The 57266-nt window shown below is 61.7% G+C and carries 51 protein-coding genes and 1 tRNA gene (2 of these 52 cut by a window edge); 20 read left to right on the top strand and 32 right to left on the bottom strand.

Annotation, left to right across the window (positions count from 1 at the left end; translation table 11 throughout):
* Window positions 1-98, bottom strand: partial view of a LysR family transcriptional regulator gene (locus tag EV286_RS01340; protein ID WP_132955200.1) — the 5' end (the start) only. Its footprint begins 823 nt before the window's first position; the window shows 98 of its 921 coding nt (coding positions 1-98); its start codon is at window positions 96-98; its stop codon lies beyond the left edge, outside the window.
* Between the two features lie 399 nt (window positions 99-497).
* Between EV286_RS01340 and EV286_RS01335 the strand changes: the two genes are divergently transcribed.
* The 4 genes from EV286_RS01335 to EV286_RS01320 all read left to right on the top strand — a co-directional run bounded on the left by EV286_RS01335 (window position 498) and on the right by EV286_RS01320 (window position 4110).
* Entirely contained in the window at window positions 498-1457 is a 960-nt protein-coding gene (locus EV286_RS01335; protein WP_132955199.1) for a helix-turn-helix domain-containing protein, read from the top strand.
* A 168-nt stretch (window positions 1458-1625) separates the two neighbouring features.
* On the top strand, window positions 1626-3134 hold the full coding sequence (adh, locus tag EV286_RS01330) for an aldehyde dehydrogenase (protein WP_132955198.1): 1509 nt from the start codon (window positions 1626-1628) through the stop codon (window positions 3132-3134).
* Between the two features lie 75 nt (window positions 3135-3209).
* Entirely contained in the window at window positions 3210-3611 is a 402-nt protein-coding gene (locus EV286_RS01325) for a DUF779 domain-containing protein (RefSeq protein WP_132955197.1), read from the top strand.
* Between the two features lie 79 nt (window positions 3612-3690).
* The gene (locus EV286_RS01320; RefSeq protein ID WP_132955196.1) at window positions 3691-4110 is read left to right on the top strand and encodes an NUDIX domain-containing protein; all 420 of its coding nucleotides are present in this window, start codon (window positions 3691-3693) and stop codon (window positions 4108-4110) included.
* 5 nt (window positions 4111-4115) lie between these two features.
* On the opposite strand, the gene msrA is transcribed toward EV286_RS01320, so the two are convergent.
* The 4 genes from msrA to EV286_RS01300 all read right to left on the bottom strand — a co-directional run bounded on the left by msrA (window position 4116) and on the right by EV286_RS01300 (window position 8343).
* Window positions 4116-4856, bottom strand: coding sequence for a peptide-methionine (S)-S-oxide reductase MsrA (msrA, locus tag EV286_RS01315; protein WP_132955195.1), 741 nt, complete (start codon window positions 4854-4856; stop codon window positions 4116-4118).
* A gap of 12 nt (window positions 4857-4868) precedes the next feature.
* Complete coding sequence (locus tag EV286_RS01310; RefSeq protein ID WP_132955194.1) at window positions 4869-6740, bottom strand: cytochrome c biogenesis protein DipZ; 1872 nt, start codon at window positions 6738-6740, stop codon at window positions 4869-4871.
* Window positions 6741-6758: 18 nt separating this feature from the next.
* Window positions 6759-7250, bottom strand: coding sequence for a peptide-methionine (R)-S-oxide reductase MsrB (msrB, locus tag EV286_RS01305; protein WP_132955193.1), 492 nt, complete (start codon window positions 7248-7250; stop codon window positions 6759-6761).
* A gap of 199 nt (window positions 7251-7449) precedes the next feature.
* Window positions 7450-8343: a LysR family transcriptional regulator gene (locus tag EV286_RS01300; RefSeq protein WP_132955192.1), complete on the bottom strand. Its 894-nt coding sequence runs from the start codon at window positions 8341-8343 to the stop codon at window positions 7450-7452.
* Window positions 8344-8463: 120 nt separating this feature from the next.
* On the opposite strand from EV286_RS01300, the gene EV286_RS01295 reads away from it, so the two are divergent.
* The 5 genes from EV286_RS01295 to EV286_RS01275 all read left to right on the top strand — a co-directional run bounded on the left by EV286_RS01295 (window position 8464) and on the right by EV286_RS01275 (window position 12391).
* Window positions 8464-8850, top strand: a complete 387-nt coding sequence (locus tag EV286_RS01295; protein ID WP_132955191.1) for a cupin domain-containing protein — start codon at window positions 8464-8466, stop codon at window positions 8848-8850.
* Between the two features lie 25 nt (window positions 8851-8875).
* On the top strand, window positions 8876-9865 hold the full coding sequence (locus EV286_RS01290) for an aldo/keto reductase (protein ID WP_132955190.1): 990 nt from the start codon (window positions 8876-8878) through the stop codon (window positions 9863-9865).
* A 39-nt stretch (window positions 9866-9904) separates the two neighbouring features.
* On the top strand, window positions 9905-10642 hold the full coding sequence (locus tag EV286_RS01285) for an SDR family oxidoreductase (RefSeq protein ID WP_132955189.1): 738 nt from the start codon (window positions 9905-9907) through the stop codon (window positions 10640-10642).
* Between the two features lie 47 nt (window positions 10643-10689).
* Entirely contained in the window at window positions 10690-11367 is a 678-nt protein-coding gene (locus tag EV286_RS01280) for a RibD family protein (RefSeq protein WP_132955188.1), read from the top strand.
* 85 nt (window positions 11368-11452) lie between these two features.
* Window positions 11453-12391, top strand: a complete 939-nt coding sequence (locus EV286_RS01275) for an SDR family oxidoreductase (RefSeq protein ID WP_132955187.1) — start codon at window positions 11453-11455, stop codon at window positions 12389-12391.
* Here the strand turns inward: EV286_RS01275 and EV286_RS01270 are convergent.
* The 5 genes from EV286_RS01270 to EV286_RS01250 form a co-directional block, all read right to left on the bottom strand.
* On the bottom strand, window positions 12328-14340 hold the full coding sequence (locus tag EV286_RS01270; RefSeq protein ID WP_132955186.1) for a nucleoside-diphosphate sugar epimerase/dehydratase: 2013 nt from the start codon (window positions 14338-14340) through the stop codon (window positions 12328-12330). The genes EV286_RS01275 and EV286_RS01270 overlap by 64 nt on opposite strands.
* Window positions 14341-14538: 198 nt before the next feature.
* A complete protein-coding gene (locus EV286_RS01265; protein ID WP_132955185.1) occupies window positions 14539-15114 on the bottom strand; it encodes a sugar transferase in 576 nt (191 codons plus the stop codon).
* Between the two features lie 167 nt (window positions 15115-15281).
* On the bottom strand, window positions 15282-16082 hold the full coding sequence (locus EV286_RS01260) for an anti-sigma factor (protein WP_207909710.1): 801 nt from the start codon (window positions 16080-16082) through the stop codon (window positions 15282-15284).
* Window positions 16069-16707 carry an RNA polymerase sigma factor gene (locus tag EV286_RS01255; RefSeq protein WP_132955184.1) on the bottom strand — a complete coding sequence of 213 codons (639 nt, stop codon included), beginning with the start codon at window positions 16705-16707 and terminating at the stop codon, window positions 16069-16071. The genes EV286_RS01260 and EV286_RS01255 overlap by 14 nt, the downstream gene beginning before the upstream one ends.
* A gap of 60 nt (window positions 16708-16767) precedes the next feature.
* On the bottom strand, window positions 16768-17319 hold the full coding sequence (locus EV286_RS01250) for a tetratricopeptide repeat protein (RefSeq protein ID WP_132955183.1): 552 nt from the start codon (window positions 17317-17319) through the stop codon (window positions 16768-16770).
* 199 nt (window positions 17320-17518) lie between these two features.
* On the opposite strand from EV286_RS01250, the gene EV286_RS01245 reads away from it, so the two are divergent.
* The 3 genes from EV286_RS01245 (at window position 17519) to EV286_RS01235 (ending at window position 20397) form a co-directional block, all read left to right on the top strand.
* Window positions 17519-18571 (top strand): type III polyketide synthase, encoded by a 1053-nt coding sequence (locus EV286_RS01245; RefSeq protein WP_132955182.1) that lies wholly within the window; start codon window positions 17519-17521, stop codon window positions 18569-18571.
* Window positions 18568-19071: an isoprenylcysteine carboxylmethyltransferase family protein gene (locus EV286_RS01240; RefSeq protein WP_132955181.1), complete on the top strand. Its 504-nt coding sequence runs from the start codon at window positions 18568-18570 to the stop codon at window positions 19069-19071. The genes EV286_RS01245 and EV286_RS01240 overlap by 4 nt, the downstream gene beginning before the upstream one ends.
* A 78-nt stretch (window positions 19072-19149) precedes the next feature.
* Window positions 19150-20397: an FAD-binding oxidoreductase gene (locus EV286_RS01235; RefSeq protein WP_132955180.1), complete on the top strand. Its 1248-nt coding sequence runs from the start codon at window positions 19150-19152 to the stop codon at window positions 20395-20397.
* Window positions 20398-20528: 131 nt separating this feature from the next.
* Here the strand turns inward: EV286_RS01235 and EV286_RS01230 are convergent, their stop codons facing one another.
* Complete coding sequence (locus EV286_RS01230; RefSeq protein WP_132955179.1) at window positions 20529-21506, bottom strand: LysR family transcriptional regulator; 978 nt, start codon at window positions 21504-21506, stop codon at window positions 20529-20531.
* An 85-nt stretch (window positions 21507-21591) separates the two neighbouring features.
* On the opposite strand from EV286_RS01230, the gene EV286_RS01225 reads away from it, so the two are divergent.
* Window positions 21592-22716, top strand: a complete 1125-nt coding sequence (locus EV286_RS01225; RefSeq protein WP_132955178.1) for an alkene reductase — start codon at window positions 21592-21594, stop codon at window positions 22714-22716.
* Window positions 22717-22858: 142 nt separating this feature from the next.
* Here EV286_RS01225 and EV286_RS01220 read toward each other — a convergent pair whose 3' ends face one another.
* From EV286_RS01220 to EV286_RS01185, 8 genes are all read right to left on the bottom strand, one after another.
* A complete protein-coding gene (locus EV286_RS01220) occupies window positions 22859-23395 on the bottom strand; it encodes a gluconokinase (RefSeq protein WP_132955177.1) in 537 nt (178 codons plus the stop codon).
* A gap of 135 nt (window positions 23396-23530) precedes the next feature.
* Window positions 23531-24487: a peptide ABC transporter ATP-binding protein gene (locus EV286_RS01215; RefSeq protein ID WP_132955176.1), complete on the bottom strand. Its 957-nt coding sequence runs from the start codon at window positions 24485-24487 to the stop codon at window positions 23531-23533.
* Entirely contained in the window at window positions 24484-25500 is a 1017-nt protein-coding gene (locus EV286_RS01210) for an ABC transporter ATP-binding protein (RefSeq protein WP_132955175.1), read from the bottom strand. Before EV286_RS01210 ends, EV286_RS01215 begins: the two co-directional genes overlap by 4 nt.
* On the bottom strand, window positions 25501-26391 hold the full coding sequence (locus tag EV286_RS01205) for an ABC transporter permease subunit (protein ID WP_132955174.1): 891 nt from the start codon (window positions 26389-26391) through the stop codon (window positions 25501-25503).
* Window positions 26392-26400: 9 nt separating this feature from the next.
* A complete protein-coding gene (locus tag EV286_RS01200; RefSeq protein ID WP_132955173.1) occupies window positions 26401-27405 on the bottom strand; it encodes an ABC transporter permease subunit in 1005 nt (334 codons plus the stop codon).
* An 89-nt stretch (window positions 27406-27494) separates the two neighbouring features.
* Window positions 27495-29090, bottom strand: a complete 1596-nt coding sequence (locus EV286_RS01195; protein WP_132955172.1) for an ABC transporter substrate-binding protein — start codon at window positions 29088-29090, stop codon at window positions 27495-27497.
* A 335-nt stretch (window positions 29091-29425) separates the two neighbouring features.
* The gene (gene rirA / locus EV286_RS01190; RefSeq protein WP_132955171.1) at window positions 29426-29905 is read right to left on the bottom strand and encodes an iron-responsive transcriptional regulator RirA; all 480 of its coding nucleotides are present in this window, start codon (window positions 29903-29905) and stop codon (window positions 29426-29428) included.
* A 216-nt stretch (window positions 29906-30121) separates the two neighbouring features.
* A complete protein-coding gene (locus EV286_RS01185; RefSeq protein WP_132955170.1) occupies window positions 30122-31618 on the bottom strand; it encodes a CoA-acylating methylmalonate-semialdehyde dehydrogenase in 1497 nt (498 codons plus the stop codon).
* A 110-nt stretch (window positions 31619-31728) separates the two neighbouring features.
* Between EV286_RS01185 and EV286_RS01180 the strand changes: the two genes are divergently transcribed.
* On the top strand, window positions 31729-32610 hold the full coding sequence (locus EV286_RS01180) for a LysR family transcriptional regulator (protein WP_132955169.1): 882 nt from the start codon (window positions 31729-31731) through the stop codon (window positions 32608-32610).
* A 202-nt stretch (window positions 32611-32812) separates the two neighbouring features.
* Here EV286_RS01180 and EV286_RS01175 read toward each other — a convergent pair whose 3' ends face one another.
* From EV286_RS01175 to EV286_RS01135, 9 genes are all read right to left on the bottom strand, one after another.
* Window positions 32813-33250 (bottom strand): DUF4174 domain-containing protein, encoded by a 438-nt coding sequence (locus tag EV286_RS01175; protein ID WP_132955168.1) that lies wholly within the window; start codon window positions 33248-33250, stop codon window positions 32813-32815.
* A 252-nt stretch (window positions 33251-33502) separates the two neighbouring features.
* Complete coding sequence (locus tag EV286_RS01170) at window positions 33503-33742, bottom strand: helix-turn-helix transcriptional regulator (RefSeq protein WP_132955695.1); 240 nt, start codon at window positions 33740-33742, stop codon at window positions 33503-33505.
* 449 nt (window positions 33743-34191) lie between these two features.
* A complete protein-coding gene (locus EV286_RS01165; protein ID WP_132955167.1) occupies window positions 34192-36342 on the bottom strand; it encodes an alpha/beta hydrolase in 2151 nt (716 codons plus the stop codon).
* A gap of 11 nt (window positions 36343-36353) precedes the next feature.
* On the bottom strand, window positions 36354-37313 hold the full coding sequence (locus EV286_RS01160) for a hypothetical protein (protein WP_132955166.1): 960 nt from the start codon (window positions 37311-37313) through the stop codon (window positions 36354-36356).
* Between the two features lie 105 nt (window positions 37314-37418).
* Entirely contained in the window at window positions 37419-37844 is a 426-nt protein-coding gene (locus EV286_RS01155) for a hypothetical protein (protein WP_132955165.1), read from the bottom strand.
* A gap of 10 nt (window positions 37845-37854) precedes the next feature.
* Window positions 37855-39408, bottom strand: a complete 1554-nt coding sequence (locus EV286_RS01150; protein WP_132955164.1) for a c-type cytochrome — start codon at window positions 39406-39408, stop codon at window positions 37855-37857.
* A 7-nt stretch (window positions 39409-39415) separates the two neighbouring features.
* On the bottom strand, window positions 39416-40756 hold the full coding sequence (locus tag EV286_RS01145) for an NADH:flavin oxidoreductase (protein WP_207909709.1): 1341 nt from the start codon (window positions 40754-40756) through the stop codon (window positions 39416-39418).
* Complete coding sequence (locus EV286_RS01140; protein WP_132955163.1) at window positions 40756-41646, bottom strand: hypothetical protein; 891 nt, start codon at window positions 41644-41646, stop codon at window positions 40756-40758. Before EV286_RS01140 ends, EV286_RS01145 begins: the two co-directional genes overlap by 1 nt.
* Window positions 41647-41649: 3 nt before the next feature.
* Window positions 41650-43479 carry a peroxidase family protein gene (locus tag EV286_RS01135; RefSeq protein WP_132955162.1) on the bottom strand — a complete coding sequence of 610 codons (1830 nt, stop codon included), beginning with the start codon at window positions 43477-43479 and terminating at the stop codon, window positions 41650-41652.
* Between the two features lie 560 nt (window positions 43480-44039).
* Here EV286_RS01135 and EV286_RS01130 point away from each other — a divergent pair.
* Together EV286_RS01130 and EV286_RS01125 are read left to right on the top strand one after the other, a co-directional pair.
* Window positions 44040-44498, top strand: coding sequence for a DUF4126 family protein (locus tag EV286_RS01130; RefSeq protein WP_132955161.1), 459 nt, complete (start codon window positions 44040-44042; stop codon window positions 44496-44498).
* Between the two features lie 148 nt (window positions 44499-44646).
* Complete coding sequence (locus tag EV286_RS01125; protein WP_132955160.1) at window positions 44647-45102, top strand: hypothetical protein; 456 nt, start codon at window positions 44647-44649, stop codon at window positions 45100-45102.
* A gap of 94 nt (window positions 45103-45196) precedes the next feature.
* Here EV286_RS01125 and EV286_RS01120 read toward each other — a convergent pair whose 3' ends face one another.
* Window positions 45197-46657, bottom strand: a complete 1461-nt coding sequence (locus tag EV286_RS01120) for a lytic transglycosylase F (protein WP_132955159.1) — start codon at window positions 46655-46657, stop codon at window positions 45197-45199.
* A 496-nt stretch (window positions 46658-47153) separates the two neighbouring features.
* On the opposite strand from EV286_RS01120, the gene EV286_RS01115 reads away from it, so the two are divergent.
* The 3 genes from EV286_RS01115 to EV286_RS01105 all read left to right on the top strand — a co-directional run bounded on the left by EV286_RS01115 (window position 47154) and on the right by EV286_RS01105 (window position 50871).
* The gene (locus EV286_RS01115; RefSeq protein WP_132955158.1) at window positions 47154-48623 is read left to right on the top strand and encodes a DUF3300 domain-containing protein; all 1470 of its coding nucleotides are present in this window, start codon (window positions 47154-47156) and stop codon (window positions 48621-48623) included.
* Window positions 48624-48639: 16 nt separating this feature from the next.
* Entirely contained in the window at window positions 48640-49599 is a 960-nt protein-coding gene (locus EV286_RS01110) for a DUF2950 family protein (protein WP_132955157.1), read from the top strand.
* A gap of 105 nt (window positions 49600-49704) precedes the next feature.
* Entirely contained in the window at window positions 49705-50871 is a 1167-nt protein-coding gene (locus tag EV286_RS01105; protein ID WP_132955156.1) for a hypothetical protein, read from the top strand.
* 93 nt (window positions 50872-50964) lie between these two features.
* On the opposite strand, the gene EV286_RS01100 is transcribed toward EV286_RS01105, so the two are convergent.
* Window positions 50965-51041 (bottom strand) — tRNA-His (locus EV286_RS01100).
* A 129-nt stretch (window positions 51042-51170) separates the two neighbouring features.
* Window positions 51171-51620 carry a phasin gene (locus EV286_RS01095; RefSeq protein ID WP_132955155.1) on the bottom strand — a complete coding sequence of 150 codons (450 nt, stop codon included), beginning with the start codon at window positions 51618-51620 and terminating at the stop codon, window positions 51171-51173.
* 220 nt (window positions 51621-51840) lie between these two features.
* On the opposite strand from EV286_RS01095, the gene EV286_RS01090 reads away from it, so the two are divergent.
* Window positions 51841-55368 carry an ATP-binding protein gene (locus EV286_RS01090; RefSeq protein WP_132955154.1) on the top strand — a complete coding sequence of 1176 codons (3528 nt, stop codon included), beginning with the start codon at window positions 51841-51843 and terminating at the stop codon, window positions 55366-55368.
* 233 nt (window positions 55369-55601) lie between these two features.
* Here the strand turns inward: EV286_RS01090 and EV286_RS01085 are convergent, their stop codons facing one another.
* Window positions 55602-57266, bottom strand: partial view of an acetoacetate--CoA ligase gene (locus EV286_RS01085; protein WP_132955153.1) — the 3' portion only. Its footprint extends 288 nt past the window's final position; the window shows 1665 of its 1953 coding nt (coding positions 289-1953); the start codon falls outside the window, past its right edge — the gene reads right to left on this strand; it ends in the stop codon at window positions 55602-55604.

Here is a 57266-nt window from a genome sequence, read left to right as displayed (position 1 = left end):
GACAACGTGGGCTGCGTGACATTGCAGATCTCGGCGGCCCGCGCGAAGTGCTTCTCCTCGGCCAGCGTCACGAAATAGGAAAGGTGTCTGATCAGCACGGGAGGAACCTCGGCAATGACGCGTTATATCTCATTAAACATAACGACTGATCAATCAAGCGTTTTGAAAGGCTGATCCGGCGTTGGCGACGAAGAAACGCCGGTCGTCTTCACCAGCCTCCGCGCTGTCAAAAAGGTAGTCGCGTCCTGGCGACTGGCTCGAGACTTGCCGTGACGCTAGTCGATCGAGCAAGGGCAGTCTTGCAGATACGTCGCGATGGCCGCGGCCCGACGCCGCACCCGCCATGACATCATCGGGCCGAGCCTCCTCGGGGGTGTCGCATTTCTGAGACAGTTCGGCCGGATCGAATTTCGATATTACATCTGCAATACTTCGGTCGAGATTGCGGGGGCACCGCTTTTCCATCAGTATGCACTCACATAGGCGGGAGGAGTCTTATGCACGAGCACTCTGCACATGCAGAGCATGTCTATACGTGCGCGCAGCGGAATTCGGCTGCGGCAAGCTCTCCGATCGTCGCGTCATGGCGCCGCTGCATGACGATGCATCAACTCGCCCCGGAAGAGGAACGCGAGCCGCTTCGCCTGACACAGCAAGAGTTCAACGCGGCTCGCGAGCGCTCCAGCCAGTTGATCACGGACGCTGCGGACGAACTCGACCGGCTCTTCACGACGTTTGGAAAGGCGGGATGCTGCCTTCTGCTCACCGACCATACAGGCATTGCCCTGGAGAGGCGCGGCGCGGCCTGCGACGACAAGGAGTTCCACGATCTTGGGCTGTGGACGGGCACCGTCTGGACCGAGGCGAGCATCGGCACGAATGGCATCGGCACGGCACTCGCCGACGAGCGTGCGGTGGCGATCTTCCGCGATCAGCATTTCTTCTGCTCGAATATCGGACTGAGTTGCACGACGGCGCCGATCCGCGATCATCGCGGGCAGCTTGCCGGTGCGCTCGACATTTCGACCTGCCGTGATGACGCCAATGAAATGACGCTTGCGATCCTCTCCCAGACCGTGCGCGAAGCGGCGATGCGCATCGAGCTCAATCTCTTCCGCTCGGCCTTTCCGGGTGCACGTTTCGTCATGGTCCCCTCGGCCGGCGGTTCGGCGCACGCGCTGCTGGCCGTCGACAGGCATGATCTCGTGCTTGGCGCGACCCGTGCCGCCCGCTTGGCGCTCAAGCTCGACGACCGGCGCATCGCCGCGGGTATTCCAGCGGCCGACGCCCTGAATGAAAGCAGGGGCTCGCAGGAAGAGGAGATTGCCGAGGCGGAAAAGGCAGCTCTCCTGAGGGCTCTTTCGAGGAGCAACGGCAACGTCTCCCAGACCGCGCTCGCGCTTGGAATCAGCCGGGCGACGCTGCATCGAAAGATGAAGAAGCTCGAACTCCACTAGACATTTCGGCGCGCGGCGCAGGTGCTCCATTCATCGGGCGATCCTGTCGCACCCATGCGACACTGTGCGCTGCGGTAATCGCCCCCTCCCCTGTTTCCCACCGCCGAAGACGAGCAGAGTTCCGTGCGTTGGGTCCCGGGCCGGACCCTTTCAACATGGGAGGTTGATATGCTTCATCAGAAGATCGTGGAGTCGCCGTACAGGCTGAAATACGGCAACTATATCGGTGGCGAATGGCGTGAACCCGTCGAAGGCAGGTACTTCGACAACCCGACGCCGATCACCGGCGGCAAGCTCTGCGAAATCCCCCGTTCAGACGAAAAGGACGTCAACCTCGCGCTCGACGCGGCCCACGCCGCAAAGGAGAAGTGGGGCCGTACTTCCGCTGCGGAGCGCTCCAATATCCTCATGAAAATCGCCCAGCGCATGGAGGACAAGCTGGAGATCCTCGCGCAGGCCGAGACCTGGGACAACGGCAAACCGATCCGCGAGACCATGGCAGCGGACATCCCGCTTGCCATCGACCACTTCCGTTATTTCGCTTCCTGCATCCGCGCCCAGGAAGGCACGATCGGCGAAATCGACCACAACACGGTCGCCTACCACTTCCATGAACCGCTCGGCGTCGTCGGCCAGATCATTCCCTGGAACTTCCCGATCCTGATGGCGACCTGGAAGCTCGCTCCGGCACTTGCCGCGGGCAATTGCGTGGTTCTCAAGCCTGCCGAGCAAACACCCGCCTCGATCCTTCTCTGGGCCGAACTCGTCGGCGATCTGCTGCCGCCCGGCGTGCTGAACATCGTCAACGGTTTCGGCATCGAAGCCGGCAAGCCGCTCGCCACCAGCCCCCGCATCGCCAAGATCGCCTTCACCGGAGAGACGACGACAGGCCGCCTTATCATGCAGTATGCCAGCCAGAACCTCATTCCGGTGACGCTGGAGCTTGGCGGAAAGTCGCCCAACATCTTCTTCGCCGACGTGATGGCGCAAGACGACGATTTCCTGGACAAGGCGCTTGAGGGCTTCGCCATGTTCGCGCTGAACCAGGGCGAGGTTTGCACCTGCCCCAGCCGTGCCCTCGTGCAGGAGTCGATCTACGACCGCTTCATGGAAAAGGCCGTCAAGCGCGTCGACTCCATCAAGCAGGGAAACCCGCTTGATCCCGCGACCATGATCGGCGCACAGGCCTCCACCGAGCAGCTGGAAAAGATCCTCGCCTATCTCGACATCGGCAAGCAGGAGGGTGCCGAGGTGCTGATTGGCGGTTCGCGCAACAATCTCGACGGCGAACTCTCCACCGGCTACTACGTCAAGCCGACCATCTTCAAGGGCCACAACAAGATGCGCGTCTTCCAGGAGGAGATCTTCGGCCCCGTCGTCTCGGTAACGACCTTCAAGGACGAGAAGCAGGCGCTCGAAATCGCCAACGATACGCTCTATGGCCTCGGCGCCGGCGTGTGGACCCGCGACGGGAACCGGGCCTATCGCTTCGGCCGCGAAATCCAGGCCGGCCGCGTCTGGACCAACTGCTACCATGCCTACCCGGCCCATGCCGCCTTCGGCGGCTACAAGCAGTCCGGCATCGGGCGCGAGACCCACAAGATGATGCTCGACCACTACCAGCAGACCAAGAACATGCTGGTGAGCTATAGCTCGAAGGCGCTCGGCTTCTTCTGAGAGCGATCGCAGAGACCGACATGCCAGGCCTTCTCCCCTTTCGGGGAGGAGGCATCGTCTTTGGAGGAGGCAATCATGGAAACGATGGTCAACGGCGAGCCCCGCGTGCTTGCGACAGAGGCCGCGCTCGATCTCATCCGGGAAATCCAACGCGACCACCCCGACATTCTTTTCCACCAGTCCGGCGGCTGCTGCGACGGCTCCTCCCCAATGTGCTACCCGACCGGGGAATTCATGACCGGCGGGAGCGACGTCAAGCTCGGCGAGATCGGTGACGTCCCGGTCTATATCAGCGCCAGCCAGTTCGACGCATGGAAGCACACGCAGCTCATCATCGACGTAGTGCCCGGGCGAGGCGGCATGTTCTCGCTCGATAACGGCCGCGAGAAACGCTTCCTCACGCGTTCGCGCCTGTTTGGCGGCGGCGAAGCCTGTGCCATTCCAGTGGGCAGCGGGCAAGCTTCCGGGCGGGGATGAACGAGCGGTTGCCTCGCGCGCGAGACTCGGACAACAGTTCAGCCGGTTTCCAGCCTCCACAGGTCCATTTCCCTCGCGCATGAACAAAACGATCCGGATATCTGCCGCACTTGTCCTGCGTCCCAACGGCGACACGCTGCTCGTCCGCAAGACGGGCACGCAGGTGTTCATGCAGCCGGGCGGGAAGATCGAGCCGGGAGAGACGCCGGTCGCAGCACTCGTGCGCGAGCTCCGCGAGGAGATCGGCGTCGAGGCTGAAGCGGCCGGCTTTGTCCCGCTGGAACATTTCGAGGCCCCGGCCGCCAACGAGCCCGGCCATGTCGTCAAGGCAGACGTCTTTGTCCTGCAGATTGGCGACGTTCCGTTACACCCGTCAGCTGAAATCGAGGAGGTGCGCTGGATATCGCCCGAGGCTCCGGGCAACATCCGCATGGCGACGCTGACCGAGCATCATATCCTGCCCTTCTACCGGCAGGCGGTGCGCGTCCAGCGAGACTAGTGTTTTCAATTGCCGCTTTCCGCGACGAGAACAGGATCGGCCCGATAGTCCTTCGGGAAGATCTGCTTGAGGTTCTCGATCTTCGGTAGGTCATTGATGACGATATAGGGGTAGGTCGGGTTGTTCGTCAGGAAGTCCTGATGATAGCCCTCTGCCGGATAGAAGCTCTTTGCCGGCTCGATCTTGGTGACAATGGCCGCATCGTAGACCCTGGCCTTGTTGAGCTGGGCGATATAGGCCTCTGCGATCCTTGCCTGCTCGTCGTTCGTCGGGAAGATCGCGGAGCGGTATTGCGTGCCCGTGTCGGGCCCCTGTCGGTTCAATTGCGTCGGATCATGCGCGACCGAGAAATAGATCTGCAGCAGATGACCGTAGCTGACCTTCCTCGGGTCGAAGACGACTGCAACAGATTCAGCGTGGCCGGTCTGGCCGCTGCCGACCATCTCGTAATGGGCATTCTCCTTGCTGCCGCCAGCATAGCCGGAGGTCGCGTTGATGACGCCGTTGACGTGTTGGAACACGCCTTGAACGCCCCAGAAGCAGCCGCCGGCGAACACGGCCGTCTCCTTGCCGGCACCACCCTGCTCATCGACCGCGGGTGCGGGAATGACGCGCGCCTCTTCCGCTGCGGAGGGCGTCAGTTGCAGGACGCCGCCGACCAGGAGCGCTCCGGCCAAGCCGAAGGCCGCGATCTTTGCAGGTCGTTTCAGAAATTCCGGAGTCTTGCCTTTCCTCGAATTTTCCATGGTGATCTCCTCTCAGCCGAAGGTGAATGCATAGGCCTGGACCCCCGGGTCCAGGAAGCGGATTTCAAAGGTGTGGTCGGCGACGGCCCCGCTTTCACGCACGAGTTGGTAAAGCCGTTGTCCCGTCACGCTGCCATTGCCGGCGGCATCCGTGTCGACGCCGTGGCTTTCGCCGGGTGACTTGCCGTCCACGGTCACCTGGAAACGCACCGGCTTGCCATCCGCGGCGGGACCGAGCACCAGATGCAAATCTCGCGCGTGAAAGCGATAGTAGATGCTTCCATCCTTGTCGTTCAGCGCGGCATTCTCGGGTCCGACGGTCCAATTGCCCGTCAGCCCCCATTCGTTGAGACGCGGCTGCGCCGCCACGTAGACATGGGCTGCGTCGTTCACGGTGCCATTTGCATCGACGAAGTTCTCGGAGCGCTGCCAGCCGACATAAGTCTCCGGCGACTGGACGTCGCTCTGGTTCGATGAGGCTTCGGCGCCGGTCGCCTTCACGTCGACGATGCCGCCTGCGACACTAGTCCTCCCGGCCTCGGTCAACAATTGCTGGATCACTCGCTCGGACTGGTCATAGTCCCCTTCACCGAAGTGATGATGGCGGATGCGGCCCTGCGCATCGATGAAATAATGCGCCGGCCAGTATTCGTTTTCGAAGGCACGCCAGATTGCATAATTGTTGTCGACTGCCACGGGATAAGTGATGCCGAGGTCCGAGATCGCCTTTTTCACGTTATCGACGTTCTTCTCGAAGGCGAATTCCGGCGAGTGCACGCCGATGACCACAAGCCCCTGGTCCTTGTATTTCTCGGCCCAGGCTTTGACGTAGGGAATTGCGCGCAGGCAGTTGATGCAGGAATAGGTCCAGAAATCGACGAGCACCACCTTGCCTTTCAGGGCTTCCGCCGTCAGCGGCGGCGAGTTCAGCCACTGTACCGCGCCGTCGAGCGACGGCATCTGGCCTTCGATGGGCAGCTGATCGGCCGCCCCCTTCGGCTTCATCGCCATCATCATGCCGCCGCCGCTCATTGCCGCGGGATTGCCGGCCATCATCATCTGGTTGCCGCCGCTCATCGCCATCGAGCCGCCATCGCCAGCCGGCATGACGACCGACTTCATCGCACCGCCGGCATTGTCGGCCGTCTGGCTTTGCGGGCGGAACCGGTCGACGAGGCGCTGTTCCAGCACATTGGTGCTGGCAAGCGAAGCCTGCGTAAGGAAACCGGTATCGAGGCCGAGCCCGATCGCCACGACCGCGATCAGGACAGCAACACCCACGCCGCGGCGCAGCCATTCGCCGGCGCCGAGCGACTTCTTCATCGCCTGGTAAACCCTGCCTCCGATCAGCAGCGCCAGCGCCAGGGAGGTCGCCGCGCCGAGCGCATAGGCGACCAGCAGCAAGGTCGTTCCGACATTTGCACCCTGTAGCGCAGCCCCTGTGAGGATCAGGCCGAGAACCGGCCCGGCGCAGGGCGCCCACAGAAGACCCGTCGCGACACCGAGAAGCAGCGAAGCCACGACCGTCGAGCCGCCGCTGCGGCTGCTCTGATCGGCCGATTGCGACAGGCGCGCACCAAGCGAAACCAGAGGCCGGGTCAGATAGTCGGATAGCGCCGGAAAGAGGAGGATGACGCCGAAGACGGCAAGCAACGCCATGGCGGCGTAGCGACCGTATTCATTAGCCTGCACCGCCCATCCTCCGCCAACGGCCGCGAGCGTGGCGACAGCGGCAAAAGTCGCCGCCATGCCGAGCAGCATCGGCAGCGTGCTGCGCAGGAAAGGCTGGCCGGCGCGCGCGAAGACGAAGGGCAGCACTGGCAGGATGCACGGGCTGACGATCGTCAGTACGCCACCGAGATAAGCGAGAATGAAAAGGATCATGAAGATATCTCTTTCCGGTCAGGTCGTCGCCGGGTGGAATTTCAGGGCAACGCCGTTCATGCAGTAGCGCAGGCCGGTCGGCTTCGGCCCATCTTCAAAGAGGTGACCCAGATGCCCGCCGCAGCGGCCGCAGTGAACCGCCGTACGCACCACACCCAGGGAGGTATCGCGCTCGGTACCGACGACCTTGTCGTCGAGCGGCGCCCAGAAGCTCGGCCAGCCCGTGCCGCTCTCGAACTTCGTCGCGGAAGAGAAAAGATCCTGGTCGCATCCGGCGCAGGCGAAGTTGCCTTTCCCATGCTCCTGGAGCAGCGGGCTGGTATTGGGATATTCCGTGGCGGACTCCCGCAGCACCGCATATTGATCCGGCGTCAGGAGCGAGCGCCATTCCGCTTCGCTGTGTGTGACCGCGAAACGCTGCGCAGCCTGTGTCTTGCCGGCACGCAGGCCGATATGGAGCGCGATCGTCCCAAGACCTGCCGTGAAAAGCACCATGCGCCTGTTCAACATAGTCCCCTCCCTGGACAGACAATGATCCGCACCCTGGGCCAACCCGGACCAACGCTGTGCGACTACACGCCAATTACGGGAGCAGAGGCACATTTGTTACACACAAGCCGGTGAAGACACCGAAACGTGAACGAGCGCATGGCAAAGTGCCAACCTCAAGCCTTTCGCAGCCCATCTACCCAGCAGGGGCGATGCCGCGTCATGCGCGATATCGAAGCGCGTTCATCACGATTGCAAAGGCGGCCGAGGGCTGCCTTCGGCTCGGGTAGTAAAGGTGATAGCCGGAGAAAGAAGGGCACCAATCCTCGAGAACGCGAACCAGGCGGCCATCGCCGATATATGGCAGCACGGCGTCTTCCGGAAGATAGACCAGCCCCAGCCCCTTCAGGGCCGCGTTCAGCCGAAGGGAAAAATTGTTGAAGACAAGCTGCCCTTCGACGCGCACGCGCAGTTCATGACCGTCTTTTTCGAACTCCCAGGCATAGATGCCGCCATAGGTCGGCAGGCGCAGGTTGATGCAGTTGTGATCGGTCAGATCCCTTGGCGTCAGTGGCGTCGGATGATCGGCGAAATAGGAGGGCGCTCCGAGCACGGCCATGCGCATGTCGGGACCGATACGCACGGCGATCATGTCCTTTGCCACCTGCTCGCCAAGTCGGACGCCGGCGTCGTAGCGCTCGGCGACGATGTCGGTCAGCCCGTAATCGACAATGATCTCGACATGGATATCCGGATAGTCGGGCAGCAGCTTTTCCAGCGCAGGCCAGAGGATCCTCTCCGCGGCATGCTCCCCGGCATTGATCCGTATCGTACCGGCCGGCTTGTCTCGGAACTCGCTGAGGGCGGCGAGTTCGGTTTCGATCTCGTCCAGGCGTGGGGCGACGGTCACGAGGAGGCGCTCGCCCGCCTGGGTCGGCGAGACGCTGCGGGTGTTTCGGGTCAATAAACGCACACCGAGGCGTTTCTCGAGCGCGGTGACGGTATGGCTAAGCGCTGATTGCGACACACCAAGCTTGGCAGCTGCCCGCGTGAAGCTCTTTTCGCGCGCGACGGCAATGAAGGCGGCAAGATCGTTCGTCGGCTGGCGAACCATATATTAAACTTTCTCATAAGGCCTTGCGACTTCTATCACCTAATCGGGGGTAATCGCACGCGCTAAATATCCTCCAATCAGCGGTTCGATGAATGTCCGCTATTGGGAAAGGGTATACTAATGAACATCAAGCAGGCGGGGTCGGCACCCTCGGCCAGGGGACCGGCCGACTATTTCAGCGGGGTGGTCCGCATCGACGCCCCCTTCCAGGGGCAGCCGCCGGCGCGGATCGGCGGCGCGACGGTTACCTTTGAACCGGGTGCACGAACAGCATGGCATACTCATCCGCTCGGGCAGACGCTTATCGTGACTTCCGGGTTCGGCCGCGTTCAACGCGAAGGCGGCCCGATCGAGGAGATCCGTCCCGGCGACATCGTCTGGTTCGAGCCCGGAGAAAAGCACTGGCACGGCGCATCGCCGGGAGCCGCCATGACCCACATCGCCATCGCAGAGGCGCTGGACGGCAAGGTCGTGGATTGGATGGAACACGTCAGCGACGAACAGTAGCAGGGATAGGAAGGGAGAAATCAGGATGCAGAAACGCACACTCGGAAAGAACGGCCTCGCGGTCTCGGCCATCGGACTCGGCTGCATGGGGCTTAGCTACGGTTACGGCCCTGCGACGCAAACGCAGCAGGCGATCAAGCTGATCCGCACCGCCTTCGAACGCGGGGTAACTTTCTTCGACAGCGCCGAAGCCTATGGTCCCTACAAGAACGAGGAACTGCTGGGCGAAGCGCTCGCCCCCTTCCGTGACCAGGTCGTCATCGCGACGAAGTTCGGTTTCAACTTCAACGCCGAGGGCGGGCAGAGCGGCATGAACAGCCGCCCCGAACATATCCGGCAGGTCGCCGACGCGGCCCTGAAGCGGCTCAGGACGGATGTGATCGATCTCTTCTATCAGCACCGCGTCGATCCGGAGGTTCCCATCGAGGATGTCGCCGGGACCGTGAAGGAACTGATCGAGGAAGGCAAAGTGAAGCATTTCGGGCTGTCGGAAGCCGGGGCACGCACGATCCGCCGCGCCCATGCGGTCCAGCCGGTCGCCGCACTCCAGAGCGAGTATTCGCTGTGGTGGCGTGAGCCGGAGACCGAGATCATTCCGACGCTCGAGGAGCTTGGCATCGGCTTCGTGCCCTTCAGCCCGCTCGGCAAGGGGTTCCTCACCGGCGCGATCAATGAAAACACCGCCTTCGACAGCACCGACTTCCGCAACATCGTGCCGCGTTTCAGCCCGGAGGCCCGAAAGACCAACCAGGCTCTCGTCGACCTGCTGGACAGGATCGCATTGCAGAAGAAGGCGACATCCGCCCAGATCGCGCTTGCCTGGCTCATGGCGCAGAAGCCCTGGATCGTGCCGATTCCCGGAACGACCAAGCTGCTTCGCCTGGAAGAAAACATCGGCGCCGCTGCCGTCGAGCTGACCGAGAGAGATCTGCACGCCATCGAGGATGCCGTGTCGAAAATCACGGTGCAGGGCGATCGCTATCCGGCACATCTGCAGGCAAGGGTCGACCGGTGACTGCCGGACTGATCCATCGCATCTCGGAAGGGAAAGAAAATGGCACAGGGTATTGAAGGCAAAGTCGTCGTCATCACCGGCGCAAGCAGCGGACTGGGCGAAGCCGCCGCCCGCCGCCTCGCCGAGGGAGGGGCGAAGCTCGTCCTCGGCGCCCGCCGCCTCGATAGGCTGAACGCGCTGGCGGGCGAGCTCTCGCTCGGCGGCCACGCCGTCATGCAGACGGACGTGACGGAGTTCGAACAGGTGAAGCGGCTTGTCGATCATGCGGTCGAACGTCATGGCCGCATCGATGTCATCATCAACAATGCTGGCCTGATGCCGCATTCGCCGCTCGAGCGTTGCAAGGTCGAGGACTGGAACCGCACGATCGACGTGAACCTCAAGGGCGTGCTCTATGGCATCGGCGCTGTCCTGCCCTACATGAAGGAGCAGAAGAGCGGCCACATCATCAACGTGTCCTCGGTCGCCGGCCACAAGGTCAACCCCGGAGGCGCCGTATACGCAGCCACCAAGCACGGCGTGCGCGTGATCTCCGAAGGGCTGCGCCAGGAGGTGAAGCCGTACAACATACGCACGACCATCATCTCGCCGGGCGCGGTGGCAACGGAGTTGCCGGACAGCGTCACCGAGCCGGACATAGCGGCTGCGGTCCGCAAGCGTTATGAGGCGGCAATTCCAGCCGATTCCTTCGCCAGGGCGGTGGTCTTCGCGATGAGCCAGCCGGAGGATGTCGATATCAACGAAATCCTGTTCAGGCCGACCACACAGGAATATTGATGAGGGGCGGCCCCAGCCGCCCTTTTCACTGTAACCTGGAGTATGAAGTGAAACCGCATGTCACAATGCATATGGGGTCCAGCATCGACGGCCGGATCGTGCCCACGCACTGGCCCCAGGACCTCACGGCGCAATTGACCGAAGTCTATGAGCAGATCCATCAGAGCCTCGAAGCGGACGGCTGGATCGTCGGCCGTGTGACGATGGCTGATTTCGCCGATGGCGAGCCTCGCCCCGCAAAGGCAACGGAAGTCTATCCGCGTACGACCTGGAAGGCGCCCAGCGCGGAGCGGGGACCTTACGCGATTGCCATCGACCGGCATGCCAGACTGCATATGAATACCGGCAGCATCAATGGCGATCCGCTCGTCTTAATCCTCACCGAGGACGTCCCGGACGATCATCTGGCCGAACTGCGCCGGGACGGCATTTCCTACATTTTCGCCGGTCGTTCCGAAATCGATCTCGCTGTTGCGCTCGACTTACTGGCGAGCGATTTTGGCGTGAAGCGCTTGCTCCTCGAGGGCGGCGGCGGAATAAACGGCAGCTTTCTGGCCGCCGGATTGATCGACGAGATCAGCCTCTTCATCATTCCGGTCGCCGACGGGACCACGGGCATGCCGAGCACTTTCGATCGAGACGCGGCCCCGTCAAGGCGCCTTTCGCTCAAGTCCGTCGAGACGCTGGAGCATGACGTCCTTCACCTGCGCTACCAGGTCGCATGAACGACCGACAGCCAGACGCTTCCACGGTGCCCGCAACGAAAAAGCCTGCTAAGCAGTGGCGATCTTCAGTTTGCGGGCGGGAAGCATGATTCTGGTAACGGGAGCAACGGGCTTTGTGGGTAGCGCGCTTGTGGCCGAGTTGCGCCGAAGGGAACTAGGGTTCCGCGCAGTGAGCCGGAGCGAGCGCGACGGCTTTTATCGCGTGGGCGACATCAACGAGACGACCGACTGGTCGGCCGCACTCCCGGACATAGACACCGTTGTCCACCTTGCCGCGCGCGTCCATGTAATGCGCGAGACTGTCGCAGATCCCACTGCTGCGTTCCGGGCCGCGAATGTGACAGCCACGATCAATCTTGCCAGGCAGGCCGCCGCCGCCGGCGTCCGCCGCTTCATCTACATGAGCTCCGTGAAGGTAAACGGCGAGGCGACGCCGAAGGACCAGCCGTTCACCCCGGCAGAGATGCCCAAACCGCAGGACGCCTATGGCCTCTCCAAATGGGAAGCGGAGGAGGCCCTCTTTCAGCTGGGCCGGGCGACGAGGATGGAAATCGTCATCATCCGCCCGCCTCTCGTCTATGGTCCCGGCGTAAAAGCGAATTTTGCAAGCCTCATGAAATGGACACGGCGTGGCGTGCCCTTGCCGCTCGCGGCCGTGGAAAACAAGCGCTCGCTTGTCTATGTCGGCAATCTTGCCGATTTCATCCTGCGTTGCGCGGAGCATCCGGCAGCCGCCAACCGCGTCTTCCTGGTGAGCGATTTCGCCGATCTCTCGACCGCCGAGTTGATCACCAGGCTTGCCAAAGCGATGAACCGCAAGCCGAACTTGATCACCGTCCCGCCGTCGCTCCTAAAGACGGCGGCAAGGATTGTCGGAAAGGGAGACATGGCGCAGCGGCTCCTCGGTTCGCTTCAGGTCGACCCGAGCGACGACAGGGAACTTCTTGGCTGGACGCCGCCCTATCCGATCGACGAAGCCCTAAGGCTCACCGTCGAGGCATTCCTGAGAGAAGAAAACACCTGATCTCGGGCAGCGGTGGTCGCGCGCGGCTCGGGCAACTCGACCTCGGGGCTATCGCTCGGCACATAGCCGGAGACGAGCTCGGCAAGCATGCGGCGGGCAGCGCTCATGTCGTTTGCGTCGAGCGTGGCGGAAAGCCGCTTGATCTTCTTCGAGAGTTCCGGCCAGAAGAGGAAATCCTCGCGCGCCTTCATGATCCGCGGATGATCGGTCGGCTGCGGATCGTCGCCGATCAGCAACTCCTCATAGAGCTTTTCGCCTGGCCTGAGCCCTGTCAAGGTCAGCTCGATGTCGCCCTCGGGATTGTCATCATCCCTCACCGTCAGGCCCGAAAGCTCAACCATCCGGCGGGCGAGGTCGGCGATCTTCACGGGCTCGCCCATGTCCAACAGGAAGACGTCTCCGCCCTCGGCCATGGCGCCCGCCTGGATGACCAGCTGCGAGGCCTCGGGTATGGTCATGAAATAGCGGGTGATATCGGGATGGGTCAGGGTAATCGGCCCGCCGTCACGGATCTGCTGGCGGAACAGCGGGACCACCGAGCCCGATGAACCCAGCACGTTTCCAAACCTTACCATCGAGAAATTCGTGCCGGGGGCATCGACGGCGGCCGGCTCGGCCGCAAGCGCCTGGAGGACCATTTCGGCGAGGCGCTTGCTCGCGCCCATGACGTTAGTAGGGCGCACCGCCTTGTCCGTGCTGATCAACACGAAATCGGACACGCCACATTCCCGCGCGGCGAGCGCGGTGGTCAACGTTCCCGTGACATTGTTCCTGATGCCCTCGACGGGATTGTGCTCGACGAGCGGCACGTGCTTGTAGGCGGCCGCGTGATAAAGCGTCTGCGGCTGCCACGACCGCATGACTTCGCGCACGCGGTCGCCATCGCGGATGGACCCGAGGAACGGAAGGATCTGGATGTCGCTGAAACCGTATCCGGTTGCGAGCTTTGTCAACTCGGCGTGGATTGTATAGAGGGCGAATTCACTCTGCTCGAACAGGATGAGGCGCGAAGGGCGGCATTTCAATATCTGCCGGCAGAGCTCGCCGCCGATCGAACCGCCCGCGCCCGTCACCATCACCGCCTTGCCACGATTGTTCCTGTCGAGCAGCGCACGGTTCGGCGCGATGGTGTCGCGTCCGAGAAGGTCTTCGATTTCCAGTTCGCGCAGGTCAGTCACGGCGACCTTGCCCTGTGCGAGAGCCGTCAGATCAGGCAATGTGCGGACCGTCACCCTCGCCTTGCGTATGCTTTCCAGAATTTCGTTGCGGCGCTGTCGCGAGGTCGAGGGCAGAGCGAGCAGTACATCCCTGATCCCACGGCTCTCGACCAGCCCGGCAAGATCCAGGGGATCGTAGATCCGCAGACCTCCCATGATGCCGCCCTTGAGGCGCGGATCATCGTCGAGATAACCGGCAACGCTGAGCTCCGTGCTGTTGGCAAGTGCGGCGGCAAGTTGTCGGCCGGCGCTGCCGGCACCGTAGATGAGGACCTTCGGCAGGGAGCTTCGCCTGAGGATTTGCTGGTACTCGTCACCCAGCCAGTAGCGGATCCAGAGCCGTGACAGGCCGATCGCCAAGAGGAGAAGCATCGGCTGCAGGATACCGACTGTTCTCGGCACCCCTGGAATGCTCAATGCCGTGAAGAGCGCCATGTAGGCGACACCGTAGATCGCGACGGCCTTCAGGACCGCGACGAAGGCAGAAAGCCCGGCATAGCGAAAGATGGCCCGGTACAGGCCCATGACGATGAAGATCGGGATGGCCAAACAGAGGGAGGCGATGACCGGCAGCCATTGCACGCCGGAAAGCAGCACCCAGTCATTGAGGCGGAAGCAATAGGCAAGCCAGACCGTCAAGACGCAGAAGCTTGCATCGACGATCAGCGCCACGATCCTCTTGGCAACGCGAGGCAGGGCCAGCAGTGGTACCACGAGTTCTTGCACAGGCATTGATCTACGTATCCATCCGCCTTGGCCACTACCGGGGTGGGAGATCGTCCATCGTTATCCTGATGATCGCCTCTCCTCCCGACGGTGCCGGTCCGACTATTCACCCGACACCATCAAGCCAGAGAGCAGCCATATCAGTGACTGTCAACATTCTCATAGCCGATATTCACCGTATTTGCCTCCTAGAATTGTTTCAAATCAGTGAACAACACCCTCACGGCGAACAACTCTGATTACGGTAAGAAACAAAATTCGAATATCGAAGGCGAACGAACGCCTGTTCAGGTATTCCTCGTCGAGGTGGACTTTCTCGGGAATGGGAAGTTCGTCGCGGCCATTGATCTGGGCCCAGCCGGTAAGCCCGGGGAGCAGCTTATGGACACCGCATTCGGTCCTGAGTTGCACGAGGTCGTGCTGGTTGAAGAGCGCCGGGCGTGGACCCACGAGGCTCATCTCCCCCTTGAGGATGCACCAGAGCTGCGGCAGCTCATCAAGGCTGGACTTGCGCAGGAACGATCCGATCGGCGTCAGATAGGTCGCGGGATTGTCCAGCAGATGGGTCGCGACGGCCGGCGTATCGATGCGCATGCTGCGAAACTTCGGCATCCGGAAGATACGGTTGCAATGACCGACCCTATCCGACCAGTAGAGGACGGGACCGGGAGATGTCAGCCGCACTGCGAGGGCGACGACAAGCGCCGGAATGAGGAGCACAACAGCGGCCAGACTGGTGACCACGAAGTCAAAGAGCCGCTTGGACGTCGAATAGAGCATTGCTCGAACTACCGTGATGGCATGGCGGCCGGTTTCCGTTTCCGGAGCCCAAGGGCCGGCAAAGAAAGGCGATCGCACTCCCCTGGAGCGCGTCGGCCTGCTTATTCGAACATCAAGCGCTTAACAAGCCCCCGCATCCACCTGGCCCGCAGGGCCAGCGATCCGCGTCATACCGACAAGTGTCCCCGCACTGCGTCGGCCAGATCCATCATGCCGTCGATCGGCCTGTGTCCGATCAGCATGAAGGCATGGGTATCATTGGACCAATAGACGACATTCATGCCCTTCCGGTTCTCCATGTCCGGATCCTTGCGCCCACGAGACGAGGGCACTATGCAGAGCGCCATCGGTCCACTCTCGGGATCGAGATAGGCGATCTGCGCCAGGGGCTGGTCGTCATATTGCAGGATCTGCGCCCGCTTGAAGTCGATACCCGGCAGCGCCACCATTTGCGGCGAAAGCGAGAGACCGACCCTCGAGCCCACGTGGCCGAGTTGCTCCTCCTGGATCGCAGTCTCCGGCGATGGTCCGCTCAGGGTATCGGCGGTGTAGAGCGAGATGTATTCGGCAACCACCTTGCGCCACTCGCTTCCTTGCGACGAGCCGACATGCGCCTGGAGGCCGAGATAGGCCCGATCACCGACTACGCCGGCAACGAGGCAGGCGGCTGCCGTGGCAAGGAAGCTGCGGCGACCTGTCGCAAAAATCGTGTTCCTGCGCGTCTGCGGCGAGGGAATGTTAGCGAGCATGGCTTGCAGGTTTGCGGAAGGCGCTGCCGAAAGGACCGGATCATAAGCATGCGCGAATGGCAGGCTGCTGCGCGACAGGAAATCGAAGCGCTCGGCCACCACTTCGTCGGTACGGATCAGTTCTTCGATCTTTTCCCGCTCGGCACCATCAAGTTCGCCGTCAAGGAAAGCAACAAGCAGTTCGTCGGAAGGCAGTTCTCTTTTCTCACGGTCGATCATTCTGTCCCCCATCCGATGCGGGCGCAACTTGCGGTGCTCCGGCGGTCTCAGCGAGCCTTGCACGCGCGGTCGCCAAACGACTCATGACGGTACCGATCGGAACATCGAGCACCTCGGCCACCTCGCGATACGACAGGCCTTCGACATAGGCTAGAAACACAGCCGTCCGCTGTGCTTCCGGAAGAGCCTGTACCTGCCGGAGCACCTGTCCGGCCAGAACATGCGTCTCGGTGTCATGCGCGCCGTCGAAGACCAACGTCTCGTCGGCATCCACGAAACCCTGGCCCATGCGGACCTTGCGCGAGCGGATTTCGTTCAGCCATATCGAGTGGAGGATCGCAAACAGCCAGCGGTCCAGGCGCGTCCCGGGGGAAAATTGACCCGCGCGCTCGAGTGCCCGCACGCAGGTTGCCTGGACAAGATCGTCTGCCACGTCGCGGCGACGCGACAGGACCATGCCGTATCGCCAGAGGCGCGTCAGATGCTGCGCCAGTTCCGTTCTGATTTCGTCTTCGTTTGCGATAGCATCCTCCCGCTCACGCGGTCTCAGGCGAACCGCCGGCAATGCCGGCGATTCTCGTTGGTCGCGACTATAAGCAGGAAATATGGAATGAGCGACTGGCACTCCCAGGTCCCTTTCAGCGCTTTTCATCACGGCTACCGCGTCCGTCCAGAAGCTGGACAATCAGATCTTTGAGCTGGTGATCGCTTCGTTAAGATCTCGATACTCTTCGCAACCCGTACCGCAGATGCCCTTGATGGTGTTGAGCTGCTCCTTGGCAAGATCGACGCGTCCCTTGATGACGTAGGCCTCGCCGAGATATTCGCGGACCTTCGCATAGCGCGGGGCCATCTTGACGGACTGCAGGTAGAAGGCGATGCCTTCATCGGTGCGGCCGAGCTTACGCGTCGCGTATCCGCGATAGTTCAGCGCTTCGGCCGTGTTCGGGTTCTTCAGCGTGTCGAGCATTGCCAGCGCCTCTTCATATCGGCCGGCCTTGGCAAGCGAATAGGCATAGTCAGTGCGGTTCTGGTCCGAGATCACGGCACCCTGCTGCTTGACGCACTTCTTCGTCTTCTTGTCGTAGATCTGGCCCTTCTTGCAGGTCGGCGTCATGCTGTCATTGTCGCCGATGGCAAAGGCCAGCCCGGGAAGGCTGTTTGCCACAAGGCCAAGGCCGAGCACGAGCAGCGGCAGGCGGCGGGAAAAATGAGAACGAGTATTGGCATTCGTCATGGGGATTTTCTCCTTCGCACATGAACATGCGGAGGAAGAACACGGCATCCCGGAGCTTTATTCGTCAGTCCCGGAATTTTTTCCGTTCACGGCGCATCGAACGACGGTCACCTTCGCGTGACATTTCAGCGATGCCGAATATTTACCGCGCAGAAGTGTTCTATCCAAGGTGCCGCCAGGGTGACCAAGGAGAATCAATGTGACCAATGCCGTCAAGCTCGTCAGTCTTGCCGTTTCGGCGCCCGAGCATGTGATCAACCAATCCGAGGCAGCGGAAGCCGCGGCGCAGATGTTTTCCGGGCGCTTCAAGGACTTCAAGCATCTTGCCCGGGTGTTCGACAATGCCGGCATACGCACGCGGCATACGGCGCGGCCGCTTTCCTGGTTCATGGAGCCGCATGGCTGGCAGGATCGCATGGACGCCTACCAGGACGAGGCCGAGAAGCTGTTCGTCAACGTTGCCAGCATGGCGTTGGAACGCGCCGGAATGAGAGCGAGCGACGTCGACTGCGTCGTCACGACCTCGACCACCGGTTTCACGGTCCCGAGCATCGAGGCGCGGATGGCGGAAACCATGGGCTTTCGGGGGACTATCCAGCGCGTGCCACTCTTTGGTCTAGGCTGTGCGGGCGGCGTTTCGGGGCTTGCCATCGCCTCGCGGCTTGCCGCAGGTCGTCCCGGTTCCGTCGTGCTTTTCGTCAGCATCGAGCTTTGTTCGCTCGCCTTCCGGCTGGATGAACTGACGCGCCCCAACATCATCGCGACGGCGCTTTTCGGAGACGGCGCAGCCGCATGCGTCCTGCGTGCCGGTGAGGAAGGCCTTGCCGAGATCGAATCGACCGGCGAACACCTCTTTCCGTCAACCCTCGGCATCATGGGCTGGAAGGTCGACAACACCGGCCTAGGCATCATCCTCGACCAGGCACTGCCGCCCTTTGCGCAGGAGCATGTGGGACCGGCAATTGCCAATATTCTCAATCGCTCGGGCCTGCGCATAGACGACATCGATCGCTTCGTCTGTCATCCCGGCGGTACCAAGGTGCTGCGCGCGATCGAGAGTGCGCTTTCACTCGAACCGGACTCGCTCGGCCACGAAAGAGACGTGCTCACAGACTATGGAAACATGTCATCGCCGACGGTGCTCTTCGTGCTCGACCAGGTCATCAAGGATGGCCTGCCAAGACGGGCAGCGATGGTGGCAATGGGTCCGGGCTTCACTGCAAGCTGCGTAACCCTGAGGAGGGCAGCATGACGGCCGCATCGATCGCCATTCTCCTTTTCGTCACGCTGCAACGCCTCCTTGAATTGGTCTATGCCCGGCGCAACACCGCCGCTCTGCTTGCGCGTGGCGGCGTGGAGGTTGCTGGCGAACACTACCCGTTCATGGTCGGCATGCATGCGGCCTGGCTCGCGGGTCTCTGGCTGCTTGCGCCGGGCCAGCCGATCAGCCTGCCCTGGCTCCTGATTTTCGTCATTCTCCAGGCCCTGCGGCTGTGGGTGCTCGCAACGCTCAAGGATCGCTGGACCACACGCATCATCGTGCTGCCGGGGGCACCGCTCGTCCAAGATGGACCCTATCGCTTCATACGCCATCCCAACTATGCCATCGTCGTCGGCGAGATCGCGGCGCTGCCGCTAACGTTCGGTCTCACTTTCTATGCACTGGCTTTTTCGGTGCTGAATGCGGCGATCCTCTACGTTCGGATACAGGCGGAAAACGCTGCCTTGGAAAAGGCAATGATTTTGAAATGAAATAGCATTTTTCGTTTGCGCCACGATCTCCCGCCGGGCATTTTCGCTCTTTGGGCAAAGTGTGGACTGCAGACAGACATGACAAAAGACGTAATCGTGCTGGGCGCCGGAATCGTCGGCGTTTCGACCGCCATCCATCTTCAGCGTCGCGGGCGGCAGGTGACCCTTGTCGACCGCAAGGCGCCCGGCGGGGAGACGTCATTCGGCAACGCAGGCCTCATCCAGCGCGAGGGCGTCGTGCCCTACGGCTTCCCGCAGCAGCTTGGCGTCCTGATCCGCTATGCCTTCAACAACCGCATCGACGCGCATTACCACCTCCGTGCCCTGCCGGGCCAGCTCGCCTTTCTCGCGCGCTACTGGTGGAATTCGAACACGAAGCGCCACGAGATGATCTCGCGCGCCTATGCACCGCTGATCGAGCATTCAATCTCCGAACACAATGATCTCATCGAAGCTTCCCATTCCGGCCACCTGATCCGCAAGGACGGCTGGATGGAGATATTCCGCACCGACGCGAAGCGGGATGCAGAGTTTGCGGAAGCCGAAAGGCTCCAGCGGGAATTCGGCGTGAGCTACGATGCGCTGAGCGGTGCCGACATAGCGCGCATGGAGCCGAGCATCCGGGGCGAATTCCGCGGCGGCCTTCGCTGGCGCGATCCTTGGTCGGTACTCGATCCCCACGGATTGATCACCGCCTATCGCCTCTACTTCGAACGCCTTGGCGGGCGCTTTACTTCAGGCGATGCCGCGACGCTTGAGCAAACGGCTTCCGGCTGGAAGGTAACGACCAGCGACGGAGCCGTGGAAGCGCAGGACGCGGTGGTGGCGCTCGGACCATGGGCGGACCTCGCAACGAGCAAGCTCGGCTACTCCTTTCCGCTCGGCGTCAAGCGCGGCTACCACATGCACTATGCGCCCGAAGGCGATGCCATGCTCAACAACTGGACTCTCGATGCCGAGCGCGGCTATTTCCTGGCGCCGATGAACCGCGGCATACGCCTGACGACAGGAGCGGAGTTCGCCGCGCGCGACGCACCGAAGACGCCGGTGCAGCTCGACCGCGCCGAAAAGGTCGCGCGGGCCATCTTCCCCTTGGGAAGAAGGCTCGATCCGGAACCCTGGATGGGCGCGCGGCCATGCACGCCGGACATGATGCCGATCATCGGAAAGGCGCCGCGCCATGACGGGCTGTGGTTTGCCTTCGGCCATGCTCATCACGGCCTGACGCTCGGGCCGGTGACCGGCCGCGTGCTGGCGGAGCTCATTACCGGCGACGCGCCCTTCATCAACATCGCGGCCTATTCGCCGAACCGCTTCAATCCATGAAAACGACGGCCGGGCAGTTCGTCGCATTGGTCGGTGCCAGCGACATTGGTCGCGACCGGTGAAACACCGACAAATCTGCCCGCGGCAAAGCACGCTGGGGCGCAACCATCCGCCGCCTCTGGAAAGCGAACCTATTCGGCGGCGATCATGATGGCATCGGGCGCAGCGTTGGCCTGAAGTATCTCGGCGCGGACGGGTTCGACTGCGGCAAGGATCTGCTGGCGCAGCCAGGCGTGGGCGGCATTGCGGTCGGATGAGGTGTGCCATGCGAGCGAGATGTCGTAGGGCGGGATGTCCACAGGTCCCGGGCTGATCCCGAGGCCGAACACCGGCGCCCAGGCCCGGGCGAAGCTTGCCGGCACGGCCGCGATCGTGTGCGTCTCCCGAACCAGGATCGGCAGCGTGAAGAGGTGCGGCGTCGTGACCGCTGCGTGCCGTTTTAATCCACGCTCAGCCAGCACCTCGTCCACGAGGCGGCAGCGTCCGTCCTTGCTGACGATCACGGCTTGCGGGGTGGAGAGAAACGTCTCGAGGTCGATCGAGCCGGAAGGCCCGGTCTTCTCGGGATTGCTGAGGATGACATAACGCTCGGACCAGAGCTTGCGGCGCTTATGAAGTTCATTGCCGGTCTCCACCTTGCCGATCGCAAGGTCGATCTCGCCGCTGTCCAGCAGATCCGCAGGGTAATCCTGGTCGAGTGACCGCACGATGAAATTGACCCGTGGCGCCTGCTCGTAAACGGCAGCGAGAAGCCTCGGCATCAACAGGCTTTCGAGATAGTCGGTCATTCCGATCGTGAAGGTACGCTCATCCGTTGCCGGGTCGAACTGCTCCGGCTCGATCAGGCGGGACTGGATCGTGCACAGGATGCAGCTGACGGTTTCCGCGAGTTCCTGCGCCCGCGGCGTCGGTTCGATCCCGCGCGCCGAGCGAACGAACAGCTCGTCCGAAAGAAGCGTGCGCAGGCGGCCGAGATTGTGGCTGAGGGCGGATTGCGAAATGCCGATCCGATGCGCCGCGCGTGTGACGTTGCGCTCACTCATCAAGGCGTCGAAAGCGACCAGCAGGTTCAGGTCGAACTTCAAGATATGAGCATGATCGATCGACATCATTAGCTCCATGAGTTGGATTTATGATCTGCCTATAGATATCTATCCCGTCGATGATAATCAACCACCCTGAGGAACAACACTCATGAAGTCACTCTTTGAAACCTACGACATGAGCGGCCAAAAGCTTCGCAACCGCGTCGTCATGGCTCCGATGACCCGGGCCAGGGCGAAGGACGGCATAGCCGACGAGCAGACCGCCGAATATTACCGCCAGCGCGCCGGCGCCGGCCTGATCGTCACCGAGGGAACGCCGATTTCGCAAGAGGGAACGGGCTTTGCCTTCATCCCCGGCATTTGGTCGGACGATCAGGTTCGTGGCTGGCAGGGTGTGACGAAGGCCGTACACGAGGAAGGCGGGAAGATTTTTGCGCAGATCTGGCATGTCGGCCGGATGTCGCATACCTCGCTCCAGGCGGCCGGCGGGCAGCCCGTCAGTTCCAGCGCCAAACCGGCACGCGACGACAAGAGCACGGCCTATGCGTTCAACGACGAAGGTGTCGCTGGCTTTGTCGAAGCGAGCGTGCCGCGGCCGCTCCGGACCGACGAGGTCGCCAGGGTCGTCAACGACTTTGCGAATGCCGCGGCCAATGCCGTTGGCGCTGGATTCGACGGCGTCGAAATCCACGGTGCAAATGGTTATCTTCTGGAGCAGTTCCTCAATCCGCTGATCAACGACCGTACCGACCGGTATGGTGCCGGAAGCGTCGAGGACAGGACGCGCTTCGTGCTCGAGATTGTCGATGCGGTGGTCGCGCGAATTGGCGCCGCGAAGGTCGGCATCCGGCTCTCTCCATTCGGCAGGCTGTTCGACATGCCGCATCATCCTCTGATCGAGGAAACCTACCTGCACCTTGCGGCTGCGCTTGCTGAGCGCAACCTGGCCTATGTGCATCTGAAGGACCAGGGCGCTGCCAGCGCTCCGGCTATTTCGAGGGACTTTCTGGGCAGGTTCCGCCAGAGCTATTCAGGTACGCTTATTCTTGCTGGTTCGCTGGACAAGCGTCGCGCTGAGGAGTTCCTGCGGGACGGCCTGATCGATCTTGCGGCTTTCGGCCAGCCCTTCATCGCGAATCCCGATCTGGTGGCGCGCCTGCGGCAGGACCTTGCTTTGGCTACCCCCATCCGCGAGACCTACTATGGCGGCGGCGCGGCAGGTTACACCGACTACCCGGCGTATGAGGACAGCGCCGAGGCAAAGGCCGCCTGATTGGAGTTCACCTCACAGGCGCCTCGCTCATGCGAAATGCCCTAACTATCGCGGCCCCAAGGGCAACCCTGGGACCGTGCAAAGGCCCTTCAAATTCATCGGCATGACGAGGATTGGGAACGGCCAGGCGGTCGTCCCATCGCTAATCGACACCGATCGCGGCGAGCTCCTGCACGGCATCCGCCGCAATTTTCTCCAGGCTATCATCAATATCCACGGTAACCACGCCCGGCTCACCAGTCGGCACCTCCAGCGTTAGCAGCTGGCTCTCGAGCAGCGACACCGGCATGAAGTGTCCCTTGCGCTCACCCATGCGCTTCATCAGGAGTTCCCTCGAGCCATCGAGGTAGACGAAGAGAAGACGGTCATCGGCGGCGGCCCGCAGGCGATCACGGTAGACGCGCTTCAAGGCCGAACAGGATATGACGATGCCTTCGCCGCGGGCCACCGAGGCCTTCATCGCGTCGCCGATCAGATCGAGCCACGGCATCCTGTCCTCATCGGTAAGCGGTATGCCCTTGGCCATCTTCTCGACATTGGCTTCGGGATGAAGCTGGTCACCCTCCACGAACTGCAGGCCGAGATGCGCCGCGAGGCGCTGCCCCACCGAGGACTTGCCGCTGCCGCTGACGCCCATGACGATGATCACCGGAGGCCGGCCGTTTGATTTGCTTGCCATATTTCCCTATTCCGCGACGAATCGACTTGCGGGCCAAGACGCCCGGCAAGAGGCTTTTTAGGCTCCGCTGCGGCAAGGATGCAAGGGCGGCTGAAGGCGGACATCACGCGGATGCCTCGCCAGCCGCCTCGCGGGTCAATCCAATGGGAAATGGCAGGCGTAGCGGTGGGCACCCTCGCCGCCAAGCTCCGGCTCCACCTTGCGGCAATGGTCCTGCGCCTTCCAGCAGCGCGGATTGAAGTGACAGCCGATCGGCGGGTTCAGCGGCGACGGCAGTTCGCCCTGCAGGCGAATGCGGTTCTTTTCGCGGTCCGGATCTGCGATCGGCGTCGCGGAAAGCAGCGCTGCGGTGTACGGATGGCGGGGCCGCTCGAAGACCTCGGCTGCCGGACCTGTTTCCACCGGCCGTCCAAGATACATGACCATCACGTCATCGGCGATGTGGCGCACGACGGAAAGACCGTGGGAGATGAAGAGATAGGCAAGACCCATCTCCTTCTGCAGGTCCATCAAGAGGTTCAGCACCTGCGCCTGGATCGACAGGTCGAGGGCGGAGACCGGCTCGTCGAGCACCAGCACCTTCGGCCGCAGCATCAATGCGCGGGCGATCGCGATGCGCTGGCGCTGGCCGCCGGAAAACATGTGCGGATAGCGATCATAGTGCTCGGGCCGCAAACCGACCCTTGCCATCATCGCTTCCGCCTTGCGCCGGCGTGTCCGCGCGTCGTCATCCGTGTTGATCTTCAGCGGCTCTTCCAGGATCGAGCCCACCTTCTGGCGCGGATTGAGCGAGCCGTAAGGATTCTGGAACACGATCTGTACCTGGCTGCGCAGATCCTTGTCGCCTACCCGGGCCGGCTTGCCATCGATCAGCAGTTCGCCGGCAGTCGGATCCTCGATCATCGTCACCAGGCGGGCGAGCGTCGACTTGCCGCAGCCGGATTCGCCCACGACCGCGAGTGTGCGCCCGGAATGAAGGCTGAAGCTCACTCCGTTCAGTGCGCGAACGGTCGCCTCCGCTTTGAAGAGGCCACGGTTTACCGTGTAGAAGCGGGCAAGATCCTTGCCCTCGAGAACAGCGCTGGTGGTCATGCCACGCCTCCTGCGGATTCCGTGACAACAATGCCGGGGTGGTTCAAAGGCTTGCCCTGCTGGAGGGGATAATTGCAGAGAGCGAGACCCAGGTCCTCGCCCTGGCGGACGACGCCGCGATCGCATTCGACCGTCGCGAAGCCGCAACGCGGTGCGAACAGACAGCCGGTCGGGCGGTCATGCTGCCCGGGCACGACGCCGGCGATCGAAGGCAGCTTCTGCCCGACCTCGGCACGTTCGGGCAGGGCCGAAAGAAGTGCTGCCGTATAAGGATGATGCGGATCGCGGAAGAGCTCCTTGACCGGCTGCTCCTCGACCTTCTGGCCAGCGTACTGGACCTGGACACGCTCGGCGGTCTCGGCGACGACACCCATGTCGTGGGTGATCAGCACCAGAGCCATGCCTTGCTCCTTCTGCAGCCGTGCAAGCAGATCGAGAATCTGCGCCTGGATGGTCACGTCGAGCGCAGTCGTGGGCTCGTCGGCGATCAGGAGCTTCGGATTGCAGGCAAGCGCCATGGCGATCATCACGCGCTGGCTCATGCCGCCCGACATCTGGTGCGGAAAATTCGAAAGCCGGTCTTCCGGCGCCGGAATGCCCACGAGGTTCAGCAGCTCGATCGAGCGTTCGCGGCGTTCCTTGCGGTTCATGCCCATATGGATGCGCAGCGTCTCGCCAAGCTGGAAGCCCACGGTGAAGCAGGGATTGAGGCTCGACATCGGCTCCTGGAAGATCATCGCCATGTCCTTGCCGATGATCTTGCGGCGCTGACGCGCGGTCACACCGCGGAGGTCCTTGCCGTCGAACATCATCTTGTCGGCCGTGATCCTGGCCGTCCACGGCAACAGGCCCATCATGGCAAGCATGGAGACGGACTTGCCGGAACCGGACTCGCCGACGATCGAGAGGATCTCGCCCTTGTCGCACTTCAGCGAGACGTTGTCGACGGCGCGGAAGAGACCGGAGGAGGTCTGAAACTCAACCGTCAGGTTTTCAATATCGAGAAGCGCCATTTACGACCTCTTCAGCTTGGGGTCGAGCGCATCGCGCAGACCGTCGCCCATCAGGTTGATGGCGAGAACGGTGATGAGGATGCACAGACCCGGGAAAGTGACGAGCCACGGCGAGCTCTGGAAGAACTCGCGCGCATCGGCGAGCATCGTGCCCCATTCCGGTGTCGGCGGCTGGGCACCCATGCCGAGGAAGCCGAGAGCTGCGGCGTCCAGGATAGCGGCGGAAAACGCAAGCGTCGCCTGGACAATCAGCGGCCCAAGACAGTTCGGCAGGATCGTCTTGAACATCAGGCGCGTGGTGCCAGCGCCAGAGACACGCGAAGCGATGACATATTCGCGCTCGCGCTCAGCCATGACGGACGCGCGCGTTAGGCGCACGAAATGCGGCTGGTTGACGATCGAGATGGCGATCATTGCGTTCAGCAGACCAGGGCCGAGAACGGCCACGAGCACGAGCGCCAGCAGCAGTGACGGAAACGCCAGGATGATATCCATGATGCGCATGATGACCGTGTCGATGCGACCGCGGAAATAGCCCGCGACAAGACCGAGCAGGACGCCTGCGACGGCCGAAAGCGAGGCGACGACAAGGCCGATGAACAGCGAGAAGCGGGTACCGAAGATGAGGCGCGAAAGCATGTCGCGGCCGACGGCATCCGTTCCGAGCGGGAACATCGAATTGCCGTTTGCATCCCAGGCCGGCGGCAACCGCTGCATGCCTTCATGCGGAACGTTGGGATTGTACGGGGCGATCAGCGGCGCGAAGATCGCCATCGCCAGCACGAAAAGAAAGATGGCCAGACCAATCACCGCACCCTTGTTGCGGGAGAAATAGTACCAGAACTCCGACAGTGCGGAGGGTTGGGCAGACTTTGTATTTGCCATGCTCATGAGCCGCTCCTAGTGACGAATGCGTGGATTGATCAGACCGTAGAGAAGGTCGACGATCAGGTTGACGAGCATCACGATGCCGGCGATGAGGAGAAGACCGCCTTGGACGACGGTGTAGTCGCGCTTGAAGACCGCATCGACCATCCATTTGCCGATGCCCGGCCAGGAGAAGATCGTTTCCGTAAGGATCGCACCGCCCAGGAGAACGCCGACCTGCAGGCCGATCGAGGTGACGACCGGGATCATCGCGTTTCGAAGCGCATGCACGCCGACGACACGGAACGGGTTAAGGCCCTTCGACTTTGCCGTGCGGACGTAGTCTTCGCCCAGGACTTCCAGCATGGCTGAACGCGTCTGGCGAGCGATGACCGCAAGCGGGATCGTACCAAGCACAATCGTCGGCAGGATCAGTGAGGAGACCGCCGACTTGAAGGCGCCAGCCTGGCCGGAAAGCAGACTGTCGATCAGCATGAAGCCGGTGACCGGCTTGAAGAAGTACATGAGAGAGATACGGCCGGAGACGGGTGTCCAGTGCAGCGTATTCGAGAAGAGAACGATCAGCAGCAGGCCCCACCAGAAGATCGGCATCGAATAGCCGACAAGGGCAACGCCCATCACCCCCTGGTCGAACCAGGTACCCCGCTTGACCGCAGCGAAGACCCCGGCAGGTATCCCAAGACAGATCGCCAGGATGATTGCACAAATTGAAAGCTCCAGCGTCGCCGGAAACAGCGAGCCGAATTCCTGGAGGACCGGGCGCTTGGTCACGATCGACGAACCCAGATCGCCCTGCACCACGTTGCCGAGATAGTCGAGGTACTGGAGGTAGACCGGGCGGTCGAGGCCGAGATCGTGCATGATCTGGGCATGACGTTCGGGCGCCATCACGCGTTCGCCCGACATCAGCATGACCGGATCACCGGGCAAGAGGCGGATGAACGAGAACGCGATGAGCGAAACGCCAATGAAAGTTGGGATCAGGACCGCGAGGCGTCCGACAAAAAATCGCAGCATGGCAGATGTCCATATTGTTCCGGCGGTCAGGTGTCAAACCTGACCGCCGGCAAAGCCCGATCTTGCCGGGCATTCTTACATAGTTTCAGTTATTCGGCGATATCAACGCCGTCAAAACGGTGAACGCCAACCGGATCCTGCACGAAGCCGGACACCTTTGCGCTCATCGGAACGAACTCGGTGGAATGATCAAGCGTCGCCCACGGAGCTTCCTTCTTGAAGACGACCTGTGCCTGTTCGTAGAGCTTGGTGCGCTCGCCGACGTCAGAGGTGGTCTTGGCCTTCTTCACGAGGGCATCGAATTCCTTGTTGCACCACTGCGCGCGGTTGTTGCCGCCGACGGCTTCGCAGCCGAGCAGGGTGTCGAGGAAGTTGTCCGGATCGCCGTTGTCGCCGGTCCAGCCGAGGATGGCGGCGCCATCGCGGTTCTTGTCCTTCGACAGCTTCAGGTATTCAGCCCATTCGTGCGTGACGATCTCGACCTTGACGCCGATCTTCGCAAGATCAGCCTGCATCAATTCGGCGGCGCGACGAGCATTGAGCATGTACGGACGCGAAACCGGCATCGCCCAGATCTTCATGCTGAGATCCTTGACGCCAGCGGCCTCAAGAGCCTTCTTGGCCTCTTCCGGGTTGTACGGGTCATCCTTGATGGAGTTGTCATACGACCACATCGTCGGCGGGATCGGGTTCTTGGCAACCTGGCCACCGCCCTGGAAGACGGCGTCGACGATCGCCTGCTTGTTGATCGCCATGTTCAGCGCCTTGCGCACTTCAGGCTTGTCGAAGGGAGCCTGCAGCGTGTTGTAGGCGAGGTAGGCGACGTTCAGGCCCGGCTGTTCCAGAACCGTGAGGCTGGAGTCAGCCTTCAGATCCTTGACGTCAGCGGCGTTCGGATACGGCATGATGTGGCATTCGCCGGCCTTCAGCTTCTGGGCGCGAACCGATGCATCCGGCGTGATCGCGAAGACGAGATCGTCGATCTTTTCCTTGCCCTTGAAGTAGGTCGGGTTGGCCTGGTAGCGGATAACTGCATCCGGCTGGTAGGCGACGAAGGTGAACGGACCGGTGCCGAGTGGCATCTGGTTCATCTGTTCCATCTTGCCGTCGGCCTGCAGCTTGTCGGCATATTCCTTCGACAGGATCGAAGCGAAGTCCATCGCGAGGTCAGCGAGGAACGGAGCTTCCGGACGGTTCAAGGTGAATTTGACAGTCAGGTCATCAACCTTCTCGACCGACTTGATGAGGTCAGGGAAGCCCATGCCTGCAGCATATTCGTAGGAGATGCCTGCGGTGTACTTTGCCCACGGGCTGTCAGACTTCAGCTGACGCTCGAACGAGAAGACGACGTCGTCAGCAGTGAGATCGCGCGACGGCGTGAAGAATTCGGTCGTCTGGAACTTTACGCCCGGGCGCAGCTTGAAAGTGTACTGCGTGCCGTCATCGGAAATCGTCCAGCTCTCGGCGAGGCCCGGCTCGACCTCGGTCTTGCCATGCTTGAATTCCACGAGGCGGCTGTAGACCGTGCGCGAGGAAGCATCGAAGGTGGTGCCCGCCGTGTAGATGCCGGGATCGAAGCCTTCCGGCGATCCTTCGGAGCAATAGACAAGCGTTTTCGACCAAGCGGTTGTCGCCATGACCGAAGCCAAGGCTGTCACCGCCAGCAGGACAGAGATCTTTTTCATGATGTCGTTTCCCAGGTTTGTTCTTTTTTAAAGATTTTAGGATCCGGAAAATTGCAATCCGGATCGACGGCGGATGGAACGATATTTATCCCATGAAAGCAACATGCCACGCCGAAAATTTTTCCCGGCGCCCCGCCTTCGAAATTTTAACACAAAAACTGGCCTGAATTAGAAATAATCGGACGCGCAGACCATGAATTTCGCCATATTCGGTATTTTCGAGGCCAAATCACCGGCCTTTCACTCGATTCCATAAGAGGGCAGCATCGGGCCAAAACGAAATCGCGGCCGTCGATGGCAGCCGCGATTTTCACGAGCATTTTATGGATTGCGTATCAGGCCGCCGGCGCGGTGATGGCGGTCTTGGAAAATTCGTCGCCGCCGATGCCAAGCAGGAAGTTGATCTGCGGGCGCGACTTCACGAGATCGTCGATCGAGTATTGCATCAAGACCTCGAAGAAGGCGTTCAGCGCCTTTCTCAGGGCCGAGTTCAGCCCGCAGCTGTCGATCAGCGGGCACTCGACGAAACCGTCATCCTCGAAGCATTCGGCCATTGCGAAGCTGTCCTCGGTGACCTTGACGACGTCGAACAGGCTGATGGACTTCGCAGGCTTGCCGAGACGCACGCCGCCATTGCGACCACGCACAGTTTCGACCAATCCCGCCTTGTTGAGGGGCTGGAGAATCTTAAAGAGAAACAGCTCCGAAACACCGTAGGCCTTGGCGATTTCCGGAATGCGGCTCAAACGTCCGTCATTCGCTGCACAGTACATCAACATGCGCACTGCATAGTTGGTCTGCTTGGTCAAACGCATGCCCGTCTCCTGAATCATGGCCTCGTGCGAAGGTATATAGTGCCTTTCCTAGTTTTGAACAATTCCAAAATATGAAATTCACATTCACGTTTCGCCCGTCTGCCGGCCCAAGCCTGGGGCATTGTGAAGCAGGCTGGGGCATTTGCGACGCCCTGCCCATCGCCATACGAAAAACGGGCCCATCGGGCCCGCTTCGTTGTCTCTCGAAAGAAGTGCTTACTTCATCGTGGGCATGACGAATTCGGCGCCGCCCTTGATGCCGGACGGCCAGCGGGCCGTGACGGTCTTGGTCCGAGTCCAGAACTTGATCGAGTCGGTGCCGTGCTGGTTAAGGTCGCCGAAGCTGGATGCCTTCCAGCCGCCAAAGGAATGATAGGCGAGCGGAACCGGGATCGGCACGTTGATACCGATCATGCCGATGTTGATGCGCGATGCAAAGTCGCGTGCGGCATCGCCGTCGCGGGTATAGATCGCGACACCATTGCCGTACTCATGCTTCATCGGCAGGTCGAGGGCCTCTTCATAGTTCCGGGCGCGGACAACCGAAAGCACCGGTCCGAAGATCTCGGTCTTGTAGATGTCCATTTCGGGAGTGACATGGTCGAACAGGCAGCCGCCGACGAAATAGCCGTTTTCGTAGCCCTGCAGCCTGAAGTCGCGGCCGTCAACGACGAGCTTTGCACCCTGTTCGACGCCGCTGTTGATCAGGCCCCTGATGCGGTTGTAGGCATCCTTGGTGACGACCGGACCCATATCCGCCTTCTCATCGGTATAAGGTCCAATGCGCAGGGACTCGATCTTCGGCGTCAGCTTTTCGACCAGACGATTGGCCGTGTCCTCGCCGACCGGCACTGCGACCGAGACGGCCATGCAGCGTTCGCCGGCAGAGCCATAGCCGGCACCCATCAGCGCGTTGACTGCCTGGTCCATGTCGGCGTCGGGCATGATGATCATATGGTTCTTGGCGCCGCCGAAGCACTGGGCGCGCTTGCCGTTCATCGCGGCCGTACCGTAGACATAGCGGGCGATCGGGGTGGAGCCGACGAAGGAGACGGCGCCGATATCCGGATCGGCGAGGATCGCATCTACGGCCGCCTTGTCACCGTTGACCACATTGAGGATGCCTGCCGGCAGGCCGGCTTCGATCATCAGTTCGGCAAGGCGGATCGGCAGGGACGGATCGCGCTCGGACGGCTTCAGGATGAAGGCGTTGCCGCAGGCAATCGCCGGGGCGAACATCCACATCGGGATCATGCCCGGGAAGTTGAACGGCGTGATGCCCGCGCCGATGCCGACCGGCTGGCGGATCGAGTACATGTCGATCTGTGGACCGGCGCCTTCGGTGAACTCACCCTTCGACAGATGCGGGATGCCGATGACGAATTCGCAGACTTCGAGGCCGCGGACGATATCGCCCTTGGAGTCCTCGACCGTCTTGCCGTGCTCGCTGGAGAGCAGCGTGGCGAGCTCATCCATGTTCTGGTTGAGCAGGTCGACGAACTTCATGAAAACGCGGGCGCGACGCTGCGGATTGGTCGCAGCCCATTTCGGCTGGGCAGCCTTGGCGTTCTCGACTGCCGCGCGGATCTCGTCGACGCTTGCGAGCGCGACCTTCGCCTGCACTTCGCCGGTGGCCGGGTTGAATACGTCGCTGGTGCGGCCGCTCGTTCCGGGGACGGACTTGCCGCCAATGAAATGGCCAATCTCTCGCATGGTATGCCTCCTCTTTTCTCTTGATGGTACGAGCATCGCACTTCAATTTACACAAATCAATCAGCTGCTATAAGCAACGGTTGTGCAAGAATTAAAGTCCGGAGGTGACAATGGATTGGGACGACGCGCGGATGTTCCTGGCGGTTGCGCGAACGGGGCAGATCCTTGCCGCCTCAAAAAGGCTCGGCGTCAATCATGCCACACTAAGCAGGCGGATGACCACGCTGGAAGAGAGCCTCAAGGCGCGCCTGCTCGTTCGCCGCACAAACGGTTGCGAACTTACCGCCGAAGGCGAGCTCTTCCTGCATGCCGCCGAGCGGATGGAAACCGAGATGCTGCGGGCGCAGGCGAGCGTCGGGCGGGTGGACGGCGCGATTGCCGGCACGGTCCGGATCGGTGCGCCGGACGGCTTCGGCGTGTCCTTCCTGGCGCCGCGGCTGGGGCGGCTGATCAAGCGCTACCCAGAACTTCGCATCCAGCTGGTGCCGATCCCCCGCTCCTTTTCGCTGTCCCAGCGCGAGGCCGACATCGCGATCACCCTGGAGGGGCCGGAGCAGGGCCGCCTCGTTTCATCGAAGCTCACCGACTATTCGCTCGGGATCTATGCCTCGAAGGCCTATCTCGCTGCGGCGGGAACACCACAGGATCAGGAGGCGCTGAAGGCGCATCCGCGCATCGGCTATGTCGAGGACCTGATCTTCACGGCTTCGCTCAACTTCTCGGGCGAGATCATGCGTAGCTGGGATGCGGCCTTTGAGATTTCCACTGCCATCGGCCAGACCGAGGCTGTCCGATCCGGCGCAGGCATCGGCATCCTTCACGACTATATTGCCCGACAGTATCCGGAGCTCGACCGCATCCTCCCCGATCTTTCGATCCGCCGCGCCTATTGGACGACCTATCACGAGAGCGCACGCGACCTTGCCCGCGTGCGCACCGTCGCCGACTACCTCCAGGAACTGGTCAGCGAGGAACGCGGGATTTTCCTATAGGTAAAGCCGCGCGTGTTTCGGCGGTTCGTTATTCTCGTCCGGATTGGGCAACGGTACCTCGTCAGGCAAGACGTCGGGTTCGGGTTCTTTGATCGGCGATTCAGGCTTCCAGCCCGGAGGAGGCATCGACGGCTGATCAGGGATGGGCTCATGAGGCACGGACATTGCCGGTCTCCTTCTCATCCTGAAATCTGGGTGGGGTCTATTGATCGGGCTGAAAGGCTTCCGCCGCCCGCACCGGCATGCTGTCTACGATCGCAAAAAGCTCGCCATCGCTGATGGGTTCGCTGACGCGCAGCTTGACCGTGCCGTCCTTGCCGACGAGGACTGCTGCAAATTCACCGGGCTCGGTCGCCTGGAGATCGCGGCGCACCTCGTCGCCATCCAGGCCCTGGCCGGTGCCGAAGAGCGGCAACACCGTCGATCCGCGCACGCGCAGCACCACGATGTCTCGCTCGGCAAGGCCGTCCCGGTCCCCAAGAAGCTGGTTTTCCTGGCGCACGGCACGCGAATTGTCATCATCCGAGAAGATGACGATCACCCGGCTCTTCCACTGGAATTGTTCGAGGCTGGCAACGGCCGCATACGCGCCGCTCGTTTCATCGACCTTGGTCGCACCGTATATAAGCGATCTCGTCATGGCATCACCTTTCCGGGAAAGGAACGGGCGAGACGCTGCGAGGTTCCACCGATAAAGCCGGCGCGACATACGGCCGAAGGGATGCTTCCACGCTTTGCACCGGGGAACTCAGATCGATGTCATCGGGATTCAATCGACGGCAGCGCGATCCGTCAGGCAAAGCCCCTGTGAGGAGCCGTGAGGGAGGGGCAAGTATCTGACGGTGTTTCCCGGCCGTCCGGTCATGATCGACCGGGCAGCCGGGATCGAAATTCAAACGTCAGCGCCCAGCAATGCGGACAACGGAAGCTGGAGCGCGGCAGCGATGCGCTTCAGCCTTGTAGGATCGGCATCCGAGCCGTCTTCGATTGCGGAAATCTCCGGAATTGCCAAGCCGCATGTAACGGCCAGATCTTCAATACTATAACCAACCGCCTCACGGGCCGCCTTCACGCGGCTACCAACACCGGCAACCGGCACAGCATGTTGAAAATTATTCAACGAAATGGACATCATACGTCTCCTTCTATGCGTAAATCTGGTGAGTTCCTCTCCAGTTTGCGTCAAACGCATCGTTAAGATGCCGGTAACCTTTTATTGCTGCATTGCGGTATGGGCAAGCCAAAATTACCGTGATGTCTCGGGGTCACTCGACCACCAGCCAAGCAAATCTCGTTTCCGGCTCCGAGGAGATAGAGCGAATTTGCAAAAGGGCAATATAGCTTGTTCGGCAGATTTTGGTCCGAAATAAGTCCTTTTATAACAAAGAGATATGCTGCTGCGCGCGACCTCAATCACCCTGAAGTATTAAGCCGGCTGCCCCGTGCGCATTGTGACGGCTAGCGGCCTACGTTCAGCTATCAATTTAGCGCGAGGTGCACTGGTTTCGCCGTTCGCAAACGCCTGATCGCTGCATTGCAGCGCCGATGTCAGCCATCCAGAGCTTGAGAACGGCTCGGTTTTCAGAACAGGTCCCCCGACAATTCAGCCGAGTTGAAGCCGCACTTGAGAGCCGATGGCCCCGCCGCACCGATCACGCGGGCGAGCACATGGTTCATTGTCAAAGGGTCGTTGTCGAACCCGCCGTGAGACGAAGACCGGCTCACCTGCCGTGGTAAGGGAATTGGCTTGCCGTCGCGGTCGGTCGACCCTGCGAGATGATAGGCTATGCCTTCCTCATGTCCCCTGATGAACTTGTCCATTCCCGCAATGGGCGTCTCCGGCCTCCCCTCCAGCGCGTTCGAGACGAGATAGAGCAACGATTTGCGGTAGAGGTCGACCACATTGTCGTCGCGCTCTGCTGTGTCAGTCAGATTGTAGACGGCAAAAGGCTCGCGTTTGGCGACCAGGTCGGGCGCAACCGGCTTCAGCATGGTGGTGAACGTGCTCACGTCACATGCGGGCGCAAAGAGGCTGACGGTGCCGACGCGCTTGGCAAACGACACACCATCCTGCCTCGCGCGGTCGAACATGTGCGCGAGGAATGTCGCCCCGGCGCTGTGGCCGACGAAGTGGACGGTCTTCGCATTCGCACCGGCCGCGACCGCCTCGATGATGCGCCGTGTGGCACGCCAGGCATCACCTGCTTTCTCGGTGGAAACATCCGAGCAGAGAAAGGCATCCGTCTTCATCTCTCTCCAGAAAGGGGTGACGAGCGGACGCGCTGCGCCCTCAATGAGGGTGTCGGTCAGATCCTGGAGGCCGGGGCCGGCGGCACGGCCGGACACCCTTTCCCATACGCGGCCAATGAGATCTTCGGCGACCTCGCCGAGCCCCGTGCGCCACAGATAGAAGATCGGCCAGACCCGATTGCGCTTGAAGCCGTCCGACATGGCGGCGGTTCGCGCGATAGCAGCATCAAGGCTGTTGATCCCCCCATGCGCGTAGAAGAGGACATGGTCGTATTTCCCTGCACCGCCCTTGTCGCTTTCATCCGTCAGGTGACGGATCGTCTCCTCGATCGCTTCGGCCGACGACGCATAGGGAGGCTCCCCGCAATAGCGGCCGTCTTTCACATGGATATAGTTGCCGACGATCTTGAGATTGGGTTCGGAGGCGCGAAAGAGGCCAAATCCCGGCTGCAGGTCCTGCTTGGCGGCGGTGCGATAGCCGCCGGCATACCCAGACGGCAGTCCCGCGGGAGCCTGCAGCCGCAGGACCCACGCATCGAGAACATGCGCGCTCCAATCTTCGAAAGACCAGTGCGCCATGCCGGGCAACTGGCCCACGGGTGCCGCCTCGCCCGGTTGCGGCCGTGGATGGGCCTTGGCCGAAAAATCGAAGGCGCCCCAGCGCGTGCCCCATGAGTTGAGGACGATGAAGCCATCGCAATCATAGCCGACGATCGCGAAGGCATGGGCGCCGATGAGTTGGGCCGCCGCTACCCCGGCCTTCGGTAATCGGATACGCCCCTGGTTCCGGCTCACCTCGGCTGCCGACCAGCCGTTGTGGATCATCGCGGTGCAATAGATCGCCTTCGCCTCCGAAAGGGCGGCGTGATAGTGATTGAGGAAGTGACGGAGGCGGAAATAGGCGCCAAGCGTGACCTTCTTGGCATCCTTCGCGATCGGTGCCGTGAGCTTGTAGGAAACATCGCCGTCGATGTAGGGCACAACCACCGAACTGCAGACCCCATGATGATAGAAGCCCTTGATCGCACCCCTTGCGCTGGAGCCAGGCAATCTGTCGTCGGCATATTCGTCGAACAGGCGGGCCTGCTCGTAGAGCATGCGGGCGCTGACCCGCTCGGGTACGTCCGCGCCCGCGTGCCGGCGGATGATGTTCTGCAGGTCGACAACGGCGGCAAGCGCCTGGCCGGTGCAGCTTCCTTCCGACCCCTGGGCGCGTACCGCAAGCCCCATCTTCGCCATGTCGGGCGGCGGCAATATGGTGCCGATCTCGACGAGCCCGGGCTCATAGATCCGGTCGCGGAAGTCGATCGGGTCGGGGCGCACGTTTAGGACGGCGGTGTCGACAATGCCGAGCGGCTTACCCGCGGCAATTTCGATTTTCGGCGAGAATTGCGCGTCGAGCGCGCGGGCGGCCTGCTCGGACATGAGGTGGCGTCCGCCCCGCAGACCGGAAGTCCAGTTGTCCAAGGACTGCGCCGTCATGTCCGATCCCCTTACTTTATGCCCAGTTTGCGGAGCGTCGCCCGAAAGTTGGCGGCGACATCAAGAAAGCCGTCATCGGTGGGATGCAGTTCGTCGAACCAGCGCCCCTTAACGATGCCGCGATTGTCGACGAAATGAACACCGGGAAACTTGCCCTCGAAGGATTTGAAGGCGACGTTGACCTCCTCGAGCAGCACCTTGACGATCTCCCTCTGAAGCGGTCCGTCGGCATAGCCGCGCTTTCGCATCGGCTCCCCCAGCCAGCCGTCTCGCGGCGGGATCTGCAGTCCCTGGCTCGGAAGCGGATTTGCATAATCGTAGGCGTGGACGAGAATGGGCAATGACGGATCAAGCTTGCGCACCGCCTTGAACACGCGGCCGTAGCCATCGAGAAGCGTGGCGAGCTTCGCCTTCCAGGCGTTGACGTCCAGGCAGTCCTTTGCCGCTTGTCCATTGGCAAACGGTCTCAGGAACTTGCCGAACTCATCGCCGACGATGTCGTTGCCGCCGGCGGAGAAGAGCATGGCCCGGACATTCAGCTTTCTCTCGTCCCTGAGGTTGCGCCAGATATCCACAAACTCCATCGCATCGACCATCTGGCCGAGCTCGTCACCCGCCCCGCTCATGCAGAAGATGGTGTAGTTGCTCGTCAGGTGATCGATCGTGTCCTTGATGAAGAGCGGATACTCGAACCAGGAATCCCCCTCTGCGAGGATGATCGGCCGCGGATCCTTTGCCGCGACACGCTGGTTGAACAGCGAGAGCCTCCGGTTGCGATAGGCGGCGTTGAGGGTGCCGAGAACCCAATTGCCGCGCGCGCGGGCATTGACGGATTCGGGTTCGTTGAAGGTGACGTTTTCGTTCGGAAGAAGCGCCGGCGCCATGGCGATCCGGTCCGTGGGCCTCGTCTCGATGTAGGGCTTCAATTCCTCCTCGGGAACATCAGGGTCAGCAAGCTTGCGCAGGAGCACGTGATACTCCATCGGCGGCACCGAACGCGGTGTTCGCTGCCGGGGCCTCTGCGGGGCCTTCCGCTGCTTCGCCCTTGCCATGTTCCCCCCGTTCTGCGCGTGCCTTTATGGCCGCGACATGACCTCGGCCTTGATGAGCGACTGGAAGGAAACGAGGATCAGCACGAGCAACACCGCCTCCAGCAACGCCAGCCACAGGAACGGGCCGCGGATTGCGAGATAGGTGATCAAGAGTATTGCCCTGCCGACAAGGCCGATCATGACACAGACCCGGCCGTCGATCGGGTTCTGGTAGCCCGGCGACTGGAAGAAGCAGAAGACCAGCATCAATACGCCCCAGGCGCGCGCCCAGCCGGTTGCCAGCCCCGACAGATCCATGCCGATCTTGTGCCCGAGCCAGATCGGGCAGACGATGGCAGCAATCCCGATGAGGACCTGCAGGATGAGGCAGACGGCAAAGATCAGCCGAAAGCGTCTGCGTTTTGCCGTTGCGATTGCGCGGCTGCCGCCGATCGAAAGTGAGTATGTCATCGTCCCTCGCCTAGAAAGTCAGGAGATACGCCAGGAGATCGCTTTTCTCGTTAGCAGGTAGCCAGGTGCCATATAGATGCCCGCCATTGCCGTTGCCCGGAAGCCGCGTGCCGTAGCAGAAGGCCGGCTGGCGACCTTCCGAGGGCGTGCAGGACGGTGAAACGAAGCCGCCCTGGGCATCATCGATCACGTCAGAGTCCCGGGTGAAGGCGGTCGGCCTTTCGCTCGGCTGCTTCAAGAGATCTGCGAGCGTCGGTACAGAGCCGTTGTGAAGGTACGGCCCGCGCAGCCAAAGCCCGTCGAGCGGCATGTTCGCGTAGCCATCGGTCTTCGTGAAATTCTTGAACTGATACGGCGTGCCGGCAAAGAGCTCCGAGAGCTGCATCTGGCGGAAGTTTTCGGTGTAGCTGTCGAGGCGGGCGCGGTCCGTTCCTATAGAACCGATCGGATCGACCTGGCCGAGTTGAGCGCCTTCGAAGCGGTATGTCTCGCCATCCTCGAACCCATGGCAGGCGGCGCATTCGCTGGCGTAGATTTGCTTGCCGCGCGCCGCGGCCGCTGCGTCGACGACGTGCGGGCTCGGAGGAGGCTTGAATGTCTTCAACCAGTCGGCGACGCGCTCGATCGCCTCATGATCCACGGTCTCGGGCGTGACACCAGCGCCGAGCGCGGCGGAGAGATTGCGCTCCGCAAGAGAAGTATTGTTGCCGTCCCAGTGGAGATGCATTCCCTCCCGTGGACCTTGGAGGAATATCGACGGGAAATCCGTGGTGCCGATGCGTTCCTCCTGCGTCAGGTCGGCGAGGTGAAGGCCCATGTTCCCCACCTTGTAGGGATTGAACGTATCGACGCGCCCCGGACCCCAGGCAGGCTGGACATCAAGGAGCGGCGCAAGATGCGACTGCCGGGCGATCAGCCCTTCCCGCATTCGCGGCATCACGACGAACTGCCAGACCAGTGTTTCGATCGGGCCTAGGCCGTAGCCTGCATCGTCCATGGCGTCGAAGAGGCGTGACGGCTGCAGCTTCTCGTCGGCCGCCAGCGACAGCACGAACTCGATGAAGCGGTGAAGCTGGAGATTGTTCGACGGCATACCGAGCACGATCTCCTTCGGCCCGTCGGCGGTCGATTGCCAGGTACCTACATGGCAGACGGCGCAATTGAACCAAACCACATCGACGCCATGCACGTTGCGCTTCGATATGCCGATGGGCAGGTCTCGCTGCTTGCCGTCTTCCTGTTCGTAGAGAAAGCCGAAGGCCGAATAGTCATCCCGGCCCTCGAAGGCATCCGGAAACAGCTTCGGCAGCGTCATCCAGACCTTATAGGGGATGCCGCTGTTCTCCTCCGCACCGATCGAGCCGTATTTGAAGTGCTCGACGGGGTCCGGGTAATAGCGCGTGTCGTTCGAAAAATACATGCGCAGCCCCAGGATGCCGGCGACGAGGACGGCAAGGCCGAGGACAAAGACGGCGAGGACGGCAAACAGGATCGGCGTCGACCAGCGCCGCCGGCGCGCCAACTCCTCTTCCACCACTGTAACGGTTGATGTGGGCTCGGTCATCGCTCCCTCACGGTATCCTCAGGCCGGGCTTGGTCCTGTAGATCGACATCAACTCTTCGAGCATGGCTTCGCGGCTCGGAAAACGGCTCTCCTCATAGCAGCCCATCGGGTTCTTCGGAGCGTTCACCAGGCACTTGTTGCAATAGGTACATGGCCTTTCGGGCAGGTCGCGGCCGGCGCGCCACTGCTCGACGAGGTCGTTGCTGGCGACCAGCGACCGCGCGATCGAAACGCCATCCACGGCACCGGAGGTGATCGCCTCGCGCACGAAAGAGGCCGACTGGAAACCGCCGGTACAGAGGACCGGGATCGACACCGCCGCTTTTATCTGCCGCGCTTCCTCGAGAGTGACGCCCTCGATGGGCAGGCCCTTCTTCATCCGGAACCACAGCCAGCGGAAGATCGGCCTGAGCATGGGGAAGCGGAAGAGCAGGAAGTTGCGGAAGCCGAAGACGCCGGAAGAGATCATCGCGTCGTAGGTTACGGCGAGCGTCTCCAGGCTGAGGTCACCAGGCGGATTCAGGGGATGCGGGAAAAGGGAGCCGGTCGAGACGTGAATGGCGTCGGCACCCGCGGCCTCGCACCAGCGGGCGACGGCAATCGTGTCGGCGAGGGTATTGCCCTTGCCTTCCCATGGGATGACGTTGTTGTGGTCAGCCGCCGAGAGCTTCACCTGCAGGTGGAAGTCGGACCCCGCCTCGCTGCGGATGGCGCTGATCACCTCGAGCAGGAAGCGAGCACGATTGCGCAGCGAGCCTCCATAATGATCCGACCGGTCGTTGATGCCCGAGCTCAGGAACTGCGTGAAGAGATAGCCGTTCGCCGCGTGCAGCTCGACCCCGTCAAGGCCGGCCTGCCGGGCGCGCCACGCGGCCCTGCCGAAATCCTGGACGAGCCGGCTGATCTCGCCGGTAGACATCGCCTGCGTGAGGAAGCCGTGCAGCGTTTCCTTGGAGCTCGTCGAGGAGGGAGCACGACGCTGCTGGTTGTGCACACCCGGCAGGTCCATTTGCCGGCCCGAGTGGCTGAGCTGCATGATGTACTTGGCGCCGTTGGCGTGAACGGCCCTCCCCAGCGCCTCCCAGAGCGGAATGAAGTCGTCGCGATGCATCGTCGCGTAGCCGGCGATGATGCGGCCGTGCATGGCAACCGGCACATATGAGGAAATGATCGCCCCGACGCCGCCCTTGGCGAATTTCGTCTCCCAGTTTATCCGGGTCTGCGTCAGCGATCCGTCCTCGTTGTCGAAACGGCCGGAGATGTTGGAGCGGAAGACCCGGTTCTTGACCGTCAGGTTGCGGAAGACGAGCGGCGTGAAGATCGGGTCAGGGGACAAGCCGTGGTTCATCACGCGCCCCCCTCTTGCTTCGCACGGCGCCAGATCTCCTTGACCACCGACCGGAGATAGAGGCTGGCGGGACATTGGCTCCAGTGACCCTCCAAGAGGGTTGCTCCAGGCGTCAATTGCCCATCCGACGCCTCGCGCAGGTTGAGCGTCACCAGCGTTCCCTTTGCCACAGGCCCGGCGATCGTGTCGGCGGGGCGGATCGCCTGCCGCAATACCGTCGGAGGTGCCGCGAAGCACAATGCCAATGCGTCTTCGGGAGAGATCGAACGCTCACCGCGGGTCGCATACAATGTCCGCATTCGCTCTGCCGTGACCACCAGATTGTGCAAGGCGACCATCGTGACGTGCAGCGCGACGGGATGGCCGTTGACACGTTGGGCAAGACGATCGCGCGCCCGCTCGACCCGCCCCGTCAGCCGGTCAATCAGCCAGCGAAGCGGGTTGCGGCTCCCCAGGCTCGCATTGACGAGCTCGGCTGCGGCGAAACTCGCATCGTCGCCGCGATAGTCCGGCACGAAAAGCCGGCCAAACAGCGTCTGGATGGCGATGCCCGCCGCTCTGCGGTCGCTTCCGCCACGCACATAGGCGACGATGGCGGCCAGATCCTCCTCGGGAAACGCGCCGACCCCGGCTGCCACATCGCCGAGATGCGCGGCCAGATCGGCCTGGTCGTGCTGCCGCTCCTGGTCCCAGCGCGACACCATCGTCGGGAAAGGTGTCGTACCCACTCTGAGAAGCCGCCTTGCGCGGCCGTAGATCAGCCGGTTGAGGAAGGGGCCTTCAGCAGGTCCACGATCAAGACGCCGGTCCTCGACAAGCAACGCGATCTCCGCCGGATCACTTGCGGTCAGCACATCAAGCATGCCGGGGATGCGACGGCGTCGTGCCATGACCTATCGCTCCGCCTTGGCCCAGGGGAAGAATCCGTTGCGAACATCGGCAAAGTGGCGCCCGAGCTGCGGACAGTGACGCGCGACAACCGTCAGGAACGTGTTTTCCTGCACCCAGGCAAAACCGGCCCTGGTATAGACCTCCGGCCTGAAATCCTCGCAGAAGAAGCGGTCACTCTTCAGCCGCCGCGAGGCCATGAGAATGAAGATGCGGAACACCGTATCGGAAAAGCCGAAGCCCGGCGGCGAGCCGTTCTTCGCATTGCTCTCGGCGAGCGTCCCGACAAGCAGGTCGACCTTGTCCACCGTCCCATAGACTTCCTGCAGTTCCCGGCGCCAGGCCGGATCGTTGGTGAGTTCGTCGAAGTTCTTCGGCACCGGCGCGTTGATCAACCGACGGAACTCGCAGTAGCGCGGAATTCCGCGCTCGCGGTCCCGCAGAATGTCGATCGTCGCCAGATCGACCATGATGCCCTCTTCCGGCTTCTTGTTCAGGTGCCGTAGCGTCTGTGGGAAATTGTGCAGCACCAGCGCTCCGGGATGGGCGGTCGCGAGCGAATAGAGGACATCCTCGTACGACGCCTTGCCGTAAACGTCGCGAACGCCGCCCGATGAGGCACCGAGGAGATCGCATTCATGCAGGATCTGGCCCGCCTCGTGCGTGGAGAAGGAGAAGGCATCGGGCAACAGCGAATGCAGCCGGTAGGAAGCCGCGAATTCCTCGGTCATGGCATAGGGAGCAGCATGGTGGTTCACGTTGGAGCCGGGGATGCCCGAAAGGATCTCGCCCATGCCTTCGCGCCCGAACACCTTGGAAACTCTTTCGCCGCGCAGTCCCCAGAAATTCCCACGCATCGCCGCCCGGCCATCGGGCGAATTCATCAGGGCGGGCGTCCACTCGACAGTGTGAATCTTGGCAAGCAGGGCGGAGAGCACAAGCCGGGCCTTCTGAAAGAGCCACTCGCCGTCCTTGCCCGGATTATCGATGGCGATACGGTCGACGATGGAATTGTGCTCGCGTGCGAAGAGCGTGTGCAGTACGGACAGGCCGATCCACCAGTTGCCGTTGACACCCGCCAGTTCCTGGTTCGGCCACTTGGCATTCACATCGATGGGCAACATGCCGTTGGCATCGAGATAGAGCTTGCCGTTCGCGAGAACCTGCCCTGAAGACGGATCGGAGCGGACCTCGATCTGACGCTGGAGCGACGAACCGTAGATTTGGGATCCATCCCACCAATGCGTTTCGGTATTGTGGTAGGCGGCGGGTCGGCCGTCCGGCGCGCCGCCGGTCACGTCCGGAAATGTGCGCGGCACCGTCATCTTGCCGAAGGCCCAGTCGTCGCCCTCCGGCAGCGGCACGTCGTGCATCACCGAGACATCGCTCTTGCCGTGGCTCAGCCAGTCATGGACCATGAACTGGATCCAGGCGGCAGCGAGTACGTTGAGATGCGGCACCGGGACGAAGTCCCTGCGGGCGAGCAGGCGGTTGCTGACAAGGCGCGGGCTCGGCTCGAACAGGGTGTCGGTCTCGCCGAAGGTGGATGCGAGCGGCATGTTCCGTCCGAAGCGGGTGCCTGCCATCCCCATCCAGGGCTTTGACATGTCGTTATAAGACCCGTCCGCCGTGCGCGCATTCTGGAAATCGAAGCCTGGCGGCGGCATGACTGTCGGCGGAGCGACCTCGGTGTCCGTGAGGTTTGCCCGCCGCATGTTGACGCGGTGGCCGAGAACGATCGCTATGCTCACCGGAAACGGCCACCGGTACCAGACGGCGAAACGGCTGGTGACGCGCGCAAGTCCGCTCAACAGTTTATCGAGCAAAAATTCCATTGCTCCCCCCGAGAGTCGAAGAATTCATGCACTGGATAGAAATTCTAATTGAATTCAGGCTTCCGGCCCTGCGCCCGTGGCGGCCGGACATGGCAAAACGACTGGCCCCGAGCACCCCCGCTCGAAAGCCTCTGTATCCAGCCCGACTTAAATCTATGGTATTTTAGAAAGATCGGCAATTCAAAAAGCAACTCTAAAGCGAACGCGCTGCGATGAATTGCCGATTGGGCGCCTTCGCTTGTGCTGCGGGAGTGACAGACCGGCCGCTTCGACGGTTATTCACAGGGCTTTGCCTTGCAATTTGCATCGCACCGTTTTAGCAATTTGATGAATAAGACGGGGAACTTGAGTCGCCAGGAAGATAGCCCACTGCCGAAGACGGGGCCGACCTTCAGCGAAGCGAGTACAATCAAGATAATTTCGTTCATAGATTGCAATTGGGGCGCACTAGCGGCCTGGTGCGGATTATCGTGAAGGCACGCGTGGCGCCGTGCAACGCATGCTCACCGTAGCAGAGCGCGGCGCAAACCAGGCTGAGCGGTGGGCCAAGGGGAAGAACGATGTTCATCATACTCGCATTTCTGATCGGAGTTGTTGCCGGCCTGCGTGCAATGGTTGCGCCGGCGGTGATTGCCTGGGGCGCCGCCCTCGGCTGGTTTGACGTTTCCCAGACACCGCTTGCCTTCATGGGATACCGGTGGACCCCGTGGATCTTCACGCTGCTTGCCATCGTCGAACTCATCACCGATCAGCTCCCCACCACGCCAAGCCGCAAGGTTCCCATACAATTCGGCGCCCGCCTCGTGATGGGTGCGCTGACGGGCGCAACCATCGGCTCCGCGAGCGGCCTGCTTCTGGGCGGGCTTGTTGCGGGCATTGTCGGTGCGATCGTCGGAACGCTTGGAGGATCCGCCCTGCGTGCCAGGCTTGCAGCATCGTTCGGCCGGGATCGGCCGGCGGCCCTGATCGAGGATGCAGTCGCCATCATCGGCGCGCTGCTGATCGCGCTTAGCGCCTAAGCCAGGTTATCCAACACTCGATGCCATAGAGGCGTCGGCCATCGTTTTCCTGCCTCGTCGGCGCCAGCAACGCCCGACGATCCCTGTCGGCATGGACAATTGTCCCCGAAGGCTCGCATGCTGGGCGCAACACGATTTATGTCGATTCATGCTGCAAAGCATCAACGCATGCATATTTTCGGCAGGACAGAGCAAATGGCGGCCGATCCCGTCCAAGATCGGCGAACCTTTTTTGTGGAAGGATGTTTTCCGTAAGCAGTCATTTGAAATGCGCATGAAAGAGAGAAGGACTCTGATGACATCACATATGGACTTGGATCGCATCCAGCTTCTGCGCGACCTGCAGGACCACCAGCGCAAGATCACGGCCGGCCTGCCGCGCACTCAATACGATCCGAAAACGCAGCGTATTCGCGAACTCGAGGCGGCGCTGCGAGACGTTAAGGAAGCCCTAGAGCCATTCGCCTCGGAAGGCTCCCGAATGGCGGAAGCCTTGGCCGGCGTTCCCGACGATACCCGCCCGCTGCGCGGCTTCGACATCACCATCGGAGACTTGCGGCGCGCCGTTCTCGCATTCCGCAAGGCATCGGAACGCGACGTCTAGGGCGATCGGCCAACGCCTGCCAAGCCCGGAATGACAAAGCCGTGCTATGCGACGATGTTTGCGAAGGCTTACCCGGCGCTTTTGGGCGAGACCATCATTTGCCGTTCTGGACGCTGACCGACTTGTCGTCACCGCCCGCGCCATCCGGCTCCAGCCGCTTCGCGAGCAGGCTGTAGGCGACGTAGTACTTATAGATGTTGCTGACGTACTGGACGGTCTCGCGGCCAACGACGGCTGCGGCACCGTTTTCGACGTTGCCGAACCAGCGATCGGGATCGAGCCCCATCTCACTTGTCTTTGCACGGAATTTCCTGAGGTTGCCCGGCCCCGCATTGTAAGCTGCGAAGGCGAAGAGGAACTGGACGTCAGGCGTTAGCTTGGGATCATCGATGTAAGTCGCGATGAGGTGGCGCAAGTACTTGGTGCCAGCTTCGACATTGCGATCGGCGCTGGTGGCGATGTCGCGAATTCCGACATCCTTGTCGGACGCGGTCGAGGGCAGCAACTGCATGACACCAACAGCGCCACGCGGACTGCGTCTCGACTGGTCGAGCTGTGATTCCTGGTAGCCTTGCGCGATCAGCATGATGTAGTCGAACGAATATGTCTGCGCGTGTTTGCGGAAGATCGCCACGAGTTCCTTGAACCGCTCGACATCGTTCGGGGCATACGCCCGATGCAGCATCTTGTCGCTCGTATAGTAGCGGTTCTTGAGAATATTGCCGAAGGTCGTGCCGATCTTGTGATCCTTGACGAAGGCGTCGAGAGCCGCCTTCAGCTTGGGGCTATCCTTGCGGATCGCCCAGGCGATCTGTCCCTCGCTGGCGATGGCAAGGTCTTCGCGAATCTTGATGTCGGGAAATACCGTCGCCCAGATGTTCGCCTTGTAGCTGTCCACGACCGTCCACGGGAGCAAGCCCGCATTCACCATTTCAAGCAGGTCCTCGTCCTCCAGGTTCTCGTCCATGGGCGTGACGATAATTTCGGGCTTCCCCTCCGCCTTGCGCTGCTTGTTGAGTTCCAGGAGATGCTCGTAGTAGCTGCTCGATTTCCGCGCGGTAACCTCCTTGCCGCCGAGATCGTCCAGACTGCCTATCTCCGGCGTGGCGGGGCCGGTTACCAGTACCTCGGTCGCCTTGTCGAAGAGCGGCGCAGTGAAATCCACCTGCGCCAGCCGCGAGGGCGTGATCGTCAGATTGGCCATGATGACGTCGCCGCGGCCCTGTATGAGTGCGGCTATGAGTTCGTCCCTTCTGGTCGGGATAAAGGCTACCCGGATTTTCTCGATTTCCTTTTTCTTCCCGGTGTTCAGCACTTTCTCGAGTGCGCGGCCAAACTCCACGGCCGTGCCCAGTTCCGCACCCTTGTCGATGAAATAGATCGTCTTGCTGAACGGCACGAGGACGCGAACGAGGCGCTTTTTCTGGAGAGTGTCGAAATCCCCGGTGTAAACGCCGAGGGAAGCGCCGCCCTGGGCGGAGACCCGAGACGACATCGACGCGACAGCAAACAGCGTGCTGAAGACGAACAGCACCAGCGCGAATGCCCTAAACATTGCGATTGCCTCCCCTGCCCATGAGTGCATGCTAACATGAGGAACGGTCCGTTGCCGAGGAATCTTGCATGCAGTGAGATGCGGGACCAGCGGGCGCTGTCGCTTCCCTGCCTGCCGATGCTCAATGTAAGCCGCAACTTAGTCACCGGCCGTCAACGACACTGCCGGCATTCGGCCGAAGAAGCCGATATTGCAAGAAGAATCAACCAGTGGATTGTTATTCGACTAGCTGCCATAATAACGCGATGACGCAGTCGTCATTCGTCCCCGGAGGGAGGCTGGGGACCCTTGCTTGTCGAATGTGTGAAGCTGCGCGCTTCGATCCTGATGCCGAACGAGTTCTTTTCCAGGAGGGATCGCGTTTCCGCAAAGCTTTGCCATGCCCTTCGAAAAACACGGCAATATCTGCAGCCACGGCTCAGGCGTGGTGGCAGCGCAATCGAAGCAGACACTTGCATATCTAGCGTGAGAGCGCTTAGCGCGGGGAGAAGCACCAATGCCAATGCCTTTGTTCAAGCTGATCGGCCGATCGGTCAGCGTCGCCGGCCTAGCAGTGTTAATGTCAGCCAATCCAGTCGTGCTACGCGGAACTCTTGCCCAGGATGCGGCTGCGGCCACCCAGGGCGCGGAAGCGGAAAGAGAGGAGCCCGAAGATGTTCTGAGCGACGACGAACTCGAAGTGCTCGTCGCGCGGATCGCGCTTTATCCGGATGAACTCGTGGCACTCGTCACATCGGCCTCGCTCTATCCCTTGCAGATCATCGAGGCGGAACGCTTCCTGCAAGAGCTGAAGAAGAACAAGGACCTGAAGCCGAAGGACAGCTGGGACGGCAGCGTCATTTCGCTGCTCAACTATCCCGAGATCGTCAAGATGATGAGCGACGATCTTGACTGGACGCAGGCGCTCGGCAACGCATTGACATATCAGCAGAAGGACGTGCTGATTGCGATCCAGAGCCTTCGCGACAAAGCGGTTGCCGACGGGATCATAAAGTCCGACGAGAAGATCAAGGTCGTCAACGAGGGCGACAACGTCGTCATCCAGGCGGCCAATCCGGAAAAGATCTACATCCCCCGGTATGAGCCTCAAATGCTCTACGAGCCGGGTTACGCGCCAGCGCCCATCAGCTACTACAACGACCCCTACCCCAATTACTATTACCCCACCGCGACCTTCTTCGCGGCTGCCATTACCGGCGCGGTCTGGGCGTCCGTGGTGGACTGGAATGATTGGGGCGTATGGGGCGGCCGCTGGGGCGGCAACGACATCGATATCGACTGCAACAACTGCTTGAACAATATCGACCGCGACAAGTTCAAAATGAACAATATCGACTGGAAGAACGTCGATCGCTCGAAGATCAACTTCGACCGCAGCCAGTTCGCCAATGTCGATCGCAACCAGCTCAAGAACAATTTCAAGCAGAATCGTGAAAACAACCTCACGAACCGCGCCAAGGATATACGCCAGGGACGCGATGTTTCGACGCGCGACCGAGCCGCCAACAGGATCTCGGTGGACGATGTGCGCCGGAGCAAGATTGATGCCGACCGCGTGCGCGACCGTCAGGCAGGCGGAGGCAACATCAACCGCGGAGACATAGGCCGGGAAATCCAGGCCAATCGGCCCAATGCCGGGGCGGGCGCTGGCCAGAGGGACAACATTCGGCAGAACGTCGCCAACAGAGGCAACGCCGGCAACCGAAATATCGACAGGCCGCGGCCCGGTGGACGGCCGGAGGGCGCCGCAAACCGCAGCAGGCCTTCTGCAATGGGCCAGGTCGGCGATGGACGACGCACCAAGGTCTCAGCCAATCGCGGCAGTCAGTCGCTCGGCGCCCATCGCGGCGGCGGGGGGCGTCAGGTGCAACGTGGCGGCGGTGGCGGGCGTCAGATGCATCGCGGCGGCGGTGGTGGACGCCAGGTCCACCGCGGCGGTGGTGGTGGTGGACGCGGGCGTCGCTGAACAGGAGGAGGCTACCATGGGAAATCTGACCACTCACATAATCGCCCGTTCGCTTCTTGGCGCGACCCTGCTTGCCGGCCTTGCCCTGCCTCTCCCTGCACTTGCGCAGGATGCGGACACGGCTCTCTCCGACTATGCGTCCGATGAGGAACCACCGACCTTCGACACACCGGAACAGGCCGTCGAGGCCTTCAAGTCGACAGTCGGCACCGGCGATTTCGACAAGCTTGCAAACCTGTTCGGTCTCGACCCAGCCAAAGCCCGGGCAAGCGCAGGCGCCTTGCAAACCTATGCCGATATCCAGGCCGGCGTGAAGCAGAAGGTCGTCGTCGAGGATGTCCGGGGCGACAAGGTTCTAGAGATCGGTGACGAACTGTGGCCACTTCCATTCCCGATCGCTAAGGGCAGCGACGGAAAATGGGCCTTCGACACCTTCGCGGGGCTTGAAGAAATAGCCGACCGCCACGTCGGCGAAAACGAGCTCGCGACGATCGACACATTGCGCAACTATGTGGAAGCGCAGGAAAGATATGCCGAGGAAGATCACGACGGCGACGGCGTGCTCGAATATGCGCAGAGGCTGATCAGCAGCGAGGGGCACGAAGACGGCCTCTACTGGCCCACCGAACAGGGCGATGGAGAGGAAAGCCCTGCCGCGGCGGCCTTCGCCGATGCCGACGTGCGTGCCAAGGCCAAGGCAGGAGAAGGCTATTTCGGCTACCATTACCGCATCCTGACGAGCCAGGGCGATAACATCGCCGGCGGCAAGTTCGACTACGTCATCAATGGAAACATGATCGCCGGCTTCGGGCTCGTCGCCTGGCCCGTCAAATACGGGCTGAGCGGGGTGAAGACCTTCGTCGTCAACAAGAACGGCACGATCTACGAGGCCGACCTCGGCGACGACACTGAAAAGATTGCGGCCGGGATCCGCACCTTCAACCCGGACGACCGCTGGAAGGTCGTGGAGGACTGACGCGAAACCGGCCCTTCGACATTCGCGCCGGCACTCGCCGGCGCGGGCGTCCTTCGCCAGCCGTTGAAGCCACACTTCGCCCGGGATCGCGATGAGGTCTGAATCATGCAGGAATACCTCGCATACCGAGGCGGCCCCTTCTTCAATCTGCAGCGCCGGCTTGGCCTGATCTGGGAAGCGTCGCTGAATGCCGGCAGGCGCGCCCTGATCTTCGTGGGCATCGCCTGGCTCGTTCCCCTCGTCCTCACATTGCCGGGCAGCATGGGACCGGAGGAGCTGCCGTTCGGCAATTCATATCTCACGGACATAGGCGCGTGGGGAAAATACGTGATTGCCATCGCCGCATTCCTGCTCTCAGAAAAGCAGGTGGAGGAAAGGCTCAGGCTCAGCCTGCGGCAGTTTCTCGCCGCTCCTCTTCTTGATCCCAGTGCTTTTCCTGCTGCTGCCGGATTGATTGACCAGGCGCTGAACCGACGCGATTCACGCGTGGCGGAATGGCTCTTCGTCCTCCTCGGCTACCTGGCGGCAGCATGGTCGCTCGGCCATCTTTTCCGCCTCGATCATACCTCCTGGGCGGTGGTTCATGGCGTCGATGGAAACCACATCACGCTCGCCGGCTGGTGGACCACTCTCGTGAGCCTTCCACTGTTCTGGTTCCTAATGTTGAGGGGGCTATGGCGCCACCTGGTCTGGGCCATGCTGTTGCGGGCATTTGCCGGCCTCAGGCTTCGGCTCGTCGCCAGCCATCCGGACAGCCACGGGGGGCTCGGTTTTCTGGCGGACTATCCGAACGCCTATGCCGTCTTCGTCCTCGGAGTAAGCGCGGCCGCGGCAGCCGCGTTCGCCAAGCATCTTTCGGGGCAGGCCCTCATCCCCTCGACTCTGACGACCGGCATGATGGTATGGCTGGCTTTCGTGGTGGCGCTATTCGCATTTTCCCTTTCGGCCTTCAGGAAGCCGCTCCGCGAACTGAAGGAGGCCAGCCTGATGGCCTGCAGCACCCAGGCCACACAATACCAGCGAAAGCTCGAAAAGAAGATGCTCGGCCGTAACACGGTGGCCGACAATCCGGATGAATTCGACCCGGCTGCGGAACCGCAGGACCCTGGAAAACTCTTCGAAAGCGCCAGGAAGCTGTCACCCACGCTCACGAGCCGATCCTCGATCGTGCCGCTCGCGGCAGCCGCCCTGCTCCCCTACGCGCTGGTCGGCTTCTCGCAGATCCCCTTCAAGGAGGTTCTCTCGATCGTGAAGAAGCTCATCCTGATCTGAGTGGTGACGGCCTTGGGCCGGATGGGCAACCGCAGTGCGGGACACACTCTCACGCCCCGACGGGATTAACTGGACATCGAAAAAGGGAGGGAATGGTACGGTTGGGGGGTCTCGAACCTCCGACCTCAGGTGCCACAAACCTGCGCTCTAACCAACTGAGCTACAACCGCACAAGCCGCGCGAACGCGACGAGGGTCACATACGAGGACTTCGTTTTTTTTTCAAGTCCTAAGATGGGCATTATACAAAAAGGCCGGACACGAGGTCCAGCCTTTCCATTTGCTGCGAATATCGCGGGATCAGGCGACCTTGAAGGCAGCCATGGCCTTTTCGGTGGCTTCCTTGGCGGGCTTGGCCAGCTTCTCGGCAGCCTTCTTGGAGACTTCCTGAAGCGACTTTACCTGCTCGACGCCGAGTTCCGTCTGCTTGCGCACGAATGCCGTCTGCAGTTCCAGGAGTTCCGCAACCGACTTCACGCCGAGAAGCGCTTCGACGTGGGCGAAGGAGTTCTCGGTGTTGGTGCGAAACGCGTCGAGCGTCTTCTTGCTGATTTCCATGGAAGCTGCCTGTGCATTCTGCACGGTTGCTTCCAGCGTCTTGCCGGCTTCTTCAGCGGCCGTCTTGATCTTGGCGTAAGCGTCCTTGGACTGCTGTGCGCCCTTTTCGGCGAAGTCACGGAAGCTTTCCGTAAGCTTGGCCGGGTCGAAAGAGGCCATTGAAAAAACGTCGTCTGTCTTTATGGTAGCCATTGTCACTCTCCCGTTGGGGCGCCACTCCAGACGCCCGAATTAATCGGATAGTGCTTATATAGAGAATCTCATTGTGCATTGCAACATATTTGTGCGTCGCACAAGACATTAACCTTGCGGGGCGAAAGGACGGGCTCGCGCTGGACCGGTTTGCCATGCGCCGTTATTAATAAAGCGTTAAGCTTGCAACGGCCCGTATTCCGAGCAACAGGTCTGAAGAATGCCCGCAATCCAGTATCCGTTCATTGATATCGCCGTCCATGACCGCGTGCGGGACCGCTTTGCCCGCGGCGAAGCCATGGCGCTTTTTTCAGCCGACATGGCGCGGGTTCTCTGGGCGAACGGCGGCGGCGCGGAGCTTTTCGGCCGTGATTCGATCTACGACTTCCTCGACCAGGGAGCCCGGCGCTCCGACGTTTCCTTTCGGCAGGTCGAGACTGCGGCGCAGCAGCTGGCCGAGATCGGCGACAGCAGGAACTTCATCATCCGCGTCACTTCCGGCTTTCGGCAATTGCCCGTGCAGGCGCTGGCCGAACTGATCAGCATCCAGCAGGGCGAGCGGGCCGTCCTTTTCTCCGCGCCCTTTTCCGGCAGGCCACTCACGCTCGAGAAACGCGCAGCGAAGATGCTGGAAGGCTTCGACGATCCGGATACGCACACGGCCGTCGTCGGCGAAGAGGGCGAGATCCTTGCTGCTTCCGCGCGATTCGCGGCCCTCGGCGTAACCCAGCATACGGCAAAGACGCTCGTCACCATGGCCGGGGCACACCCCGACAGACTGGTGAAGCGCCCCATCCCCACGGGCAAGGGCTACCTACCTGCCGCTGTCGGCAAGCTTTCGGAGGAACCCGCCCTCAACCTGTTCTTCGTGGTGGAAACGATCATCGGCCATCTGGATCCGGTGGAAAACTTCGCCGGCGAGGTGAAGGCGGCTGAAGAGAAACCCACTCCGGCCGCACCTCAGGATTTCGCAGGTGTGATCGATGCCGTTGCCGGTATCGAGGATGTGGAGGACGACATCGAAGCCGTGGCCGAAGAAACGGCCGACGACACGGATGATGTCGCCGCGACGGAATCCCATGGCACCGTCTCCGATGACGGGGATGCGGACGCGAGCGCCGAGGACGAGGCGCATAGCGAAGATGCTCAGCCTGTAGCCCTCCCGGAGGAGGTGGAACGAGTCGAACCGACCCAACCCACCGAGCCAACACCAGATGCCGAGCCGGCGAAGAGCGCGGCAGAGGCCGTGCCCCATACAATTGAGAAGCCGCAGCGCACCGATACCGAAGGTTTCGTCTTCCAGCCACAGGGCCGTGCCACGCGCTTCGTCTGGAAGATCGATGCCGAAGGACGCTTCAGCGAAGTGTCGCATGAATTTGCGGAAGCGGTCGGCCCGCGCGCAGCCGATGTCATCGGGCTGGACTTCGCCGATGTGGCCCGGCGCTTCAACCTCGATCCGGACGGCAGGATTGCCGAACTGCTCGCAAGGCGCGACACCTGGTCCGGAAAGACCATCTATTGGCCGGTGGAGGGCACCGAGCTTGTCGTTCCGGTCGATCTCGCGGCGCTGCCGACCTATACGCGCAGCCGCGAGTTCGACGGCTTCCGCGGTTTCGGTGTCGTGCGCATTGCCGACGCCGCCGAGGACAGCAGGAAGCTCGGCCTGACGCTCGGGGCCTCCGCCCCGGAAGCCGCGCCGGACCAAAGCGAAGCCGCGCGGGAAGCGACCGCCCCCGAGGCCGCGAGCGAAAAGCCTCCAGCGGAAGATGCGTCGCCAAGCGACAGCTTCGTCGCGGAACCGCCGGCAATCAGCATAAGCGAGAGCAGGAACCGGCGTCTCCCGGACAAGGTTGTCCGGCTGCATGGCCGGCGCACCACGATTGGCGAGGGTCTCTCCGCGTCCGAGCAGGCCGCTTTCCGCGAGATCGCGAGGCAACTCCAGCCTTTGGGCACCCAGGATGCTGAGCCGGAGGCAGAGGTAGCTTCAGCGGATACGGACACTGTCGATGCGGCGCCAGCCGCCGGGGCGGCGCAGTCCCAGGCAGAGAGCGTGCCGGAAGCCGACGCTGCTGCCGTCGATCAAGCGCCCGCAAGCAGCGCGGAGGACCCGGTCGAGACCGAGCAAGTCGCGCAACAGGATGCCACGCCCGAAGAAACGGTAGCCGAAGCCGCTGAGGCCGTCAGCCCTCGCGACGCATTGAACAGCTATATTCCGCCTCGTGCGAAGATGAGGGACGGCCTGACGGCAGATGTCATCGACCAGATGCCGGTCGCAATCTTAGTCCACGCCGGCGACGAGCTCATATACGGCAATGCGGAATTCCTTCGCCTGACCGGCTACGAAACGCTTGAGGCACTCGCCGAGATCGGCGGAATCGACGCTCTGTTGCAGCGTCAGGACCTGGAGGGAAAAACGGAGCGACCGGGCAGCATGATGCTCGTCACGTCCGACGACACGCTCGTACCGGTGACCGCGCGGCTCCAGTCGATCCGCTGGGAGAACGCAAGCGCGCTGCTCCTGGCCTTGATGCCGGTCGAGACCGCAGTGGCGGAGCCTGATGTCGCGGAGACGCAGCCGGAAGCGCATGACGAAGGTCGCTCCGAGCGCATGGTCGGGAAGGTGGCAAAGCTCCAGGTCGAGGTCGAGGAGCTTCAATCGATCCTGGAGACTGCGACGGACGGCGTCGTCGTCATCGGCGCCGAAGGCGATATCCGCTCGATGAACCGTTCGGCCAGTGCGCTCTTCAACTATGACGAAGGCGAAACGCGCGGCAAGCCGTTCGTCATGCTCTTCGCCCATGAGAGCCAGAAGGCCGTGCTCGACTATCTCGGCGGGCTCTCGGGACATGGCGTGGCGAGCGTGCTGAACGACGGCCGCGAGGTTATCGGCCGCGAGGCGTCCGGCGGCTTCGTGCCGCTCTTCATGACCATGGGACGGCTGAACTCCTCGAGCGGTTACTGCGCCGTAATCCGCGACATCACGCAGTGGAAGCGCACCGAGGACGAGTTGCGCAATGCCAAGCGTTCAGCCGAAACGGCCAATGCTCACAAGACGGACTTCCTGGCGCGGGTCAGCCACGAGATTCGCACGCCGCTCAACGCCATCATCGGGTTTTCGGATATCATGTCGAGCGAGCGGTTCGGCCCGATCGGCCATCCGCGCTACATCGAATATGCGAACGACATTGGCCGTTCGGGACGGCATGTGCTCGACATCGTCAACGACCTCCTCGACATATCCAAGATCGAGGCCGGCGAGATGGACCTCGAATTCTCCGCGGTCGGGCTGAACGAGGCGATCTCCGAGGCCGTCTCCCTGGTGCAGCCGCAGGCGAATGCCCAGCGCGTCATCATCCGCACGGCACTCTCGCAAGCGGTTCCGAACATTGTCGGCGACCTGAGATCCATCAAGCAAATCGCGCTGAACATTCTTTCGAACGCTATCCGCTTCACGCCGTCGGGCGGGCAGATCGTCGTCTCGACATCCTACGAGGCGAATGGCAGCGTCGTGCTTCGCGTGCGCGATACCGGCATCGGCATGACGCGCACGGAACTGGAACAGGCACTCAAGCCGTTCCGGCAGGTTTCGACGAATTCCCGCAATCGCGGCGATGGCACCGGCCTTGGACTGCCGCTGACAAAGGCGATGGTAGACGCCAATCGCGCGATCTTTTCCATCAGTTCCGCGCCGAACGAGGGCACCCTCGTGGAGGTCACCTTCCCCTCCCCGCGCGTCCTCGCCAACTGACGCCGCCAAAGCCAGGAACGCGCAAAAAGAAGGCGGCCGAAGCCGCCTTTCAAGTGATGCTGTTCAACGAAAGCTCGAGTCGGTTAACGTCATGTTGCGGGAGCCGTACGGCTCCTAGCCGCCCGATTCATGCGGCGGCCCCAAGTTGGTTCACCTTTGGCAAACCTTTCCTAACGAAGGATTACCATCTTGGCGAATATCTTGCCGCCGAGCGACCGCGCCGATGCGCGGGCTCAGTCCTGTAATTCCTTCAGGCCGGCGAACAGCTCGAGCGCCTCGGGATTGGCGAGCGCCTCCTTGTTCTTGACCGGGCGTCCGTGGACGACCTCGCGGACGGCGAGTTCGACGATCTTGCCGGACTTCGTGCGGGGGATATCGGCCACGGCAATTACCTTCGAGGGCACATGGCGCGGGGAGGCGCCAGTGCGGATGCGTGTCTTGATCGCCCTGACGAGGTCGTCGCTCAAGGCGATGCCGGGCGCAAGACGCACGAAAAGGACGACGCGGACGTCATTCTCCCAATCCTGGCCGATGCAGATCGCCTCGACGACCTCCTCCATGTGCTCGACCTGGTTGTAGATCTCGGCCGTACCGATGCGGACGCCGCCCGGATTGAGCGTCGCATCCGAACGCCCGTGGATGATGAGGCCGCCATGGACCGTCCATTCGGCAAAGTCGCCATGGCACCAGACATTGTCGAAGCGCTCGAAATAGGCGGCCCGGTATTTCGCGCCCTTGGGATCGTTCCAGAACATGATCGGCATGGAAGGAAACGCCTTCGTGCAGACCAGTTCGCCCTTTTCGCCGCGGACCGGCTTGCCGTCGTCATTCCAGACTTCGACCGCAAGGCCGAGCCCCGGCCCCTGTATCTCGCCGCGCCAAACAGGCTGCAGCGGATTGCCGAGGACGAAGCAGGAGACGATATCCGTTCCACCGGATATGGATGCGAGATGCACGTCGGTCTTTATCCCCTGGTAGACGAAGGAGAAATCTTCAGGCGAAAGCGGCGAGCCCGTGGAGGTCATCAGCCTCAGGCTCGACAGATCGTGCGTGGTGCGGGGCGTCAGACCGCTCTTTCGCAAGGCATCTATGTATTTCGCGGACGTGCCGAAGACGGCAAACTTCTCATCCTGCGCATAGTCGAACAGCACGTTGCCATCCGGCGCAAAGGGCGAGCCGTCGTAGAGGCAGAGCGTGGCCCCGGAGGCAAGCCCGCTCGCAAGCCAGTTCCACATCATCCAGCCGCAGGTGGTGAAATAGAAAAGCCTATCGCCGCGCTCGACGCCGCAATGGAGGCGATGCTCCTTCAGATGCTGGAGCAGCGTTCCGCCGGCCGAATGGACAATGCATTTCGGCACGCCGGTCGTTCCAGACGAGAACAGGATATAAAGCGGGTGCGAAAACGGTAGCCGGACAAATTCGACCGGCTTGGGCGCGAACGGGGCGACGAAGGACGTAAGCGTCCTGGCACCCTCAGTTGCCGCGGCAACCGCAGCCGCATCTCCGGCATAGGGAATGATGACGGAGGGAACGCCGAGGCGCTGCGCTGTGGCGGCAACCTTCTCCTTCACGTCCTGCAGCTTGCCTGCGTACCAGTAACCGTCACAGGCGATGAAAAGCTTGGGTTCAATCTGGCCGAAGCGGTCGAGCACGCCCTGCTCGCCGAAATCGGGTGAACAGGAGGACCAGATAGCACCAATGGAAGCTGCGGCCAGCATGCAGGCGATCGTCTCCGGCATGTTGGGCATCATCGCGGCGATGCGGTCGCCCTCGCCTATCCCGAGCGCCCGGTATGCCTGCTGCAGCTGCGAGACGAGCCCGGAAAGCCTATCCCACGACCAGCGGTCGCGAACCTTGTCCTCACCCCGGAAGATGATGGCGTTGCCATCGCCCCTCTC

It is taken from the genome of Rhizobium sp. BK251, assembly GCF_004345245.1.
Taxonomy (GTDB): domain Bacteria; phylum Pseudomonadota; class Alphaproteobacteria; order Rhizobiales; family Rhizobiaceae; genus Rhizobium.
Note: the sequence above shows the minus strand (reverse complement) of the source record. Positions and strands in the feature narration are given on the sequence as shown.

What these genes read in the sequence shown, in the direction of transcription:
- EV286_RS01335 (WP_132955199.1), top strand. Translation starts at nt 498, where the DNA reads ATGCACGAGCACTCTGCACATGCAGAGCATGTCTATACGTGCGCGCAG.
- adh (WP_132955198.1), top strand. Translation starts at nt 1,626, where the DNA reads ATGCTTCATCAGAAGATCGTGGAGTCGCCGTACAGGCTGAAATACGGC.
- EV286_RS01325 (WP_132955197.1), top strand. Translation starts at nt 3,210, where the DNA reads ATGGAAACGATGGTCAACGGCGAGCCCCGCGTGCTTGCGACAGAGGCC.
- EV286_RS01320 (WP_132955196.1), top strand. Translation starts at nt 3,691, where the DNA reads ATGAACAAAACGATCCGGATATCTGCCGCACTTGTCCTGCGTCCCAAC.
- msrA (WP_132955195.1), bottom strand. Translation starts at nt 4,856, where the DNA reads ATGGAAAATTCGAGGAAAGGCAAGACTCCGGAATTTCTGAAACGACCT.
- EV286_RS01310 (WP_132955194.1), bottom strand. Translation starts at nt 6,740, where the DNA reads ATGATCCTTTTCATTCTCGCTTATCTCGGTGGCGTACTGACGATCGTC.
- msrB (WP_132955193.1), bottom strand. Translation starts at nt 7,250, where the DNA reads ATGTTGAACAGGCGCATGGTGCTTTTCACGGCAGGTCTTGGGACGATC.
- EV286_RS01300 (WP_132955192.1), bottom strand. Translation starts at nt 8,343, where the DNA reads ATGGTTCGCCAGCCGACGAACGATCTTGCCGCCTTCATTGCCGTCGCG.
- EV286_RS01295 (WP_132955191.1), top strand. Translation starts at nt 8,464, where the DNA reads ATGAACATCAAGCAGGCGGGGTCGGCACCCTCGGCCAGGGGACCGGCC.
- EV286_RS01290 (WP_132955190.1), top strand. Translation starts at nt 8,876, where the DNA reads ATGCAGAAACGCACACTCGGAAAGAACGGCCTCGCGGTCTCGGCCATC.
- EV286_RS01285 (WP_132955189.1), top strand. Translation starts at nt 9,905, where the DNA reads ATGGCACAGGGTATTGAAGGCAAAGTCGTCGTCATCACCGGCGCAAGC.
- EV286_RS01275 (WP_132955187.1), top strand. Translation starts at nt 11,453, where the DNA reads ATGATTCTGGTAACGGGAGCAACGGGCTTTGTGGGTAGCGCGCTTGTG.
- EV286_RS01270 (WP_132955186.1), bottom strand. Translation starts at nt 14,340, where the DNA reads ATGCCTGTGCAAGAACTCGTGGTACCACTGCTGGCCCTGCCTCGCGTT.
- EV286_RS01265 (WP_132955185.1), bottom strand. Translation starts at nt 15,114, where the DNA reads ATGCTCTATTCGACGTCCAAGCGGCTCTTTGACTTCGTGGTCACCAGT.
- EV286_RS01260 (WP_207909710.1), bottom strand. Translation starts at nt 16,082, where the DNA reads ATGATCGACCGTGAGAAAAGAGAACTGCCTTCCGACGAACTGCTTGTT.
- EV286_RS01250 (WP_132955183.1), bottom strand. Translation starts at nt 17,319, where the DNA reads ATGACGAATGCCAATACTCGTTCTCATTTTTCCCGCCGCCTGCCGCTG.
- EV286_RS01240 (WP_132955181.1), top strand. Translation starts at nt 18,568, where the DNA reads ATGACGGCCGCATCGATCGCCATTCTCCTTTTCGTCACGCTGCAACGC.
- EV286_RS01235 (WP_132955180.1), top strand. Translation starts at nt 19,150, where the DNA reads ATGACAAAAGACGTAATCGTGCTGGGCGCCGGAATCGTCGGCGTTTCG.
- EV286_RS01230 (WP_132955179.1), bottom strand. Translation starts at nt 21,506, where the DNA reads ATGTCGATCGATCATGCTCATATCTTGAAGTTCGACCTGAACCTGCTG.
- EV286_RS01225 (WP_132955178.1), top strand. Translation starts at nt 21,592, where the DNA reads ATGAAGTCACTCTTTGAAACCTACGACATGAGCGGCCAAAAGCTTCGC.
- EV286_RS01220 (WP_132955177.1), bottom strand. Translation starts at nt 23,395, where the DNA reads ATGGCAAGCAAATCAAACGGCCGGCCTCCGGTGATCATCGTCATGGGC.
- EV286_RS01215 (WP_132955176.1), bottom strand. Translation starts at nt 24,487, where the DNA reads ATGACCACCAGCGCTGTTCTCGAGGGCAAGGATCTTGCCCGCTTCTAC.
- EV286_RS01210 (WP_132955175.1), bottom strand. Translation starts at nt 25,500, where the DNA reads ATGGCGCTTCTCGATATTGAAAACCTGACGGTTGAGTTTCAGACCTCC.
- EV286_RS01205 (WP_132955174.1), bottom strand. Translation starts at nt 26,391, where the DNA reads ATGAGCATGGCAAATACAAAGTCTGCCCAACCCTCCGCACTGTCGGAG.
- EV286_RS01200 (WP_132955173.1), bottom strand. Translation starts at nt 27,405, where the DNA reads ATGCTGCGATTTTTTGTCGGACGCCTCGCGGTCCTGATCCCAACTTTC.
- EV286_RS01195 (WP_132955172.1), bottom strand. Translation starts at nt 29,090, where the DNA reads ATGAAAAAGATCTCTGTCCTGCTGGCGGTGACAGCCTTGGCTTCGGTC.
- rirA (WP_132955171.1), bottom strand. Translation starts at nt 29,905, where the DNA reads ATGCGTTTGACCAAGCAGACCAACTATGCAGTGCGCATGTTGATGTAC.
- EV286_RS01185 (WP_132955170.1), bottom strand. Translation starts at nt 31,618, where the DNA reads ATGCGAGAGATTGGCCATTTCATTGGCGGCAAGTCCGTCCCCGGAACG.
- EV286_RS01180 (WP_132955169.1), top strand. Translation starts at nt 31,729, where the DNA reads ATGGATTGGGACGACGCGCGGATGTTCCTGGCGGTTGCGCGAACGGGG.
- EV286_RS01175 (WP_132955168.1), bottom strand. Translation starts at nt 33,250, where the DNA reads ATGACGAGATCGCTTATATACGGTGCGACCAAGGTCGATGAAACGAGC.
- EV286_RS01170 (WP_132955695.1), bottom strand. Translation starts at nt 33,742, where the DNA reads ATGTCCATTTCGTTGAATAATTTTCAACATGCTGTGCCGGTTGCCGGT.
- EV286_RS01165 (WP_132955167.1), bottom strand. Translation starts at nt 36,342, where the DNA reads ATGACGGCGCAGTCCTTGGACAACTGGACTTCCGGTCTGCGGGGCGGA.
- EV286_RS01155 (WP_132955165.1), bottom strand. Translation starts at nt 37,844, where the DNA reads ATGACATACTCACTTTCGATCGGCGGCAGCCGCGCAATCGCAACGGCA.
- EV286_RS01150 (WP_132955164.1), bottom strand. Translation starts at nt 39,408, where the DNA reads ATGACCGAGCCCACATCAACCGTTACAGTGGTGGAAGAGGAGTTGGCG.
- EV286_RS01145 (WP_207909709.1), bottom strand. Translation starts at nt 40,756, where the DNA reads ATGAACCACGGCTTGTCCCCTGACCCGATCTTCACGCCGCTCGTCTTC.
- EV286_RS01140 (WP_132955163.1), bottom strand. Translation starts at nt 41,646, where the DNA reads ATGGCACGACGCCGTCGCATCCCCGGCATGCTTGATGTGCTGACCGCA.
- EV286_RS01135 (WP_132955162.1), bottom strand. Translation starts at nt 43,479, where the DNA reads ATGGAATTTTTGCTCGATAAACTGTTGAGCGGACTTGCGCGCGTCACC.
- EV286_RS01130 (WP_132955161.1), top strand. Translation starts at nt 44,040, where the DNA reads ATGTTCATCATACTCGCATTTCTGATCGGAGTTGTTGCCGGCCTGCGT.
- EV286_RS01125 (WP_132955160.1), top strand. Translation starts at nt 44,647, where the DNA reads ATGCTGCAAAGCATCAACGCATGCATATTTTCGGCAGGACAGAGCAAA.
- EV286_RS01120 (WP_132955159.1), bottom strand. Translation starts at nt 46,657, where the DNA reads ATGTTTAGGGCATTCGCGCTGGTGCTGTTCGTCTTCAGCACGCTGTTT.
- EV286_RS01115 (WP_132955158.1), top strand. Translation starts at nt 47,154, where the DNA reads ATGCCAATGCCTTTGTTCAAGCTGATCGGCCGATCGGTCAGCGTCGCC.
- EV286_RS01110 (WP_132955157.1), top strand. Translation starts at nt 48,640, where the DNA reads ATGGGAAATCTGACCACTCACATAATCGCCCGTTCGCTTCTTGGCGCG.
- EV286_RS01105 (WP_132955156.1), top strand. Translation starts at nt 49,705, where the DNA reads ATGCAGGAATACCTCGCATACCGAGGCGGCCCCTTCTTCAATCTGCAG.
- EV286_RS01095 (WP_132955155.1), bottom strand. Translation starts at nt 51,620, where the DNA reads ATGGCTACCATAAAGACAGACGACGTTTTTTCAATGGCCTCTTTCGAC.
- EV286_RS01090 (WP_132955154.1), top strand. Translation starts at nt 51,841, where the DNA reads ATGCCCGCAATCCAGTATCCGTTCATTGATATCGCCGTCCATGACCGC.